The organism is Streptomyces sp. NPDC057474, from assembly GCF_042802555.1.
In the GTDB taxonomy this organism is placed as follows: Bacteria; Actinomycetota; Actinomycetes; order Streptomycetales; family Streptomycetaceae; genus Streptomyces.
In genome coordinates this window covers 1-57,671 of sequence record NZ_JBHVDX010000018.1, presented here as the reverse complement: position 1 = coordinate 57,671, position 57,671 = coordinate 1, and the positions used below count along the sequence as shown (strand labels likewise).

Genomic DNA, 57,671 nt, shown 5'->3' with positions numbered 1-57,671 from the left:
GCGCGCCACGCTCAGATGCGGGAAGAGCGCACCCTCCTGCGGCACGATGCCGATGCGGCGCCGCTCCGGCGGCAGATGGACACCGGGGCCGGTCAGGGTGCGCCCGCCGACGGTGACCGTGCCCGCGTCGGCATGCAGGAAGCCCGCGACGATGCGCAGCAGGGTGGTCTTGCCGCAGCCGGAGGGCCCGAGCACGGCGGCCAGCGAGCCGCCCGGCACCGAGAGGTCCAGCCCTTGGAGGACTGGCGCTCGGGTGCCGTAGGACTTGGTGAGTCGCTCGATGTGGAGGTCGTTCATGTGCGGTGCCTGCCCAGGAGGTAGGAGGGGACGGCGGCGAGCAGGATGAGGGCGGCGGCGTAGGGCGCGGCGGCCGCGAAGGACCCGGCTCCGGTTTCGGTCCACAGCCGGGTGGCGAGGGTGTCCATGCCGGTGGGGCGCAGCAGCAGCGTGGCGGGCAGTTCCTTCATACAGACCACGAAGGTGAGGGCGGCCCCGGCCGCCACCCCTGGCGCGGCCAGCGGCAGGGTCACCTCGCGCAGGACCTGTAGGGGCGACCGGCCGAGGGAGCGGGCGACGTCCTCCAGTACGGGTGGCGCCTGCAGGACGGCGGCACGGGTGGCGGCCACCGCCACCGGCAGGAAGAGGACGGCGTACGCGCAGACCAGCAGCGGGAGTTGCTGGTAGAGGGGGTAGGCGTAGCGGACGGCGAAGAAGACCAGGGAGAGCGCGACCGTGATGCCGGGCAGCGCGTGCCCCGCGTAGGCGGCCTGCTCCAGCAGCCGGGCGCCGCGGCCCCGGTGGCGTGCGGCGATCACTCCGACGGGCAGCGCGAGCAGGGTGGTGAGGGCGGCTCCGGCGGCGGCGACGCCGAGGGTGGCCGAGGCGGCCTGGGCCAGGCCGCCGAGGTCCCAGGTCGCGGAGGTGCCGACGGCCAGCCAGTAGCCGAGGGCGCCGAGCGGGAAGACGACGGAGGCGGCTGCCACGGCCGTGCACCAGGCGAGGGCGGGGATCCGCCAGTGCCCCAGCGGCACCGGGGCGGCCGGGCGTGCGGTGCCGCCTCCGGTCCGCGCGTGGCCGGCGCGGCCCCGGGTACGGGCCTCGGCGGCGACCAGCGCGACCGTCATCACCACCAGCACGACGCTGAGCGCGGCGGCCGGGGTGCGGTCGAAGGAGGCGCGGTAGGAGGTGTGGATGGCCCGGGTGAAGGTGTCGTACCGCATGAGCGACACGGCGCCGAAGTCGGAGAGCACGTACAGCGCGACGAGCAGCGCTCCGCCTGCGGCGGCCGGGCGGAGTTGGGGGAGGGTGACCCGGAGGAAGGTGCGCAGGGGCCCGTGGCCGAGGGAGCGGGCGGCCTCCTCCTGGGCCGGGTCGATGCCGCGCAGCGCCGCGGCGACGGGCAGGTGGACGTACGGAAAGCTCACCAGGGTCAGCGCGAGCGCGGCCCCGGCGAACCCCGAGGTTCCGGGCACGGCGGCCAGCCAGGCGAAGGCGGCGACATAGCTGGGCACGGCGAGAGGCAGGGTGGCCAACACCGACCAGGTACGGGCCGCTGGGAGGGTGGTGCGCGCGGTCAGCCAGGCCAGGGAGACGCCCAGGACCAGGCAGGCCGCCACGACGACCGCCGTCAGACCGAGGCTGCGGCCCAGGAGTTGGAGGGTGCGTTCGTCGGCGACAACGTCCCACGCGTAGCCCGGCCCGCGTTCGAGGGCGCGGACGGCGAGGTAGCCGAGTGGCAGCAGGGCGAACAGGGCGGCGACGCAGGCGGGGACGAGCAGGACCAACGGGAGCCTGCGCCCCGGGCCGGCGCCGGCCCTACTGATCGAACGGATACGTCGGCGCCCGGGCGTAGCGGGTGCTCCGGCCGGGCGGGCCGCGGACTGAGCTGTGGTCACGTTGCGCTCACGGATTCCGTCGGACTCACAGTCCTCAGACCAGCCCCACGTCCTGGAGCATGGCCAGCGTCTCCTGGAGCGACTCCAGTTTGCCGAGGTCGATCTCGGGGGAGTCGAGGGAGTCGAACGGCGGCAGGCCCTCGACGGTGCTGGTGACGCCCGCGGCCAGCGGGTACTCCTTCGTCGTGTCGGCGAAGTAGGTCTGTGCCTCCTTGGACAGGAGGTAGTCGACGGCCTTCTGGGCGGTCTCGGTCCGGCCGCTGTCCTTGAGGATTCCGACGCCCGCCACGTTGATCAGCGCGCCGGGGTCCTTGCCGGGCAGGAAGTGCAGCTTGGCGTTGACCTTGTCCTCGCCCTTCTCGGCGACCCGCTCGTACCAGTAGTAGTGGTTGACCAGGCCGAGTTCGACCTCGCCGGCCTCGATGCCGTCGAGGGTGGCGAGGTTGTGGGCGTACGTCCTGCCGTTGGCCTTCAGGCCCTCGAGCCACTCGCGCGTGGCGTCGTCGCCCTCCAGGACACGCATGCCGGTGACGAACGCCTGGAAGGAGGCGTTGGTGGGGGCGAAGCCGACCTTGCCCTTCCACTCCGGCTTCACCACGTCGTGGACACTGTCCGGGACCTCCTCCTCGGCGACCTTGTCCGGGTTGTACGCGATGACGCGCACGCGCCCCGACAGTCCCACCCAGTCGCCGGCGCCGCCGCGGTAGGACGGGTCCACCTCGTCGAGGCTGGACTGCGGCAGTTTCGCCAGCATGCCCTCCCTGGACAGGGCACCGAGCGCGCCCGCGTCCTGCGAGAAGAACAGCCCCGCCTTGGTGCGGTCGCCTTCCTCCAGTATCTGCGCGGCCAGTTCGGCGCTGTCGCCGTAGCGCACCTCGACCTCGCTGCCGACGGCCTTCTCCAGCTTGTCGAGGATCGGCTTGACCAGCTTCTCGTTGCGCCCGGAGTAGATGACGAGGGCGGAGTCACCACCCTCCGCCGAGCCGCCCTTGTCGTCGGAGCCGCACGCGGCGAGGGCGGGGAGAAGCAGGCCGGCCGCGAGGAGCGCGGTGATCCGGCCGGCCAGGGGGCGTCGCATGTGTGTGCCTTCCTGCGTGGCTCGCCGATACGCCGCAGGTCGCGCCGTCGGTCAGCGAGCTTGCTGAGCGAAGCTTTCAAGCCAACTGTGAACATGCTATGAATAAGGTAAAGCTTGCCTAACCGTCAAGGGAGCTGTGCTAATTGCGGACGCTGCCGCAGAAAGGTCGCGCGCCCGTGATAGACCCTTTCGGACCTCTCTCGGCCCCGCTCACCCTTCCGCCACGCACCACCCCAGCTCCCCTCCTGCGACCGCCCGTACGGCGGCGTGGTGTGCCGTTCGCACGCAAACTCGCGTCGTACGGCGACCGGACCGCACTGATCACGCCATCGGGCGGGGTCAGCTATCGGGCGCTCGCCGAACGGGTCGCCGCCACTGCCGAGCGTCTGGGCCCCGCACGCCGCATGGTCCTGTTGGCCGGGGCGAACCGCGTCGACGCCCTGGTCGTCCACCTCGCGGCCCTCTCCGCCGGCCACCCCGTCCTGCTCGTCCCCGGTGACAGCGCCGGCACGATCGACGCCCTGACCGCCGCGTACGACCCGGATGTGGTCGCGCGGCCGGACGACCACGGCACGTGGGCGCTCGACGAACGGCGGCCCGAGAGCGTCCACACCTTCCACCCGGATCTGGCGCTGCTGCTCAGCACCTCCGGATCGACCGGCTCCCCCAAACTGGTCCGGCTCTCCGCCGAGAACCTCCAGGCCAACGCCGAGTCCATCGCCACGTACCTGGGCATCCGCGACACCGACCGCGCGGCCACGACCCTGCCCATGCACTACTGCTACGGCCTGTCCGTCATCCACAGCCAACTGCTGCGGGGCGCCGGGCTGCTCCTCACCGAGCGATCCGTGGCCGACACCGAATTCTGGGAGGAGTTCCGCGCCGCCCGCGGCACCTCACTCGCCGGGGTGCCGTACACCTTCGACCTGCTCGACCGGGTCGGCTTCGAGCGGATGCGACTGCCCCACCTGCGCTACGTCACCCAGGCCGGGGGACGCCTGGCGCCCGAACGGGTCGCCCACTACGCCGAGTCGGGCCGCCGCGCGGGCTGGGAGCTCTTCGTGATGTACGGGCAGACCGAGGCGACGGCCCGCATGGCGTACCTGCCCCCGGCCCTCGCGGCCGAGCGCCCGCAGGCCATCGGAGTACCCATCCCCGGCGGCTCCTTCCGGCTCGGACCGGTGGACGGCATCGACGAGCCGGACACCGGCGAACTGGTCTACTCGGGCCCCAACGTCATGCTCGGGTACGCCGAGAGCCCGGCGGACCTCGCCTTGGGGCGGACCGTCGAGGAGCTGCACACCGGAGACATCGCCCGGCGCGCCCCCGACGGGCTGTACGAGATCGTGGGGCGCCGCAGTCGGTTCACCAAGATCCTGGGGCTGCGGATCGACGTGCAGCGCGTCGAGGCCATCCTGGAGGAGCACGGGATACGCGCCTTCTGCGCCGGGGACGCCGACGTGCTGGCCCTGGTCGCGATCCCTGCCAAGGGTGTCGACGCGGCATGCGTCCGGCGCCTGGTGGCGGACAGTTGCGGCCTGCCGCCCCGCGCGATACGCGCGCGGATCATGCCCGAGCTCCCGCGGCTGGCCTCGGGCAAGCCCGACTACGAGGCCGTACGACGGCTGGCGCGTGAGCCGGAGGCGCCGCCGTGCCGCCAGGGCTCCGCCATTGCCGACCTCCGTGCTCTCTACGCAGAGATCCTCGACCGTGCCGACGTCACCGAGGACAGCAGTTTCGTGAGTCTGGGCGGCGACTCGCTCTCCTACGTCGAGATGTCGCTGCGGCTGGAACAGGCGCTGGGCGTGCTGCCCGCCGACTGGCACACCACACCGATCCGGGACCTGCGCGGCCCCCATGCCGCCCGGCGCACGGCTGGGAGCACGGGTCCGAGACGTGGGCTGCGGCGCACCCTGGACACCGGCATCGCCCTGCGTGCGATCGGCATCGTCCTGATCGTGGGCTCGCACATCCCCGTGTTCAACGTCCAGGGGGGCGCCCATGTGCTGCTGGCTGTCGCCGGCTTCAACTTCGCCCGCTTCCACCTCACCGCACACGGGCGCCGGGACCGCCTGCGGAGGCTGGGGCGCAGCATCGTGCGCGTCGCCGTGCCGAGCATCGTGTGGATCACCTTCGCGCTGCTGCTGACCCGCGAATACGACCTGGCCAACATCGTGCTGGCCAACAGCCTTTTCGCACAGGACAACTCCGATCCGGAGTGGCGCTACTGGTTCGTCGAGGCGCTGGTCTACTTCCTGACCGGGCTGGCGGCGCTGCTGGCGATCCCGTTGCTCGACCGTGTGGAGCGGCGCAGCTCGTTCGGCTTCGCCCTGGCGCTGGTGGGTCTGGGGATGGTCGGGCGCTACGATCCCTGGGGCCTGGCGCACGTCCGCTACCACCTGAGCCCCTCGGTGGTGTTCTTCCTGTTCGCACTGGGCTGGGCGGCGGCGCAGTCCCGTACGGCGGCGCAGCGGCTGCTGCTGACCGCCGTTGTGCTGGTCACCGTGCAGGGGCTGTTCCCCGACGGGCAAACCCTGCGGACCTCCGTCGTCGTGGGCGGCCTGATCCTGCTGCTGTGGATCCCGGCCCTGCCCAGCCTCGACCCACTCAACCGACTCGCGGCCATCCTGGCGGGCAGCTCGCTGTACATCTACCTGACGCACTTCCAGGTCTACCCCTACCTGAGGGACCACCCCCCGCTACTGGCCCTGTTGGTCTCCGTGGCGTTCGGCGTGGCGTACGGGGCAGTGGCCACACGTCTGACGCGCAGACTGTTCTGACGGGCACGCAGTTGTGCGCGGTGTGCCGTGCGGCTGCCCCTGACCGTGACGAGGAGCACACAGCCTCGACGTCCGTCGGACGCTCATTTCCGGGGCAATGCAGGTCAGCGTTGTCGTGGGCTGGAGCCCAGGCATTCCTCGGCGAATGCGAGGGCTTTGAGGTGGTAGGCGCGTGCGGCCCAGCCGAGGCTGATGTTGTGGCCGGCGTGGGGCAGGCGGTCGATGACGACCCGTGGAGCTGAGGACAGGCGTGCGGTCAGATCGGCGAGATCGTCGTCGTCGTGGCACCACCAGGCTTCGTGCTGGGCGAAAGTAAGCCGGACGGGGACGTGGATGCGGGGCAGGATCGCCGCTGACAGCCGCGCCCAGCCGACCACTGCGCCGGCCTCGAGCGCGGGCATGGGCGCCACCACTGTCCGGGCCAGTCGGAATGTGTCCGGCGGATACAGATGCAGCGGACCCCAGTTCAGCCTCCGCCGACTCATACCGCCTTCACCGTCGACCAGGCCGGGGCTGACTGCCGGCCTGCCTCCGCACCCCGAGACATCCGCCCCCAACAGGTCGGTCGTGTCCCAGCCGGCGGCGGCCGCCAGGGCGACCTTGGCTCCGAAGGAGTGCGCCAGCACAATCGTCCCGGTCCCCGGCGTGTGGCGTGCGGTGAACGCCGCGACAGCGGCGCGCACGGTGGCGGCTTGGGCCGTCAGTCTCTGCCCCCGGGGCAGGCGGACCGCCGAGGCCCCGTAGCCCGGACGGTCCAGGGCCAGCACCGTGTAGCCCAGGCGTGCCCCCAAAGACAGCAGGGAGACGTCCGGGTGTGCCTGGCCATCGAAGTATCCCGCGTTCATGCCACCGCCGTGCAGGGCGACGATGAGCGCACGTGGAGAGCCATGCGAGGGCTCACTCAGCAGGCCGGACAGTGTGATGCCGTTCGCCTCGACGGTGACCGGACGTACGCCCGGGGAGTGCCGCCCGTGACGTCGGTCCGGCGCAGCCGAGGGCTCCGGAGCGGGAGCCTGGGCGGTGGAGGTATCAGTCATGGGGCAGTCCTCGACTTTGCCAGGAGCGCCGAAGCGCTGACGTGCTGTGCCGGTGCGGCAGGCGCGACGGAGGCGCTGGGGGAGTGGCCGCGCGACGCGGAGGCCGCCGCCTGATCGGTGTTCTCGCTGAGGTGGGCTGGGAGCGGCCCCGGATGAGGACATGCCGAACGCCCAGCGCTGCCGCGCGTATTCGCTGGTGGCGGCCGCGCCGTGGTCCTCCCGTGTGGTTGGTGGATGCCGCCCGAATCTCGCAGATCTGATACCCCCTCGGGCGTTGCCGCAGGGCAGCCGGGCAACTCGCTCCTGGCCCAAAGTCCCAGAGAAGCCCAGAGGTGCCGCCGCACCACCATCGGACTCGCATCAGTGCCGGTCAGGCAGGGTGCGGCGGCATTCGCCGCTCAGATGTCCCGGAACTCCTATACGAAGTATCTGACCTGCGCAAACGAAGCGTCCCAAGATCATCTTGCACGGACGCTGCACAAGCCGAACAACGCAGGAGTTACGCGGCCCTCGTGTAGGCGCTTCGGACCGCGATGCGGATCTTGGAACCGGCTCCGACGATCCGGTGTACGTACTTACGTAGAGTAAACGCAGGATCGGCGTGCCCGAGCCGATCCGCGAGTGTGTACACGTCCACCCCACCGTTGATCATCATCGAGGCGTACAGGTGTCGGAGGGCGTGCATCATCATGTCGCGGGACTTCTCCCAGCGCCGGCCCTTCGCGTTGGGGTCAAGGGGCTTGATGAGGCCGGCCGCCGCCAGGGCAGGCTTCCAGCGGTAGGAGTTGAACCAATTCGACTGAATGGCGGTCTTCTCTCGGGTGTAGAAGATCAGCCGCACCGTGACCGGGGCGCCGTCTTTGCTGCCCCACGGTCGGGTCACCTCGACAGGCGGGTACTTCTCCATGTGCTCGCGCAGGGGGATGGCCACGTCGTCGGTCAGTTCGACCCACCGGTCCTTCGGGTTCTCGGCGTCTCCGCCCTTGGGGAGGGCGTATGCCAGGAGCGAGCCGTCGTGGACCACCTGCCGTTGCACGTGCACCATCGGGCCGTCAGGGTGTGCCCAGTCGATGTCTTCTGGTGACAGGCCGAATATTTCTCCTTGACGAAGGCCCAGGCCGCGACCGCAGTCGACGAGTGCCTTGTAGCGGTCGGGAAGTTCGGCGCGGATCTTCTCGGTGTCCGCCCACGTCAGGGTCAGCTCTGCCCGGCCGCCGTCTCCTCGCTTCGGCTTGGCGTCCTGCACCGATTTGGCGAGGCATGGGTTCTTAGGTATCAGGCTGTCGTCCACGGCCAAGTCAAAGACAGCTCGAAGATTGTCGAAGACCAGGCGCAGCGTGGAACTTTCAAGCAGCCGACGACGGTCGTGCAGCCAGTCCAGCAAAGACGACGCGTTCACGTCCTTTACGCGCATCTTCCCAACTGCGGTAGGGATGATGTGCAGTTGAATCCGCTCCCTGTGGCGTCGGTACGTGCGCGGATTCTTGTGCTCGTGTCCCTTGAGCCACATGAGGGCGAGTTCACCGACCCTGACCTCTCCGGCGCGAGGGTTGATGTATGACCCGTCGTCCACTCCCGACCGCATCTTGGTCTCGTGCCTGCGGGCTTCGGCCTCGGTGCGGAACAGTTCCGTCTGCTGTATGCCTTCCTGGTTACGCCAACGGGCCTGCCATCGCCTCCCGACCCCGTGATCCATCGTCGGAACCTTGCCGTGTTCCTTGCAGACCGCCTCTCCCGCTTTCGGGCGTGACTTGTGCCAACGGTCGTACGGCATGGACTTAACTCCTAATGTCAGGCGGCCTTGACGCTCTTGGTGGGGTTCTCTTGGGTGAAGGTCGTCATCGACGGTGAAATCGTGGGACGGTTCGTCGTGGCTTGAGTGAATGGAATGTTGATCCAGGGATCTGGAAATGTCAAACATATTGTCCGTGGCATTGCGACATGGGCATCCAGAGTGGTGGGGAAGGAACTCGCCCTAGCCGAATCCTCGCTGAGGTGTCGGCGAGGGTTCGACGAGTCCTCGCCGAGGGTTCGCTGGCGTCTTTCGAGAGTTCTGCAGAGCCTCAGTAATTTCGCCGCAATGCCTTTTATTTGGTGCGGCTGGAATCTCATGTCACTGTTCGGTGCACCACCACAGCGGGCAACCGCTCGCGTGGTTTTCCCCTGCCCGTTTCTGAGCCTTTCTGGAGTACTCATGCGTCAAACGACTGCCCGTGCGGCAGAAGCCGCCAGTGACGCGAGGGACCGCCGCCCGCTGATGAGCGCTGAGGAACTGGCCGACTTCCTCGGCGTGCCGCTGAACACGGTCTACGTATGGAATCACCGACGCCAGGGTCCGCGAGCCCACAAGGTCAGCCGCTATTTGCGCTACCGCTGGCCGGAGGTGGAGACATGGCTGGAAGCTCAGGCGGTGGATCGCGCAGTCTGAATTGGCGGTGGACGCCTGCGCCTTTGTGCCGGGATGGCGACAGTACCCGGCGTACAGCCCGACTCGTCTGCCGCCACCTGCGGTTTTGCCTTGGAAAGGGCCTCTGATCTGCGACGGAGGCCCTTTCTGATCTTTCAGGGGCTTGCCGGGTTAGGCGGCAAAAAGTCCCTCGGAAGTCCCTCGGACAGCGCTGAAAGTCCCTGAAAAGTCCCTGGAGCGGAGGAGCGGGCAGGACCTCTGGGCTGGGCATTTGCGACAGCCGTCGGAGCGTGACGCTGGGGCCGTAGGGATCTCGGGGGCATTCTTGAGGCGGTGAGATTACGCTGTCTCAGCGTTGGCCGTCGTGTCGGTCCGCGCGGCCCAATCGGCGCGGACTGCGGTGAGCCGGGGGTGTATCGCGCGAAGTTCGTCCAACTGTCTGGCCACCGTTTCGATGAACTCGCCCAGTTGGTTCGGATCCATCGGGCGGTGTACGTGTCGGCGGCCACTTCGACCAGAACGTGCGGGACTCGGCGGGACACCATCTGGTCAAGGGCGGACGGAATCGGGGATGCAGCGTCGGCCGGCATGGTCTTCCAGGCAGTTCATGGGGCGCAGAAACCGCCATGATCTTGGAAGCCCGTGTCTGTCCTCGTTCCCACCCCAACCGCCCAACGAACAGTCACGAACCGGACGGCGCCCGCTGCGACGAGACTCTTCTCGCCATCTCGCGTCTACCCGCTGCGGTCTAGCTGCGCGACTTCTGGTTCGCGTGGGAACACACTGGGGCAGAGTGGTTACCGCGTGCGGGCATGATGCGCGGCCAAAAAATCTTCCAGGAGGGGGTTGCGATCGCCGCCTTCCGAGCGACGTACGAGTGATGGACGAGCCTGGGACGGACACCGAAGCCGAAAGACTGCTTCTGCGATGGCGGCAGGGGCGGCTCGACGCGCGTGAGCTCTATGCGGCGGTCCGCGGAGCCATGTACCAGGCCGCCCGGCGTGGGATTCGCTCGATCACCTCTTCCATTCCAGATCACCACGACGTTGAGGATGCCGTCTGCGAGGCGTTCGAGCAGTTGCGTGATAAAGATCCCGCTGATGTGTCGTCGGTCATCGGGCTCGCGAAGGTGATCGCTCTCCGACGAGGGCAGGACATCGGTAGGGGAGTCGTGCGCGAGCGCGAAGGGATCAAGAGGTTCCTTGCTGACCGGGTAGCTACGGCGGCGGTGGAGTTCCGTGACGACGATGTGCGAGCCGCAGAGGAAGACGAACGAGTAGTCGCCCTCGCCGAGGGATGCTTCGGGTTTCTGACCGATGAGCAACGCGATCTCGTCGTAGCGACGATCATGGGAGAGGAGCTCTTGTCCGACTGGGCGTTCCGCAAGGGCAAAACGCACCAAGCAGCGAGTCGGCAGCGAAAGCGTGCCATCGAAGCGATCAGACGTTGCGTCGAATCTGAGCGCAGCGAAGCAGAGGAACCACGGGACGGGAGGTGGCACAGTGACTGACAATGAGGAACTGGATAACCTGAACGACGCGCTTATCGAGGAGTACCTACTGTTCCTGCGCGGCCTCGGCCCTCAGCCGGATCTGTCGGATCTGCCGCCGAGCCGTCGAGAGGCGATCACGGGGCAGTTCGAGATTGTGAAGGCGTTGGCCGATCGAGACCCGGAACTCCCACCTCTCGAGCAGGACCCCGTCGCTCGGCGATTGGGTCTGGTGGCGGATACGTTGTCCGCTCCGTTGCCTATGGCCGCCCAGTCGGCTCTGCGGGCCTCGGGCGGAGAAGTGGACGAACCACTCAAGGCCTCGCTTGAGGAGGTGGCCTTTCGGTTTCGAGGCCGTATCTCCATGGAGTTCCATCCCGCATGGTCGCCGGAGGTACCGGAGGGTATGCGGGCGTTTGCGCAGTGCGCTGTGTTGGCGGAAGCGGTAGCTGTCCTCGTGGGTGACACCGACACGTGGTCGAGCGCACCGGAGGGACTCGGGCGGTTTTTTAACCTGTACGCCGATATCTCGGCGATTTGTGTCACTTCCAGTGACGCCGAGCGGGCTGTCGTTCTCTCGCCTGCCGACGTGACGCGTTCCATCAGTCCGGTGCTGGGCTGGCTCGACCCTCACAGCTCGATGTTGCCAGAGCCTCTGGGACTCACCTTGGAACGGTTCTTCGAGCAGCGCCTGCCGCGCTGGGACCGGGTCGCAGATTTCGACGTGCTTCCGGATACAGCAGCTCTCGACGCCGTGGCGAGGGAGGTGAGTGGGGCACAGATCGCGCAGGCTCTTCGTGCGAAGCCTCGGCTCGAGTACAAGAAGGAAGGCCAGCTTGCACTCGGCAACGTCGATGCGGCGGAACTCGCCGCCCTCGTAGTGAGCGTGCAAACGGGCGGCCTGATGCCAGATGACTTCGTAGATCATCTGACGGAGATGGCGGAGGCTGCCGCATCGTGATCCGACGCATTCGCCTGAGCCATTGGCGGGCCTACGAAACGCTAGACCTGGAGCTCAGCCGCCCGGTCACGTTCTTCGTCGCTCCGAACGGCGTCGGCAAGACGTCGTTGGTTGAGGCCGTCCGATGGGGCCTGCTCGGTGCGCCCCCGGCTCGCCGGCTCGGCCAGGCGGTCCGCGTCGGCCACGAATTGGCGACAGTGTGCCTGGACTTGGTGCTGGCGGACACCGAGGTGCAGCTGACCAGGTCGATCAAGCGCAGCGGCACCGCTCGTTTCGATGCGAGGGCCAACGGCACGGCGATCGGCGAAGAGGCCTACACGCAACTCCTGCGCCGTGCTTGGGCGGCCGATCCAGGACTACTCGACGCTCTGATCTTCGGCGTCGGGGCGAAAGGGGAGGCCACCGGCTTTCCGATCAAGGATCACCTCGCCGACATCTTCGGCATCACACCGATGCTGCAGGCCGCCAAAGCGATCAATACGCGGAGGTCTGAGCTTGCGGCGAAGATCAAGACTCTGCGCGATGACTTGAGCGGAACCGACGAGGCCATCGCATCAGTGACGGAGACCGTCTCACGGTTGGAGGCGGAACTGTCCGGGATCGCGGATCAGCGACAGGCCGCGCACGCTTTGGCGCACCGGCTGGAACCGGAAGCAACTCTCGCGCAGGCCTGGAGCGACTACCGGAAGAACGCCCATGCCTTCGACGAGCAGGTAAGGCGACTCGCCGCAGGCATGGCTGGTTCCGTCGATCTCGGCGATCAGGATCCGAGGGCTGCGATCGCCAGAAACGAGCGTGCCGCCTCGATCGAGCTCGAGTCCAGCCGGGCGGCCACGTCAGCGGCGGAGGTTCGAGCAGCGTGTGCAGCATCGGCTGCTGAGATCCTTGCATCTGCCACGGATCAGTGCCCGACCTGCCTTCGCCCGCTGACGCCGGCCGAACGGGAGGCGGCGGTCTCCGCACACGGCGGTGTGGACCACGCCGCGCACGCCGAGATCGAACGGCGCGCTCGCGACACCGCGCGGGCTCGCGAGCGGCTGATCGCGATTACCGGGTTCCGCGACTCACTCAATGCGCTACACACCCCGACGGAACCGGTCGGCGACGATCCTGGCGCAGAGGCGGTCACCGAGCTAGCCGAAGCACGTCAACGCCTCTCAGATCTCGCTGAACGCCACGGTGATGCGGCAGCTCGGCTCGGAGCAGCTAGGAGCGAGCTGGCGAGACTACGGGAAGCTGCACGCGATCAGTCGACCCTCATCGCGGCCGCGCGTGAAGACATGGTCATGGAGGTCACCGAGAAGACCATCCACCAGCTGGCCGACCGCTACTTGACCGACTACATCGAACCGATCGCGCACGAGGTTGGCCGACGCTGGAAGCTCGTTTTCGGCGCCGACGGGCTGCATTTCGACGCCGATGGAAACCTCACAATCCCCCACGGGGACGCCACGCTGATGGTGGGAGACCTGAGCGGCGGAGAACGGTCCACCGCTCTGCTCGTGACGCGACTGCTGCTGGCGAGTTCGGTTGCACGTGCCTCGACCGTGTGTTTCGACGAACCGCTCGAGCACCTTGATCCGCGCCGCCGCGCCGCAGTCGCCCAGACCTTGGTGTCAGCCGTCCAGGAGGGCACCGTAGGGCAAATCCTCATCACCACCTACGAAGAACGGCTGGCACGCCGTCTGGCCAGCGCCGCACCGGACGTCGTGGAGTTGACCTACGCCACCACAGATTCGGCCTGAAAAATACTTGCGTGAAGGGGGTTGCGGACGGCCTGCCGCTAACGACTAGGAGGTGAAAGCCCGCATCCGGCGGGTCGATCCTTGGAGGCCCCGGGATGGCAGCCGCAGACAGCCAGACCGAGACAGACCACACCAAGCACCCCACATTCGTCTTCGAGGTCGACGGCGTGGAATACACCCACAACAAGCCGACGATCACCGGCGTGCAGATCATGGCGATGGCCGGCATCAACCCGGCCGACGGCCTGGTTCAGATCCTGCCGGACGGTACCCGCATCACGATCACGCCCGACGAGACAGTCCACCTCGTGCCCGGCGCCCAGTTCAAGCGCCGTCCCCGCTTCAAGCGAGGCTGATCGCGTGTCCGTGCCCGACCGGCTCGCCGAACGCCTGGTGCAGGAGGAAGAGCTGCTGCGCCAGGCGTTCCCGAACGCCACCATCGACGCTGAAGCCCTCGTCGTCGCACTGCGAGACCATCCGCTGCCCGCCGGTTGGTCCCACACCGACACCGATGTCCTGTTCGCCGTCCCCGTGAACTATCCCGCTGGTCAGCCGGACAACATTTGCGCCCGCCCGGACCTGACCCTTGCTGGGGGCGCAACGCCCGGCAACAGCCAGGGCATACAACAGCACGCCGGACGCTTCTGGCTGCAGTTCTCCTACCACATCGACCCGAACGACTGGCACCCCCACGTGGACCCCGCATTGGGCAGCAACCTCGCGGACTACTTGGCTGGCGCTCTCACCCGCTTCGAGGAGGCGAGCTGAACCGATGAGCACTCTGAAGTTCACGCGGTCCGAGCACTGGGAGCGCATCGAGCAGCATCTGACCGAAGCACGCGGCGAGCGATTCGCCTTTGCCTTCACCAAGCTGCTGCACAACGGCGAGAGCGGCCCCGTCCTTGAGGTTGTCGATATCACGCTCATCGGCGACGAGGAGATCGAGCCGAACCACGACGGCTGGCGCCTGGCCGACATGGCGCTCGATCGCATCCACAACCAGGCGGTCGCCACCGGACGGGGCCTCGTCGAATTCCACAACCACCGGCTGGAGCCACCAGGATTCTCGCCCCTCGATGAGCGCGGGCTCGCCGAGATGTCGCCATACGCGGTCGACCTGCTGAACGGGACGCCCTACGCGGCCGCCGTGTGGGCGCGAGGAATGGTCCGCGCCGACTGGTGGCGCCCCGGCACCGACGGCGAGCTCGAACGTAAGCCGTTCGACACGGTCACCGTGCTCGGTGACAACATCAAGGTGCTTAACGCGCCAGCTACCACCGATGCCCGATTCTCCCGCCAGACCCCTCTCCTAGGGCCCCGGGCTCAAGCGGCCGTCGCCACCTTGCGCGTGGCGGTCGTCGGCGCCGGAGGCACCGGATCACACGTCGCGCTCGGGCTCGCCTACTTCGGTTTCCGTAATGTCATCGTCCTTGACGACGACGCCGTCGAGACAACTAACCTGAACCGGCTCGTCACCGCCGACCAAGCCGATATTGGCAGCCCGAAGACGGTCGTCACGCGCCGCCGCATGCGCTCGATCGACCCGAGAGTCGAGGTCCAGATTTTCCCCGGGCTCACACCCGTAGGGGAACATCCCGAACTGCACGACGTCGACCTGCTCATCTGCTGTGTCGACCACGATGGCCCGCGGCACCGCCTCAACCAGATCGCCATCGACACACGTACCCCGCTTCTCGACATCGCCACCGGTGTCGATGACCATCAGCAGCCTGTCGCGCTCGGCGGCCGTGTCTTCTTCATGCTGCCCGGCGCCGCGTGCCTGACCTGCCTGAACGAACTCGACTCGGCGGAGATCTCACGCTGGGCCAAACCGGACCACCAGCAAGCTGTCGACCGCCTGCACGGGTACGGAACCGGTGTCGCCAACCCCTCGGTTGTCTACCTGAACGGGCTGACCGTCCATGCAGCGCTCGCCGAACTCGGCGCATGGATCTCCGGTGCCCGCGAGCCAGCACGATGGCTCGATATCGACCTGTTCGGGGCCGTGAAGTCTCCAGGCACACAGATCGGACCTCGCCGGATTCCAGAACGTGTTCCCGGCTGCATTGACTGTGGGTACGACAAGTGAGCAGATCTTGCGCCGGGGCGTGCAGGGTTTCATGACAGTGGGCCGCCGTCCGGTTCGGGACGGTTCGTTGGGTGCGGGGTCGGAAGTGGGGCGTGATGCCGCTGCATGCGGACAGAAACCGCTGCGCCCCGCCCACGGAGCGGAAGCCTTTCCTCGCGCGTTCGCGCGTTCGCGCTGTCTCGTCGGCTGGTGGCTGTTCTCCGCCCGGTTGTTCAGGTACTTCGACTGCCGGTGCTCGACGGAGGCCATGGCCTCGCGGCGGGCCGCGCCGTAGGAACGCAACTTGTCAGTGACGGTCACCCGCGGCACCGCATCGGTTTTCTTCATCAGCCTGCGCAAGAAACACCTGGCCGCGACCTTGTCCCGCCGACTGCACCAGGATGTCCAGCACCTCGCCATCCTGGTCGATGGCCCGCCACAGGTACCGCTGCTCGCCGTTGATCTTGCTGAAGACCTCCTCCAGATGCCACTTGTCACCAGGCCGGGGCTACCGGCGGCGCAGTGCGCCTGCGTACTGCTGCCCGAACTTGGCGCACCAGCGGCGCCCCGTCTCGTAGGAGACGGGCACTCCGCGCTCGAGCATGAGCTCCTCGACCTCGTGGAACGACAGCGGGAAGCCGAAGTACAGCCACACACAGCAGGAGACAGCCTCGACCGGGTACCGGTGCCCCTTGTACGACGGCGACATGGCCCCCACGGACAGCCCCTTCCAGCACGATCAACCAGAAATCATTCCACCCGGTCAACAAACGTGACAGCGTCGATCAGCGGGTTCGGCGGGAACGGGAGCGGGCCAGCCAGCCGAGGGTGACGGCGATCAGGCCCAGGAGCATGGCGAAGTAGGCGCCGCCGAGCCCGTTGCCGGTGCCGAGACCGCCGTCGGCGGTGGCCGCGACCGTCCCGCCGACGGCCACGGCGACCAGACCCGCCACGAGAGCCGTGACGGCGCCGTTCCGCCGGGCCCAGGTGCCGGTGTGTCCCTGCCCGGTGGGGCGGGCCAGGGCCAGGCCGCCGCCCACCGCGCCGAGGAGGCTGACCAGCGCCGACAGGGAAGCCCCGACCCGGCCGACACTCACGGTGTAGACGCTCGCGGCGACCGGCTGGACCGAGGGGTCCGCGGCGGCCGGTTCGGCGAACGCGAAACCGCCGATCAGGACGGCAACGGCAACGGCGAGCACGGATCGAACGGACATGGGGTGTCCTGCCTTTCTGATATAGGTCTGAACTGGTCATTCGTGAGATCGCGGGCCGGCATGGGCACAGGCATGGCTGCGAATTGCGACTCGATCGCTGCCGCAGGGCGACGCGGGCGATGGCGGTCCGGAATCGCACCGGGCATCTGGGCCCGGGCGGCCGTTGCCCAGACGGCTCTCGTGACCGCCTGAGTTCACCGTCGAGATCGCCATCCACAGCGGTTCACCGGGCGGTGGCTACGACCTGGCAGCGGGGCTCAGCGGCAAGCGCGGGAACAGTGTCTGGACCAGGGCCAGGGTGCTGAGGGCGAACATCACCACGCCCAGGGGGACATGGAACGAGGGCACGTGGGCGATGCCGAGTGCGACCTGCACCGAGGCGAGTAGGAGGAAGCCGGCGGCGTACAGGATGGGGCGCGGGGATCCGCCGCCCGGGCGCCAGGCCAGGATCGCGGCGAGCACGTACAGCATGGCGGCCGCGTACATCACCTTCGATCCGACGTCGTGCATCAGATAGCCGTGGGACGAGGTCAGCAACATGCCCGCGGTGACCGCCTGGAAGAAGAGGGTCAGGGTCTGCAGGGCTGTCGCGGTCCTCAGGAGGGTGAGGCCGCGCGGCGCAGCGGCCGTCGTCTGTCTGGTCATGGTGTGGTCCCCCTCTTGTGGTGTGCGGCAATGGATGGGTGCCTGTCCGAGCCGTTGGCGTCAGCGCAGGGTGAGCGGCGTCTCGGAGGTGACGTGGCTCAGCTTCTCGGGGTTGCGGACGAAATAGAGGCCGGTGATGCGGGCGCCCTCGACACGGACGGCCATGACGCCGTCGAGCTCGCCGTCGCGGTGCACGGCGAGTGCGGGACTTCCGTTGACCACGGTGGGCTCCCAGGTGATGGTGGCCTCGACCTTGGCGGAGCTGCCGAGATAGAAGCGGACGATCTTCTCGGCACCGATGATGGGCCTGAGCGCAGCGCGCTTGACGCCGCCGCCGTCGCTGAGCAGGACGACATCGGGGGCGAGTACGTCGAGGAGGTCCTGTGGGTTTCCGGTCTCGATGGCGCGCTGGAAGGACTCCAGTGCCGTTCGGGTTTCCCTCGGAGAGGCCGTCCGACGGGGCCGGCGGGCGTCGACGTGCCCGCGGGCGCGGTGCGCGATCTGGCGTACGGCCGCCGGGGTCTTGCCGACGGCCTCGGCGATCTCGTCGTAGTCCACCTCGAAGACTTCGCGCAGCACGAACACCGCCCGCTCGGTCGGGGAAAGACTTTCCAGTACGAGCATCATCGCCATCGACATGCTCTCGGCGAGTTCCATGTCCTCGGCCACGTCCGGCGAGGTGATCAGCGGTTCGGGCAGCCACTGGCCGACGTACGCCTCGCGGCGGCGCTTCATGGTGCGCAGCCGGTTGAGCGCCTGCCGGGTTGTGATCCGCACCAGGTACGCCCGCTGGTCGCTCACCTGTCCCAGGTCGGCCCTGACCCAACGCAGCCAGGTCTCCTGGAGGACGTCTTCGGCATCGGCCGCCGATCCGAGCATCTCGTAGGCGACGGTGAAGAGCAGGTTACGGTGGGCGACGAACGCTTCGGTCGCCAGGTCGGTGGTGTGGTCGGTCATCTCTCGGTCTCTCCCTCGAATGCCTGGTCAGGCTGGCCGCCCAGCGATGGCCTACGCCCCGCCGTGCTTGGCCTGCGGCAGTTGCCGGCGGTGGTCGTCCTTGGGCTTGGTGCGCACGACGACACAGGTGTTCTCAGCCGTGGGCGGCTGCTCCGTTCTCCCGTGGCCGGACCGTCTTCCCGACGGACGGATCCGGCGCGGCGGCCAGGCGGAGCTTGCGCTTGGGCAGGCCGAAGGTCGGGTGCGAGGTGCCCCACAGGGACATCTTCACGATGCCCGCCTTGATCCGCGCGGCCTTCCGGCCGCCCACATACTTCGGCTTCGCCCGCGCTTCGTCGTCGACCATCTGCAGGATCCCGTCCCGCCGCCCGAGGCTGATGTGGTTGCCCAGGTACTCCAGCTTGGTGTTCGCGATCTTGCGGCCGCACAGGCGTCCCACGATCGCCTCCGTGGCCTGCCGGCCGGTGTAGCCGGCTGAAGCGCAGGACATGGGCAGCGGCCGGCCGTTGTCGCCGATGGCATAGGCGCTGTCGCCGACGGCGTAGACGTTCGGGTGCGAGACCGACCGCATGGTGCGGTCGACGACGATCCGACCGTTGTCGGTGACCTCAAGACCGCCGGCAGCGGCGATGGGGACGGCCGCGAACCCGGCCGTCCACACGGTCGCGTCGGACGCCAGGACCGTGCCGTCGGCGCACAGCACCCGCGTCGCTTCGACGGCCTCGACGCCAGTGTGCTCCCGGACAGTGATGCCCAGCCGGTCACAGGCCCGGCGCAGATGGCCGCGGGCTCCGGCGGCGAGCTGGGTGCCCAGCTCGCCGCGGGCGACCAGCGTCACCGACAGGCCCGGCCGGGATTCGGCGATCTCGGTGGCGGTCTCGATGCCGGTCAGCCCGTCGCCGACGACCAGCACGCTCCCGCCGTCGTCCCGCCGGCTCAGGCTGTCCAGGCGCTCGCGCAGGCGCAGCGCCGAGGCCCGGCCGGTGACGTCGAAGGCGTGCTCGGCCACGCCGGGGACGCTGTGGTCGGCGACGTGGCTACCGAGCGCGTAGAGAAGCGTGTCGTAGCCGAGCTCGCCGCCGCCGTCGGCGTCGGCCACGGCGACGACCTGGCGCTCGGGGTCGACGGCGGTGACACGGGCCAGGCGCAGCCGTATCTCCGTGCCCCCGAAGACGTCGGCGAGGTGTGGAGCCTCGATCTCCTGGCCGGCCGCGAGCTGGTGCAGCCGCAGCCGCTGGACGAAGTCCGGCTCGGCGTTGACCACGGTGATCTCGGTGTCCGCCGGGGACAGTCGGCGGGCCAGGGTCCCGGCCACGTAGGCCCCGGCATACCCGGCTCCGAGGACGACGAGGCGGTGCTTCATGAGTTGCTCCTGTCGGCTCGCTTGCTCCCGGCGAGTTGAGTGGAACGGCGCCGCGCGTGCTGACGGGAACTGACACCTGCGTATCCGCTGCCGATCACGACCGCCTCGATCTTCTCGGTCATGCTGTCTCCTCTGTCTCAAGGGGTTCGGCCTCAAGACACCGCGCGACTGATCGTTGTGACAGCCTGTGAGGCAGATCACTCCATAGATGTGGGCTCGGCACGCGAAGTCCTCACGCAGCTCCACAGGGGCCCGCGTCGAGGTCGGCAGGCGCCAGCCGAAGCTCACCACGGACCAGACCGCACTCGCCCAAACGGTCGTGGTGCCCGGTCCAGCCGCAACGAGGCCCACGTTCACTGACCCCCGGCTCTGCGCGGCCATCGTGGACCGCCTCACCTTCGGCGGCAACATCATCGAGACCGGCAGTGACTCCTACCGCCTCGCCCACACCAAAGCCCGCCAGCAGGCCACCGCAGCCTCCTGAGGTTCCTGATGCGGCAATGACATGGTGGCGGTCGTGGGCGTTAGCGAATGGCTCGTTGTTGGCGTGTGCGACCAGCGTTGGGTGCCAATCCGGGAGAGGCGCTCGGCTGCGGCGGGCTGCGGCGGGCTGCGGCGGGCTCCTGCGGATGGGCGGCCTGGTGTCCCGCGTCTCAATCTCGTCTACGGGCGGACGCTGCGGACGTTACGGTCGTGAACGTGTTGAGCCCAGCGGCGAGTAGGGACTTGGTCGTCGTCGGCTCCGGCATTGTCGGCGCATCGGTGGCCTATCACGCCGCCCGGGCGGGCGCCACCGTGACGTTGGTCGACGCCGGGCGGCCAGGCGTCGGCGTGACGGCGGACTCGTTCGCCTGGGTCGGCGCGTCTGGCGTGCGTAAGGGTCCGGCCGCCGGGCTGCGGGCCACCGCGACGGCGGAGTACCACCGGCTGGGGGCAGAGTTGCCGGGACTCCCGGTGACCTGGTCCGGCTCGCTGAGCTGGAACAGGCAGGACAGTGCGCCGGACGCCGGGCCCGGGCAGACGATCGTGGACGCGGCCACCGTGGCGACACTCGACCCCAACGTTCGGCAGCCTCCCAAGTGGGCTGTCTGGGCGCCGGGTGACGGCGCTGTCGACTCGGTGGGCGTGACCGAGCGGCTGGTCCAGGGCGCTCGCACCCATGGGACCCGGGTACATCTGGACACGCCGGTTACCGCGGTCCGCCGGGACACGGCGGGCCGGATCGCCGGGGTTGAGACGACATCGGGACCTCTCTCCGGTGCGACGGTGGTGCTGGCGGCCGGAGTTGCCACGGCCGCGCTGGGCGCGTCGCTCGGCGTGCGTGTCCCGGTCGAATCGTCGCCGTGCCCGCTGTTCCGACTCAGCGCCCCGGCCGGTCTGGTCCGCACCGTGGTCAACACCGAGGACTTCGATCTTCGGCAGGTCGCCGCGGACCGGCTGATCGCCGCCGCGGACTCGCCCGAACGGACCCTTGCCGCCGTCCGGGCCACTTTTCATGGCGCCGGGAGCGTCGAGCTGATCAGCACCCGACTCGGAGTGCGCCCGATGCCGGCCGACGGTGAGCCGATCGTCGGCCCGGTCGCCGAGGTCCCCGGCCTCTACTTGGCAGTGATGCACTCGGCGGTCACGCTCGCCGCGGCCGTGGGCCGCCTGGTCGCACGGGAGTTGGTCGACGGAACCGTTGAGCCGGCTCTGTCAGGTTGCCGCCCAGCTCGCTTCTAACGATCCCGATGGAGTGGACGGTTCCTGCCTGAACCGCCGCAAGCAGTCGCTGTTCTGGCCTGACAGCCCATCACCGTGAGGCCGCACTCGGCTCGCACCCAGGTGGGGCCAATCGAGTCATTCGCAACCGGCCCCATAGATCGCCACCCGGGGCCAAGGACTCGTGGCGGATTCCAGTCATCGTCGCAACACGGTGATCATTCCAGTGTTGCGACGAGCTTAGCGAAGAGGTTCGCGGGGGTGTTCCATCTGCCGCCAATTGCATCTGATGCGAACTGGCGACGGTATGCGCATTGCCGCCGCCCAGGGCATCAACCGCCCGACCGAACGCGGGAATTGAGCTGCTGCGTTGACGCTCACAGTAGCCGCTGATGAGGCATGGCCACCAGCAGCCCAGGGGGCTGACCTGCGGGTCTTCTGGAGACTCGCATAGGATGCGGTTTTCTCGCATCCAATGCGAGTGACGGAGAGTGGTGGATCAGTGGGGTTCAGCGGGGTGATACCGGGGGCGGCGAAGCTGCACCTGGTGGACGGGGTCGCGTTGCTGCGGCCGGAGGAACAGGTCTTCACAGCGATGCTGACGGGGTTCGCGAACCAGCAGTTGGCGCGGAATCTGGCCCGCACGACGGTGGAGGGCCGGGAGAACACGGTCAAGGCGTTCGCCGCGTATGTGAACACCTACCCGTGGCACTGGACGCCGGCGATGGTCGACGAGTGGCTCGGTGACCTGCGCTCGCTGCGCGACCTGAAGCGCTCCACGATCCGCTCGTACTCCGAGGCGGTGCGGGCGTTCTGCCACTTCGCCACCGACCCGCTCTATGAGTGGGCGGCGACCTGTGAGGAGCGGTTCGGCACCCACCCGGTCCAGGTGGTGCACGAGTGGAACACCGCGGTGCACGTCCAGGACAACGAGTCGGACCCGAAGAAGCGCGCGTTCACCAAGGCCGAGCTGCACGCCTTCTTCGCGCACTGCGACGACGAGGTCGCCCGGATCCGGGCCTTCGGCCGCAAGGGCTGGCTGCCCGCGTTCCGCGACGCCACCTTGTTCAAGACCGCCTACGCCTTTGGGACACGGCGCAACGAGACCCGGATGCTGGACGCCGCCGACTTCGGCCGCAACCCGCACGGCGCCGAGCACGGCGAGTACGGCCGCCTGATGGTCCGCTTCGGCAAGGCCAAGAAGGGCTCGCCGCCCAAGCGCCGCAGCGTGCTGACCGTGTTCGACTGGACCCCCGACATCCTCGACGAGTGGTTCACCGAAGTCCGCCCCCTGTTCGGCACCGCCAACAATCCTGCCCTCTGGCCCTCCGAGCGCGGGGCCCGGATCGGCTGCCAGCGCATCAACTCCCGCTTCATCACCTACCGCAAGGCCCTGGGCCTGGACGACGGGCTGGACTTCCACTCGCTGCGAAGGTCGTACGTCACCCACCTGATCGAGGACGGCTGGGACCCGCGCTTCGTTCAGGAACAGGTCGGCCACGAGCACGCCAGCACCACCTCGATTTACACCTGCGTGTCCTCGGACTTCCGCACCCGCACCCTGCGGCGGCATCTGGACGCCACCGTCGCCGCCGCGCTCCAGACCCAGGCCGGGAGGCAAGCATGAAACGCAAGGTCGGCTACAGATGGCGGCTGCGCGAAGTGATGGCCACACATCACGTCTTCACCGCCACCGAGCTGGTGCCGCTGCTGCGCGAGCGGGGCATCGACCTGTCCGCCTCCCAGGTCCACCGCCTGGTCTCCGGCACCCCCGAACGACTGTCACTGCAGGTCATGGCCGCGCTCTGCGACATCCTGGCCTGCACACCAGCCGACCTGGTGGCCACCACCGCCGAGAACGCCGGCGTCCGCAAGACCGCCACCGGCGACCTTCCCGTCCCGCCGCCTGCGGCCGTCGCGAAACTGCGGCCCCGTGCGGCCCGCATCCTGCCCGACGCATGAGCCGCCCCTACGCGACCGACGAGCAGTACGAGCGCTGGTTCATGACCGAGTGCTGCCGCTGCGGCCGCCGCAGGCACAAGGCAGGCAGTTGGCCGGACGGCTTCGTCTGCCGGACCTGCTCGGACCGCGCAGTACGAACGCGGGGAGTCTGCCCAGGCTGCAGCCAGGACCGGGCGCTTCCAGGGCGCCGCCCCAGCGACGGCGCCGCGATCTGCACCACCTGCGCCGGCTTCTCCCAGTCCTTCGCCTGCGCCCGCTGCGGCCTCGAGGACAAACTGCACGGTGGCCGACTCTGCACCCGCTGCACATTCGCCGACCGCCTCGCCGAGCTTCTGGACGACGGCAGTGGCCAGATCCGCCCCGAACTTGTCCCGCTGGCCGACTCCCTGCTCGCCATGGACAAGCCGCTGTCCGGCCTGACCTGGCTCTACACCGGCAAGGGACGGACCGACTCACCCGAGCACCTGCTGCGGCACCTCGGCCGCGGGGAGATAGCACTGACCCACGAGGCATTCCACCCTCTCCAACCCTGGAGGGCGGCCTCCCACCTGCGGGAACTTCTGATGGCCTGCGGCGTGCTCCCCGCCATCGACAAGCAGATCTGCTCGTTCGAGCGGTGGCTGCTCGGCCACCTCGCTGACATCACCGATCCGGAACATGCCCAACTCGTCCGCCGATTCGCGACCTGGGAAGTCCTGCCGAAGCTCCGCACCCGGGCGGAGAAGAAGCCGCTCACACCGGCAAGCCGCCGCTATGCCGGCGACCAGGTCAAGCACGCCACGGCCTTCCCGGGTTGGCTCTCCGAGCGCGGCCTCGCCCTGCCCACCTGCCGTCAGACCGACATCGACGCCTGGCATGTCGAGCACAACGAACACGGCCGCAACACCATCCGGGCCTTCCTGCTCTGGTGCATAGCCAGCAAGCTCACCCGGCGCTTCCGCCTGCCCGCCGCGGTGATCCGCCAAGCCTCCCCGCTCCCGCAGCACGAACGCGTGGACCTGCTCGGCCGCGTCCTGACCGACCACGACCTGCCGCTGCGGCCCCGGGTCGCGGCCGCCATCGTTCTGCTCTACGCACAACCGCTCAGCCGCGTCGTCCGCCTCACCATCGACGACGTGATCCACGACGACGACCAGGTCCTCCTACGACTCGGCGAACCACCAACCCCGGTCCCCGCCCCGGTTGCCGATCTCCTGCTCAGCTGGATCCCCAACCGGGACAACATGAACACCGCGACGAACCGCGACTCGCGCTGGTTGTTCCCCGGACGCCGAGCCGGGCAGCCGATGCACCCCGATGCCCTATCGGCACTGCTCAACGACCTCGGCATCCCCACCATCGCCAGCCGGGTCTCTGCGATCCGCGAGCACGTCCTGGAGATGCCCGCCCCTGTCATCGCCGACGCCCTCGGCTACCACCAAGTCACCACCGCCAAGCTGGCCGCACAAGCCGGAGGCACCTGGAGCCGGTACGCCGCCGGAGACCACCTACGGTCGCCATCGGGCTGGACGCCAAGGGCAACTGACGACAGTTGATCAGGCGAGCTCACCAGTAAGCGCCGGTTCAGCCGACCTCGGCGAGCACGTGGCCCGGTACCTCGGTGCCCGCGTCGGCGGTCCGTTCACCGTCCCGGCCCCAGGCACCGGCGGCGCCGCAGCCCACGCCGTCCTCGTTGTTGCCGAGGACGTTGCCGAGCACCACGTGGAGACCGAACTCCCGGGCCCGCACCGGATAGACCTTCTCGAACGAGTCGTTGTCGGCGGAGAGCGCCGAGCTCGCCAGATAGACCGTGCAGCCGTCGGCGTCGGCCCGCTCGGCGAGCTCCGGGAAGCGGTTGTCGTAGCAGGTGGCCAGCGCGAACCGGGTGCCGTCCAGCTCGAAGCGGCCGTCCCGGCCGCCCGCCGCGAAGACCTCCTGCTCGATGCCGTACAGGTGCTGCTTGTCGTACCGGGCGAGGAGTCCGCCGTCCGGACCGATGACGAGCGAGGTGACCGTGGGCCGGCCCTCCGCCGTGTGCACGGGACCGTTGACGACCGCCGCCGCCGAGACGGCGCGGCACGCCTCCCGTACGGGTTCGAGGCGGGCATCGTCCTCGGTGAGGACGAGGCCGGGGGTGTCCCGGATCAGCGTCGGCTCGTAGCCGGTCACGGCGAGCTCGGCGAAGACGACTATGCGGGCGCCGTCGGCCCCGGCAGCCCGGATCAGCCCGGCGATGGTACCGGCGTTGGCGTCGATGTCCCCGGCGACCGGGGCGAACTGGGTGGCTGCGACGATCATGGCCTCCATTATCGCCACCGACCGGGTCGCGGGAAACGGGACCCCACCAGTAGAACCTGGACCAGCGCGGGAGCCCTGTGCCTTCCGTGCAGCGAGGGCTCCTCGCCCAGTGCCAGCTTCTCGACGACACCCAAGGCGTCCAGGTCGTCCTGGTCCAGCGCAAGACCCGTCGCGAGTACGAGGACCCGTTGGAGATCACGGAAAGTCACTACCGCGCTCAGCAGCACCGACAACTCGCGACAGTTGAATACGCGAGCCCACCAGTAAGTTGAGGGTCTTGCGGGGGCGGCTGTTGAGTTCGGCGGCGACGAAGGCCAGGTCCTCGGCACCGAAGACGGACAGGTCGGTGCTCTTGGGGAAGTACTGGCGCAGGAGGCCGTTCGTGTTCTCGTTCGAGCCACGTTGCCAGGGGCTGGCGGGCTCGCAGAAGTAGACGGGGATGCCGGTGGCGCGGGTGAACTCGTCATGTCGGCTCATCTCGCTGCCCTGATCCCAGGTCACCGAGCGGGCCAGCTCGGCGGGGAGGTCGCCGAGGGCGTGGACGAGCGCGTCGCGGACCTGCTCGGCGCCACGGCCACCGGGCAGGTGGAGGAGTTTGACGTAGCGGGTGGAGCGGTCGACCAGGGTGCCGATCGCGGACCGGTTGTTCTTGCCGACGATCAGGTCGCCCTCCCAACTGCCTGCTATTTGGCGGTCGTTGAGCTCGTCCGGGCGGTGGCTGATCAGGGTGCCGGGGTCGATGAAGCGGGTGGCGCGCTCGTCGGGCCGGCGGCGTCGGCGGCGAGCGGGCCGGCCGCTGCGCAGGACGCCGGGGGTGCGCTCCAGGCCGCCGCGGTGCGGCAGATAGACGGCCTGGTAGACGGTCTCGTGCGCGAGGTGCCGCTCGGGCTCGTCCGGGAAAGCGGTGCGCAGGGCCTGGCAGATCTGCTCCGGGCTCCACCGCCGGTCCAGACGCTGCTGGATGAACTCCTTCAGCTCCGGGTCACGCCGTATCTTGCCCTCCTTCGAGCGGACCCGGCGCACGGCCGCCCGACGCTGCGCCTGAAAGGGGTGGTACTTGCCGGTGCGCGGGTCACTGTTGCGCCGCACCTCCCGGCTGATCGTGGCCGGGCTCCGGCCGAGCTCCCGGGCGATCGCGCGCAGCGAGTTCCCGGACCGGAGCAAATCGGCGATGACGAGCCGCTCGTCCTCGGCAAGGAACCGGTCTGAGGTCCCGTCGCGATGCCGCTCCTCGGTGATCGGCGCGTAGACACGCTCACGCCCGGTCTGGTCGACTTCCTTGCGTCCGTACCGCCAGCGAGTCCCGGTCCTGCGGTTGATCCCCACCTCGCGGCACGCCGCCGAGTTGCTCATCCCTTGCGCCATGAGGCGAAGGTAATGATCACGCTTGTCCGCCAACGGAGCAGGTCCGCGCTTCTTCGATGTTCGCCGCGGCTTGGCCATCGCAACACCCCGCAGGGTCAGGTGTTGCAACCACCTCTAGAACCCAAGCGTTCCGCCGGGGCCAGAAGACTCATTCGAAGCCAGGCCGCTTGCGGCCCACCGATTCAGTTGTCTGTGCAAGGTCTCCAGGGTGACGTCGCCGAAGCGGGCGGAGATTTCACGGGGTTGCCGGAAGCGTGGGGTCTTCCTGGAGGAGTGCCCGCGGACCCCGTCGGCAGCGCCTGCCGCGTGAGTCGCATCCGGAAGTCATGGCCGGGTCGTGAGGTGGTCGTTGAGCTGTTTGAGGCGCTGCCAGGCGGTTGTGTCGGTTCCGTCGCCGAGGAAGTAGTGGAAGGCGGGGCGAGTCGCGGGACCGAGACGTGTGGGGCGTGTCGTGGGGGCGGCTTCGGCGATCGTACGGCTGACGGCGTGTACGGCGTCGGGGCCCAGGGTGAAGGAGAGCGGCGCTGGGGGCGGCTCGCGGTGTGGCGGGGTGGTCAAGTCGGCGCGGGCGTGGCACAAGTGGATGAGCATCGAGGTGAGGTGGTGCCGAGTGGTCAGGGCCTCGGCCAGATCTGGCAACACGTCGAGTGGCGCGGGCTGGTCGGCGGTGTATCCGACGGCAAGAGTGATGTGCTCCTCGACCCCGGTGGGGGTGTGGGTGATGCGGAGGGTGGCGATGGCAGGGTGGTCGGGGGTACCGACGGCGACCAGCCAGGTGGGAGCCGACTTCTGGGCCCGAGTGCGGGCAAGTTCCGTCAACTGGCGTGGTGACCAGGGCAGGTTGACGGGCTCGGCGGTGGACCAGCCGGCGGGTGGGCCGCCGGTGAGGGTCTGCCAGCAGGTTTCCAGTGTGCCGCCGAGGAGGAGGTGTTCGGAGGCTGGGCGGGTGGTGCGGATGGTCAGGATCAGCTGTTGCTCGCCCACGTTCTGTGAGGCAGCGGGAGGCGTGAAGGCTTCCGCGAGCCGCAGGTTGCCGTTGATGGTCGGTGCCGGGGTGAAGTGGCTGGCGTGCCAGTGCAGTACGGCGCCGGTGAGCCCGTCGTAGTAGCCGCCCTGCGGATCGCGGATGATCCAGCGGGCGGGAAGGCTGGTGAGCAGGGCGCGTGCGGGCAGTGTCAGGCGGGTGCTGGGCGGGGTGACGATCTGCACTTCACGATCTGATGCCACGGCATCTTGCAGGAGGTCGCTGAGCCAGGTGGTTGCCGCGACGACAGGGCGGTCCTGGAAGACCACGGCCGCCTTGTCGGTGAGCACATCGACGGGTAGTGGTTGATCATCACCTGCTGTGGGGGCGGCATCCCTGTTCTCGGAGGGGACGCTCACCACCCGGGTGTGGGCAGCCCCGGGCGGCCAGCTGGTGCCGCCCAGTACCGCAGTCATCCGTCCTGCCACCGAGCCTGCCAGCCGCCCTGCTTCCTCCACCGCCGTGATGGCCCGAACCTCGGTCCACCACACCGGCGCCTCGGCCGGCACACTCTCGCCGAGCAACCGGCTGACCTCGCCCGGGACCTGAAGGAAGAGCGGCACCTCGACAGTCACCAAGGGCTGTCCGTCAGGCGCGCGCAGCCGGATGGCCGCACCCTCGAAGACACTGTCCACCCGCAGGTCGGGCCCGCCCGCGTACAGCCCTGCGAGCAGGGTTCGGGCGTCCGGCATCTTCGGAGTGAGGGCGACGAAGTCCTGTGTCATGGAGTTCCTACACGCGCGGACAGCGGCAGTGAGAGATCAGAGGGAGCCGACGTCGACCGGGTGCCCGAGGCGCGGCGCTGCGTGGAGCCTCGGGAACGGCGTTCGGCGTCGAGGAGGAGTTCACGTCTCGAACTCGTTGAGCCAGCTGCCCTCAAGGAGATGCTTGGGCAGGTACTCCGATTCGACGTCGATTGGGAAGCCGACATCGCGAGCCAGGCATGCGACGGCCAGTGGGCCGAGGGCTACGAGCCCGGAGCTGCTGCTGTTCCGTTCCTCGTCCTGGGTCCAGTAGTCCTTGTGCCAGCGCAGGGCGTCGGCCAGCGCCTCGTTGAACTCGTCCGGCTGCCGGGCGACATACCTGTAGAACAGGTTGATCGGCGGGTACAACACCTTCTGTACAAGGTCGGGGTCGGCGACACGGAGGGCTTCCGGAGCGGTGCCGTCCAGGGCGGCGGTCAGCAAATCGCCGATGTCTCCGCCTCGCAGCCAGGCGGATTGCAGGGCCTGGACCCATGCGTAGACGTAGTCGTCGAAGACCGCACCGGAGTCGCGCAACAGCGACACGGGGACGCGGACAAGCTGGTCCATGCGGTCCTGCTCGCGGCAGACGACAGCGAGCCAGAAGGCGGTCAGCCAGTTCCCCGCATTGGTGTAGTGCTGCGGCCCCGTGGCCGGGATGGTCCGCACCTTGTCCGCGATGCGGCAGGACACCGTCTCCTGCGTGGTGGTGGCCGAGGCGAACAGGGCCGATCCCACCTGCATGGCGGTCACCCATGCTTCCCAGGTGGGGAGATTCGCTGCCCTGGGATCAGCGGCGCAGTGCGTCTGCGCCGCGAGCATCGACGTGCCGAGCGCCAGGTTGAACCGGTCCGAAGACCCTTCCAGGGCGTCGATCCTGCGGCGGGCACTCATGTCGAGCTTATCTGCTCGAATTTCCGCTCCGTCGAGAGGGAAATCGTGCCGCGGCACGGTTACCGCCATCCCTAGGTCTCCTTGCCGATGTCGAAGTACTTCATCTCGTAGCCGTTGTACTTGTCGCCTGCCGGATTCGCTCTGATCTCGACGTAGTCGAGGGTACGGGCATCCAGGGCGTCCATCAACTCGCCCGCCAGGTCAATCTCTCCGCGATCCTCCATCTTGAGGATTGTCGCTTCGAAATACTCACGGGTTCCTTGCTCAACCTTGCGTCCGGTGCCCAGGTCGCGCGTGCCGAGATCAGTTGTGAGCGAAGCCTTTGCTTCGACCACGACGATCCTTCCCCCTGGTGTGCGCCATATCTGGTCGAACCTGAAACGTCCGCGGCTTCCGTCGTCCAGGCGTGTCGAACCTGCGAATTCGTCGGGGATCGCGTGGAATTCTGCCGCGTTCTCTCCCAAGTCCTCGGCGGCATCCCGGGCGGCGGTATGAGTTTTCTTGTATTCCTGAACCGATGTTTCCAGTGCGGATTTGTTCTCGGGGGATTTGTCCGCGTCGTATGTCGCCTGGGCGGCCTGTTTCTTCTTCTCGGCCGCCATGTCGAGGTCGATCGCCCGCCGCCGCTGTGCCGCGCTATCACTGAGCAGGGAACGATGCGCCGGGTCCACGGTCGCCGGGTTGCCGATGACGTCCCCGGGACGGTGCGTGGCGCGTTTGAGGGGGAGTTCGTCCGCTGTCCAGGGACGGTTGGGGTCTCCCGTGGACCGGAGCTGCGGAAGGTCGTTCCCGAACTCGTCCTTACCCTCGACCGAGAGGCGCCGGCCGTTCTTCCGGTAGTGCTCCTTGCGCCACTGCGGATCGTTGTTGGCCTTGTCGACCTGCTCACGCAGGATCTCCTCATCGGACATCCCGTCCCGATGGGATCCGCCGCCTCCGCTGTCACCACTCCCGTCGGCGGCATGCCGACCACTGCCGCCCCCGCCGCGGCCGGTGTGACCGCCTGAGCCGTTGTCCGGGGCGGATGCCCCAGGAGACCCGTGCTCGGAGGCTGCTCCTCCGTGAGTGCTCGGCCTTCCGCCGTCATGGGTGCCGCCGCCGCTGTCACCGCCGTCGGCTGCTGAACCGTTTCGTCCTTGCGCTGGAAGCTGCTCGCCGACGCCCGTGGAGGCCTCAGGCGCCCGAGGACCAGCTCCGACCAGGGCCTTCTCTCGTGGAGGTGCCTCCACGGGCGAAGTGCGTTCGGCGGCCGACCGCTCGTGTGGCGCGGGGGTCGTATCGGGGACGCCGCGGTTGCCGGGAATGAACTCGCCGTCCTCGATGCGTACTTCGGAGCCATCGGCGAGACGCAGGGTGCTGTGCGTGGCGTCCGCTGCGGCGGCCGCGTCCGTGGCCGCGTGGAGGCCGGTGGTCACCTCGCGGATGGTGGGCAGAGCACGTGCGGCTGTGGAGACGGTCCTGGCGGCGGCGCCGATCGGGTCGAGGATTTCACCGGCCGTGGCGAGGGTGCCGGCGACGCGGGCGCCGGCCCCGCCCTTGCCCACGGCGGAGAGGCCCTTGGCGGTGGCTCCCAAGGGGCCCGCGCCGAGGGTGAGGCCGTTGAAGACGAGGGTGCCCGCAGCCTTGCCCGGGTTGTCGTCCCAGTCGTCCCAGCCGACAAGGCCCTTGGCGAACTCCTTCGCGTACGGCCGGCTCTCGTCCATGAACTGTTCCTGCCACGGCCCGAAGGTCGGTTCCCGGTCGCCGTGCGGGTCCAGCAGATACGATTCCGCGCCCACGATCACCCGGGCCAGGCCCTCGCGGGTCGCGTCGCCCTCCTCGCCCGGACTGAAGAGGTTGACCACGCCCTCGACCGTGCCGACGACGTTGTCCTTCAGGCTGAGGCCGAACTCCTTCAGGTGGTAGTCGATGCCAAAGGGGAGCGCCTCATGGTGGGCCGGGGTGCCCCACGGCAGCCGATCCGCTTCGGCGAGCTGGTCGGTGCTGAAGCCGTAGGGGTTGTCCTGCTTGGGACTGCCGTCGTTGATGTGCCACTGGGTGCCGTCGACGAGGGCGGTGATCTTGTCGGCGCAGGTCACCTCGGCCTGCTGGAAGGCGGCGACCGCCGCGTTCACCGCGTCCCAGATGGCCTGGTGCTCGTCGACCTTGTCCTGGTCCTTCTGCCAGTTCTGAAACAGGCCGTCGTCGCCCTCGACCGACGCCACGAACACCCGCGCCTGGCCGCGCAGCGCCTCCAACTGACGGACAATCTCCGTGACTTCGACCATGTAGTCGGTCAGCGCGTTCGCCACCGTGTCCAAGTCGTCCGCGAACGACGACGACCTCGACTCCACCGCCTGCGTCGTGGCGAACAACTGGCCCGCCTCCGGGGCCTTGTACGACGACGACAGGTTCTGGAACCGGGTGTGCACGTCACCACCGTGCTCCCGGATCGCCATCGCCGCCCGCCGCATGGCGGCAACCTGCTGCTGCAAATCGATCAGGTCACCGGTGAAGCTGGGTATCTTCTCCGGGCTGATCACGGCTGCTCACCGCCGCCGGTCGGCGTCCGCGCCTCGTACGCCCGCTTACGGGCCGCCTCCAGGAACTCCGTCACATCCGGGGCCAAGGTCGCCTGCCGCTGGGCGTTCCACGCCTGCTCCAGCTCCCCGGCGCCGTACGCGTTCGTCGCCTCGATCGCCCCGTTCGCCGAATTGCTCGCACGTAGTGGCAGGAACGCAACATCCCGCTCCGTACCGATGACGAACTCGCCCAGCGCGACAGCCACCAGACCCGACGCCTGACCCGCAGCCTTTGTCGCGCCCTCGCCGTCGAACGACAGCGTGCCCACCGACTCCATGGCACCCTGCACGGCCCCGCCGTACAGCGTGATGCCCTTGTTCATACCCTCGGCGGCCTCCCGCACCGTCGAGATCACCGCCCCTACACCGGCAGGCGAGATGTCCCACCCCGTCATACCAACCCCCGCGAATCCCCCGGCCGACGCACCGCCACAGTCACATCTCAGTCGTGACTCAGCATCACATACGCCACTGACAACAACGGTTCATCAGTATCAGGCAGTTGTTGCAGGAGCAACGCAGTTCAGGCCAAGGCGTGTTGCTCGGACTGCTCGGCACCACCTATGGGAGAGGCGAGGGAGAACCAGGTGCAGACGGCGTATCAGCGGAAGCGACCAAATTTGTCAGCGGTCAAGTAATTCGGCTGACCGTCGACAACCCGAGCTGCCGGTTGACGCCGTCGCTGATGTGGCCAACGACGCCACCAAGCTCGACGGAGATCCAGCCTTTCGAGGAACGCCGGGCTCAGGTGGAGGAGGCCCTCTTCGGCTCCCCGCCCCTGGCGTCCGCGCTCCTGGTCGAGGACGAAGCCGGTGACCAGGAAGCCTCTTCTGGAGGCCCTCCCGAGCGGCGGGTCGTGATCATCATGTGCGGCTGCACGGTCCTCGCTCCGGGCGTGGAACCGGTGCTCAGCCACGAGCACAAGCAGATTGAACGACAGCAGTACGAGGAGGGACTCGATGGGCTGCCAGCCCTCCCTCGGCACGCGATCACCGCTCGCGCGCATCCCTCCAGTAGTCACGGAGCATCTCGGTCGGCCACGAAGGCTGTGTGACAGGGCCGCGCGGGAGCATCTCCTTGAATACGGCCACGAAGTCGATGACCGGTGTGCCGTCGACGGCGTCGAGGTCCGCCACGTGGAGGTCGCGCCCGTCCACTCCGAGCAGGCGGGGGAACGACGTCGCGATGCGGGCGGGGCGACGGTGGTTGCGGTGTACGAACGTTCCGGTCGCCGGCCACTCCGGGTTGTTGCGAGGGCTGCGGGCGTGCAGCGCGACGTCGCTGGGTGAGCCCTCGGAGAAGTACCAGGTGACCTGGAGATGCGAGAACTCCTCGATTCCCTGCAACGTGTCGAGGGGGTAGTCCAGGCGCAGCCGGATGATGGATTCCACGCCGCCCTGGAAGTCGTCGCCGACCTTCAGATGGCCCCCGACAACCGTGGCGACGATTGGCACCTCGATGGACTGTGCGGTCACAACTGCCCCTTCTTTCCCTCCAGATGGGATGCCCGGTACCTGTCCGCGCCGTGCGCCCCCATCGTCATGGCGCGGTCAGGCTACCCGCCTGAGCACGGCCTTGGCTCGTTCGTCGATCTCCGCTGCCGCGCTGATCCCGCGGTTGCGGTACGGGGAGAGAACCCGGCGCATGTTGATCACCGCCTCGCGGGCTCGACCGGAATGGACGCCGTTCATGGCGTCCAGGGCTTGGGCCCAAGTGCTGCACGCCGCCTCGACGTTGCCCTGACTCGCCTGCGCGGCGCCCAGGTATCCCAAGGTCACCACGTGAGTGCGACCGAAGGCACCGGTCTCCCTCGTGTGGACGCTGCGCCAGAACTCGTCCTGGGCTCCCTGGAGGTCGCCGAGAGCCCAGAGCGTGCGAGCTGTTTCGTGCGCCAGGCTGGCCTCGGAGAAGAACCAGACACGGGCGGGTTCGTCATCACCGGGCTTTGCCGCTGCGAGGTCGTCCTCAGCCCGGAGGAGGGCTACACGCGCTTCGTGGCGCTGTCCGGCCGTGGCCAGGCTCCGCGCCCGCACGACGCCTAGCAAGGCTCGTTCGCGGGGAGTCGCCAGGGTGTACCGCTTGTGTTCGACCGAGGCCGTCGCGATGTCCACGGCTTCCTTGGGGTGGCCGAGATCTGTCGCCTGGTGGGCCATGGCACGCAGGACGTGGCCGGTCAGTGGTGCGTCCTCGGCCTCGGCCGCCAGCTTCACCGCCAGGGTGAAGTACCGCCGGGCGGCCTCGTGGTGCGACGCGTCGAAGCTCATCCAGCCGGCGACGTACACCAGCTCGGCAGCGGCGGCGAAGAGACGGCAGCGCGTCTCGTCACTGGCGAAGACACCGCCGACGTACGTCGCGACGTCGTCGTAGATGTACTGGTAGAGGGCTGTCCGGCCGTCCACTCCGCCTTGGCGTTGGTCGCGCTTCGAGAAGAACTCGGTCATCTCCTTCACCGCGTTGATCTCGGCAGTCCCGACTCTCCGGTTCGTCGAAACGGGGCGCGATCGGGCACGCTCGGGGGCCTCGTCCCACCACGTCTGCCCAGGCAGGGCGAGTCCGGTCACCGAGTAGGCAGTACCGGCCAGCACACGGCGTCGCTCCAGGTCCACGTTGCTTCTCCCCAGATCCACCAACGCACTCACCGTATCGACGTGCCATTCGGATGCCATGACCGCACCCGAGTTCGGCGCTGTGAGCCCGACCTCGGCTGGAGTGACGGGGCGTTGGAGCCGACGGGACAACGTCTCGCTCAAGATAAGGGGCGCCCGCCCGGAGGGTTCCGTTCCCGCGATCCACATCGCGATGTGCGAGCGGCTGGTGCCGAGCAGCTCGTCGGCGCCGACCTCGGCCGCAACCCGTACGAGGGCAGCGGCGACCTTCGGCTGCGACCAGCCGGTTTCCGCAATCACAGCGGCAAGCTTCTCGTTCCGCTCGCGCCTCATCGTGCGCCCCTGTCCACAAGATGATCTTTGACGGGTTTGACGGCATCGCCGACCGGTGGGGGATACCAACCCACCGTGATTCACGGTTCGCTCAAGGTCAACCAAACCACCAACGGGCTTTCTCCCGGGAGGAATTCGGTGAACGCAATCCAGACGTACGGCTCTGGAGACCGGATGCCGCCGGGCGGGCAGAGCCATGTCTCCGAGCCTGCCCAGGCCAGAGAAGGGGGTCCGAGAACGGCGGTCGACGCGCACCTCCGCAGCTTCGACGCCTCCACCGAGACCTGCCGCCGAGTCCTTGACGGACTCCGGCGGACACTGTGAGGAGGCCGAGATGATGCCTATCTGGAGCCTGGAGTCCCTCATCGAGTCCCCCGAGAACCGGGTGAGCCTCACCATGGTCTCGGACGACAGGGCACCCGGGGCGGCACGGACCTTCACGCGGGAAACGCTGTCGGCCTGGGGACTTGAAGAGCTGACGGACCGCACGGTCCTGATCGTCAGCGAACTCACCACGAACGCCGAGCGCCACGGCGGTACGCCAGGCGGCACCGAGCGCCCTTCGGACGCGGACAGCCAGGTGGTGGTCGAGCACATCACGCTGACCCTCACTGCCCAGAGCGGAACCGTGGGCATCGAGGTGGAGGACAACTCCCCCTTGCCGCCGATCCCTCGTGCCAGTGGGTCGGACTCGCTGGACGGACGCGGTCTGCTGCTCGTCACGGCCGAGGCCGACGCATGGACGGCTTGCCTCAATCAAGACGGCAGCGGCAAGCGGGTTCTCGCGGTCGTGAGACGCCGAGAGGCCGTCCCCTGCGGCCCGACCCCCACCGCACACCCCTTTCAGCCCTACTCGCCCATGGAGGCGTTCGCCATGCCTGCTCAACACGCGCCCGTCGCCGCGCCCTTACCTCCGAGGAAGAAGATGGAAGACGTCGTGACGCAGCACGTCCTGCTCCTCGACCTGGACGGTGTCCTGGTCGATACGCGCCCTGTCATGCAGGAGGCGTGGCGTGCGGTCCAGCAGAGTCACGGCATCGACCTGCCGTTCGAGATGTACGAGCAGCATCTGGGCCGTCCGTTCAGCGACATCATGGAGCGGCTCGAGCTGGCCGACGCCGATCGGATCCACCAGACGTACACGGCGGCCTCGCAGGCTGCCTCCCCTCTGGCCCGACCGTTCGAAGGCATGGAAGAGGTGCTCCACGCTTTCGCTGCCGCCGACTGGCGCCTCGGCGTCGTGACGTCCAAGCCCTTGGACCGAGCCGCTCCACTCCTCGCCCAACTCGGCTGTCCCTTCGCCACCGTCCGTGCACCCGGCGGTCCGGGGAGGGGCAAGCCGGCCCCGGACCCGCTGCTGCTCGCCCTCGTTGACCTCGCGGCCGATCCGGCGTCCGCAACCTACGTGGGCGACATGGAAGTAGACCGTGAGGCCGCTCGCCGGGCCGGTGTCTCCTACGTGCACGCCGCCTGGGGTTACGGCGCCCCCGGCACTCCGGAGCCCCGGATCGCGCAGTCGCCGGTGGACCTCCTTCGACTGCTCGACGTGAGCAAGAAGAGCGTGCCCCTCATCGAGGGGAGCCTGCTGTGACCGACTCTGGCCAAGGCGTCGAGGCGCTGATGACCGCGCTGGAAGCAGAGTACGGCGATGCGCTCGTGACGGCCGGCGGCGTGAGCTGGCTGTCGGTCCACCACGTACCGATTCGCCGCCTGGTCACCCGCCTGGTGAGGCAGCTCCTGGAACTGGACGAGGTGCCGACCACCACGGTGTTCGGCGCAGCCGAGGATCTGGTGGTGGCCGGCGGCAGTACGTCTCTCGGCTACGTCGCGTACGAAGTGTCCGAGGCAGGTCTTTCCTTTCTCCTCGGGCACGGCGAGCCCGGCCAACTCACCCCGGACAGTGGCGAGCTCGCGGTGCCGGTCCAGCCTCGTTTGACGGTCACCACCGCACCCGTGTGCGCCGTCTCCTGGTCATCCCGCCATGCGGAGACTTTGCTTCCGGTTCTCTCCGACCTCGCCTGCCAAGGGGTGAGGAGCACCGTCGTGGACATGGCCTCCGAAGTGAATCAACGTTTCCCGGATACGTCGGAACCGGGAATCACCGTGCTCCGCCTGCCAGATGAAGCACTTGACCGACACGGCGATGTGCCTGCCCAGAGTGCTTTCCGGCCCGAAAGCGAGCGCACGGTACGAGCGGGACAGTACGAGATCGGCATCGGCCGACTGGCGTGGCTCGCCGCCCGAGTGCTTGTGCGCAGCGCCGGCTGCACCCAACCGTCCTGGTCGGCAACCCTGTACGTCGAGCAGTGGCTCGACGCCGTTCTCCTCGCATCCCGCAGCCGGGTCCTGCTGTGCAGCAACGACACCAGCCCGCTCGGCGTCCTTGCCATTCGCGCCGCCGAACGTGCTGCCGCGGACACCGTCTATGTCCAGCACGGCGCGTGGATCGAGGGGCAGACCTCCTCGCACGCCCAGCGCTGCCGCCATGTCGCGGTCATGGGGGCGCGCGATGTGCGCGTGGCCCAGGCGGGGACTCGGCGCGCTGACGCTCGTACGTACGTCGTCGGCCAGCCGCGGTTCGACGGGCTCACCCAGGTTGACCGCCTCGGTCAGCGGGCCTATCTGCAGAGGATTTTGAAGGAGCAGACGGGTTCAGCGCCGACAAGGATCGTCGTGTGGGCGTGCCAGCCGTTCAGCGAGCAGCGGCTTCTTGGCCAGACGGAGGTTCTGGTTGAGGGGCTGCGTAACGCGAAGGGCGGCTGGGGTCTTGTGGTGGCGCCACACCCCGCCCAGAACGCCGAGACGCTGTCGCCTCTGCTCGACGTGCTGAACGGTGTCCCGGTCGCCTTGATCGGCTCGGAGGTCGGAGCTCGCGGATGCCTGGCCGGCGGGGATGCCCTGATCAGCGCGTCATCGACGTGCGGGATCGAGGCTCTGCTCCTCGAAGTGCCCGTACTGGAACTGGCGCTTCCTGCCACGCGCACGTTGGGACTCGCCGACCACGGGGCCGCCTGGCGTTGCGAGTCCAGCCGGGACATCGCCAGGTTTCTGACGCGTATCGACGAGTCTCCGCAGACCGTACGCGTACCGACGGCGGCCAGGGAGTCGATCTGCCACTGGGACGGCCGCAGCGCCGACGCCGTCGCGGACATCGTCACCCAGGCGCTGTCCGACAGCACGACTCCCCACCACTCAGCGCAAGGGACCGACAGGCGATGACAAACACGTTCACCGGCGACAGCGTCGCCGAACTCTTCATCGGCGCGGTGATGTTGGCCAAGAGCGGGGACAAGATCAGCCCGCGCGGAATGGCCACCCGCGAGGTCTTCGACGTCAACATGACACTGACCCAGCCCAGGGCCCGTCTGCTGTACGCCCCGCCCGCCCGGATCCTGAATCCCGCCTTCGCGGTGGCCGAGACCGTCTGGCATCTCTCCGGGACCGACGCCCCGTGGATCTACGGATACAACGAGCAGCTGCGGCAGTACGCCGACGACGGGATCCTCCAGGGTGCCTACGGGCCGCGGATGCGGAACTGGGCAGGGAAGGTGGACCAGCTCCACCGCGTGGTCGAGATCCTCAAGGCCGACCCCGACTCCCGCCGCGCCCTGATCCAGCTGTACGACCCGGCCCGCGACACCGCCGGGCACAAGGACGTCCCCTGCACGCTCGGCTTCCGCTTCCACCTGCGCGCCGGCCGCCTGCACATGTCCACCACCATGCGCGGCCAGGACGTGTGGATCGGCCTACCGTACGACCTGTTCTTCTTCACCACGCTGCACGAGCTGGTCGCCGGCTGGCTTGACGCGGAGTTGGGCGAGTACCACCACCACGTCAGCTCGCTACACATCTACGAGCGCGACCTCGACAGGGCCGACGGGCTGACCGACGTCGCCGCGAGCCCGCTCATGCCCGAACTCACGACGCCGTGGGAGGGCTTCGACGAACTCCTCCGCCGAGTCGAAGCACGTGATGAGACCGGGCATCAGAGCTGGGACTCCATGGCCGAGACGATGCGCAGCTACCGGCTGTGGAAGGACGGGGTGCGCGAAGAGGCGCGGCGCGTCGCCGATGCCGTCGACGGACCACTCGGTGAGGCCCTGACCGCCTGGTACGGCGAACTGACCTGCCGCACCGGAACCTCGGCCGTACAGGCTGCCGCGGGAACGAGGTGACGACCGCGATGGCCCACGCGCCCGCCGTCATTCTCGGTCTCTGCTCCTACACGCACGACTCCGCCGCCGCGCTCCTGGTGGACGGTGAACTGGTCGGTTTCGTCGAGGAGGAACGCCTCTCCCAGAAGAAGCACACCCACGAGTACCCCCACCACGCCGTCGAGTGGCTGCTGGGCGAGGCCGGCCTCACGCCCGGCGACGTCGACGCCGTCGCGTACAACTTCCAGCCCGTCCGCTACCTCGCCGAGACCCCCGCCGCCCTGCGCCTCGCGCTCTCGGGCACAACCCGTGACCGGGCTCTGCCGCGGGCCGCCGGATTCGCGAAGGTCGCGCTGCGCACCCGGCGCCGCGTCCAGTCCCTCGGTCGGCAGTTCCCCGGCGCGCAGGTCTCGCCCGTACTGCATCACCGCGCCCATCAGCTGACCGCCTTCGCGGCCTCGGGGTGGGACGAGTCCGCCGTGCTGGTCGTCGACAGCCTCGGTGAGCGGCAGACCACGACGATCGCCCATGGCCACCATGCCGGCCGTCCCACCACCCGCACCTTGGAGGCGATCTACGACCCAGCCTCGCTGGGCTACGTGTACGGGGCGGTCACCGAGCACCTCGGCTGGCGCCGGGGCGACGAAGAAGGCACCGTGATGGCGCTCGCCGCCCTCGGCGATCCCGCCCGCTTCCGGCACCTCTTCGCCCGCGCGGTCCGCACCACCGCCACCGGCTTCACCCTGGACCCGGCCTACTTCCCGCCCCGCGTCCTCACTTCCGGCTACCCGCGAACCTCCCGCCGCTTCGTCGTGGAGACCTGTCCGCCCCGGCGCCCGGACGAGCCGCTCCAGGAGGTCCACCAGGACCTGGCCGCAGCGCTGCAGGAGCGCACCGAACAGGTGATGCTCCACCTGGCGCGGCGCGCCCGCCTGCTCACCGGCTCGCGGCGGTTGTGCCTGGGCGGCGGCGTGGCCACGAACTGCGTCAGCATCGGGCGGATCATCGAGGCAGGCATCTTCGACGAGGTCTTCGTGCCGCCCGCTCCGGGCGACGCAGGCACCGCCCTCGGTGCCGCGGTCGCTATGCACAACGACAGCGGGAACGGCCGGCCGCTCTGCGGGGTCGCCCGCGCTTGCTACCTCGGACCGTCCTATCCAGAGCCGAACCTGGACCTCACCCCGTGGCCGGGACTCCAGCAGAAGACCCTGGACATCGAGGTCGCGGAGTTCCTCGCCGACCAGCTCGCCCACGGCATGATCGTCGGACTGTTCCAGGGACGGGTGGAGGCCGGCCCCCGCGCACTGGGGAACCGGTCGATCCTGGCCTCTCCTCTGGAGCCCGGCGTCGTCGAGCGTCTGAACGCGAGCGTGAAGTTCCGCGAGCCGTTCCGCCCGTTCGCCCCCATGGCCCTCGCCGACCGAGCACGGGAGTTCTTCACCCTCGGCCAGGACGCGCCGTACATGTCCATGGCCTCCGGAGTGACCGACAAGGCCCGCGAACACATCCCTGCCGTCGTCCACGACAACGGCACCTCCCGCCTCCAGACCGTCAGTCCGACCCAGAACCCCTTCATGTACGACGTGTTGCGGGCATTCGCGCGCCGTACCGGCGTCCCCGTGCTGATCAACACCTCGCTCAACGTCAAGGGCAAGCCCATCTGCGGCACCCCGGACATGGCCCTTGACTGCCTCGCGAACTCCGGGCTCGACGCCCTGCTGCTGGAAGGCCGGTGGATCACCAAATGAAGATCGGATACAGCTTCTGGGGCTTCCTTGGCAACGGCATCACGGACACACCCGACGGAGGGCGCAGCCACCGCCGCCCTCTGGTCGACGCTCTCCTCGCGCGCGGCCACGAGGTCGTCTTCCTCCAGGCCGACCGGGATCGCCTCGAAGCAGGAGACGACCTTGGCGGTACGTACACCTTCGACGGCGGCATCCCCGACATCGACGTGCTGTTCCTTGAATGGCGCTGGCTCATCGACAGACGCAACAACACGCCCTGCGGCGCGGAGGGGCACACCTGCGACCTCCACCGGCAGGCCGAACTTGTCAATCACTACACCCTGCTCCGCGGTACCCCCACCGTGATCTGGGACAAGGACCGCCAACTGAGCGAACACAACGTCCTTCGCCGTGTCCCCGGCGTCGCGGTGTGCGAGGCAGCCCTCACCCCCACGCCCGGTGCCCACCGTCTGCTCTTCCCGGTCGACGACCGACTGCTGGACCAGGCGGACCCGAACGCACTCGCCAAGAGGCCGCGGGAGACAGCGCTCGCCTATGTCGGCAACCGGTACGACCGCGACGCACAGTTCGACCGCTATTTCTCCCCGGCCGCCGCATGCTTCGATCACCAGGTCGGCGGAAAGTGGACGGACACCAGCCGCTGGCCGCACATCACCTTCCGCGGCCGGGTCCCCTTCGAAGCGGTGGACCGCCTCTACAGCGGAGCCCTGACCACAGTCCTGCTGCTCCCCGAGCGATACGCCGCGGTGGGGCAGATGACGCAGCGGATCTTCGAAGCCGTTCTCGCCGGGTGCCTTCCACTGGCCCCCGCCGGTATTCAGCACGTTGCGCGGTTCGTTCCCGAGGAACTGGTGGTGAAGTCCGGCGGACAGGTGATCCGTCGGATCACCGACCTCCAGAAGATCGCCGGCAGCCACCGGCACGCCGAACTGATCGCTGCCTGTTTCGGCCGGCTGGAACTCTTCCGGCTCAGCCGTCAGGCGGACGCGCTGGAGACCGTTCTCGCCACGGTCACGGGAGCTGCCGAAGAGCAGCGAGGAGCCGAAGAGCAGCGAGGGGCCGCGTGATGAAGCACCTGCCGCAGGCCGCCGAGCCCGGACCATCCGTACGTGTCCCGGCGGTCGGTCCGTCGGGACACCTGAGCACCCCTAGGGTGGAGCACCATGAAGAAGGTCGCCATCGTCGGCTGCGGAGGCAGCGGCAAGTCGCATGTGGCCCGTGCGCTGGGGGACGTCCTGGACGCCCCGGTGACGCATCTGGACGCCGCGTTCTACGACGACGAGTGGAACGAACTGCCCATGGAGAAGTTCGCCGCCGTGCAACGCGACCTGGTCGCGAAGGAGAAGTGGGTGATCGACGGCAACTACAACTCCACGCTCCAGATCCGGCTTCAAGCCTGCGACACCGTCGTCCTGATGGACGTCTCCACCCTCGCGGCACTGTGGGGGGTCTTCTCCCGGCAGCTCCGGCACGGCGCCGGGCACAAGGGCAACGGGGTGCACAACCGCATCCACTGGGGCGTGATCAAGTACGTGGCGACGTACCGGCGCAAGATGCGTCCCCGTGTCATGGCCAAGATCGACCAGTTCGCGACCGGGCATGCCGACGTGGTGCTGCTGACCAGCCGCCGACAAACGCGGCGCTGGTTGCGGAAGGCTGCCGCCCAGCAGAGCTGAGCCGCCCGCGCCTCCGGTGGGGGTGCGGCGCATGAACCTCAACCCGTTTCTCGATCCCGGGCGGCAGGAAGACCTGTACGGGCACGCCTCCCGGCTGGCCAGACGGTCCAACGCATTGATACGGGCCAGGACCGTCGGCCGGCCGGTACCCGACACCATCGTCCAGCTGGCCCGGTCCCAACGTGCGCAGGGCTCGGAGCGTCTCCGCCTCGTGATGGACATCGGTTGCGGTCGCGGCACCAGCAGCCGGGTCCTGGCCGAGCAACTTCATCCGGAACGCCTCGTCGGCATCGACGCGGCGCCCGCGCTGGTGGCCGATGCCCGCAAGCGGGTGGGCCGCGTGCCCGGTGTCCGGATTGGCTTCCTGAAAGGGGACTTCCACCGCATACCGATGCCGGACGGTTCCTGCGACCTGGCCGTCGCCGCCTTCTGCCTCTACCACTCGACACACCCCGAGCAGGCTATTGCGGAGATCGCCCGTGTCCTGGCCCCCGACGGCGTGGCCATCCTCGTCACCAAGGCGCTCGACAGCTACCGCGAGATGGACTCCCTGGTGGCCGCCGCCGGCCTCGACACGCGCGCCGAGCAGCACGAGAGCCTCTACGTCTCCGCGCACGGTGGCAACCTCGCCGACCTGGCGAAGCCCTCCCTGAACGTGATCACGACCGAGCACGAGGAGCACCGCTTCACCTTCGACGGACACGAGCACGTGGCCGAGTACGTCGCCACGAACCCGAAGTACGACCTCGCCCCCGGTCTGTACGGCAGGTCGGGCGCGCTGGCCGCCGTGCTCCACGAACTCCTCCCGGACGCACCGATCACCACCAGCTCGGTCATCACGTACGTCGTGGCCCGACCGAGAGGAGGCCGCACGTGAGAACCACCCACTTCACGAAGACCTACGCGACCTCTGAAACGACTGCCGCAGCCGCCCGTCACCACACCTGGCTGGCCGCCCACGCACAGCCGCTCCGTCAGCCGGCCCTGACGGTCATCGGCCCGAAGAGCCTGACCTTCGAGTGGATCGAGGGCCGCCACGCAGAACCCGGCGACCTACCGCGGCTGGCGGGGCTGCTGGGTGACGCTCACGGCACCGCCTGGACCAGCGACCTGCGATCCGTCTCCCTGAACGGACCGCACACCTTCCGCGACGGCACTCAGTTCGGCGGCTACCTCGCAGCGCGCGAAGTGGCACTGCGCAGGCGGCTGGAGCAAGGCCACCTGCCGGACAGGATCGCTCTGCACGCGATGCTGACGCTTCTGGAGAAGACCGCCGAGGGGCCCGCCGCCTTCTACAAGGACAGCAACCCGCGGAACTTCCTGTTCACCAAGACCGACACGCTCTTCATCCTCGACGCCGACGACCTCACACTCGCCCCGTTCGGGTACGACCTGGCCAAGCTGATCGCGACGCTGGTCATGACGTACGGACCACTCGGCCCACCCGCCATCGACGGGGCCCTGAGCACGTACAACGAGGCCGCCGGCCGCCACGACTCCCGGCTCGGTACGACGGATCGCGAGCGCCTCGACGACTTCCTCGCCCTGCACAGCGTTCTGACCGCCCCGTATGCAGGGCGCAACGGTTACCGCTTCGGCCGGCCGGTTCCGCGCCCCCGACTCCAAGGTCTCGCATGATCACCACGGAACTCATCTTCGTCCGCCACGGCGAAGCCCACTGCAACGCCAACGGCGTCGTCGGCGGCCCGGTCACCTGCACCGGGCTCACCGACCTCGGGTACCACCAGGTCGAACAGGCAGCCGCCCGGCTGGCTGACGAGCATCGCGACAGACCCTTCACCGCCCTCTACACCGGTCCTCGTCTCCGGCTTCGGCAGACCGGCGAGATCCTCAGTCAGGCCCTCGGCCTGCCGATGCGCACCGTGCCCGGTCTCGGCGGCCCCATCCACGGCGTGGCCGACGGAAGATCCTGGACCGAGGTGAAGACCGCCGCCGACGGCGGGCCGCACGCCCACCCCGACCGGCCCTGGGCGGACGGGTCCGACACCTGGAACGGCTACCTCCAGCGGGCCGGGGACTTCCTCCACGGTCTCATCGACCGGCACGAGGGCGATCGCGTCCTGTTCGCCGCGCACGGCGAGACCGTGATCGTCGCGCACACCCTGCTTCTCGCGATCCCGCTGGGTTCGCCGGCGGGCTTCACTGTGTCCCACGGCTCCATCACCCGCTGGCAGCACCACCTCAACCGACTCGACCAGCGGCGCTGGATGCTGGACCGGCACAACGACACCGCCCACCTGGGTGCCTCAGCGATGCGGGCGGCATCGTGATCACGGCGTACGACGACCCGCGCATGGAACTTGCGCGGCAGACGGTCGGAGCCGTCCACATCGTCGCGGACCCGGCCCTACCGCCTCACCTGCTGCACCTTGTCGATGCCCGCGGGAACGCCTACTTCGCCAAGCAGCACGCCAGCCGGAACCGGTATGTCTACGAGGCGCACGCTTACCTGACGTGGGGACACCACCTTCGAGGCCACGCCCCTGAGCTGGTCGGCCGACAGGACTCCACACGCACTCTGCTGCTCACAGCGATACGCGGGCAGAGCGGCGACCTCCTGCCGCCGGGCTCGGCCGAGGAAGAACAGGCTCACCACAACGCCGGCCTTGTACTGGGTGCCCTCCACCGGGCCACGGCAGGTCCCAAGACCGGCGGCATCGGCGTCGAACTGGCCGGTCGGCTCCGAGGCTGGGTCGACAGGGCCGACCGCGCTGACCTCCTGTCGACAGACGAGAGAAGGAGCCTGCTGCAGGTCGCGGACCTCCTGTCCCACGTCCAGGTGGAGAGCGCCGTGTGCCACCTCGACTACCAGCCCAGGAACTGGCTCATCGGGGACGGCTTCTGGATCTGCGACTTCGAGCACATGCGACGCGACGCCCGCATCCGGGACTTCGCCCGGCTCAAGTTCCGTCGCTGGCAGGCCGCCCCTCATCTCCGCGGCGCCTTCTTCGCCGCGTCGGGAGGGAGCTGAGCGACGCCGAGCAACACCTCCTGGAGTCCTTCGGCGCCATCGAAGCCGCCACCGCCCTGGTCCGGGGACACGAGCAGGACGACCTCGCCCTCAGCGCCCACGGCCGCACCGTGCTGGCACGACTGAGCTGACGACCCCACCGACCTCTGGAGAGTTACGTGTCAGAAAGCACCTCCGCCTCGACCACACCGACGCCCCGGCGCGCGGTGGTGACCGGGGCCGCCGGATTCATCGGCTCTCACCTCGCCCACGGCCTGCTCCAGGCAGGAACCACCGTGATCGGCGTCGACCGTCGCGACCCCGCCACAGACCGGACGGCAGCGGCCAACCTCGCCGCGTCGCACGGCCTCCCGGGATACATGCACATCACCGCGGACCTGCTGACCTGCGCGATCGATCCGCTTCTCTTCGACGCGGACGTGATCTTCCACTTGGCAGGCATTCCCGGCGTACGAGCTTCGTGGGGCCCGCACTTCGGCGACTACGTGGCCTCCAACATCCTCGCCACCCAGCGAGTGATGGACGCCGCCACCCGTATGCGCGTCCCTCGCGTGGTCGTGGCCTCCTCCTCCAGCGTCTACGGACCCACCAGCGGCGGTCCCAGTGTCGAGAGCGACCATCCTCGGCCGGCCTCCCCGTACGCGGTCACCAAGCTCGCCGAGGAGCAGCTCTGCCTGGCACACGCGGCCCGCGCCGACTGCCCGACGGACGTCGTCGCTCTGCGGTACTTCACCGTCTACGGGCCGCGCCAACGCCCCGACATGTTCACGCACCGCGCTCTCCTGGCCGCCATCACCGGACAGCCACTCCGTCTGTACGGCGACGGCCATCAGCGCCGGGACTTCACCTACATCGACGACGCGGTCGCAGCCACCATCGCGGCTGCCGCCGCTCCGAACGACACGGGCATCGTCAACGTCGGCGGCGGCTCCAACGCCTCCCTGCTCGAAGTGATCAACATCGCCAAGAGCCTCGTCGGCCGCGACATCCAGATCCACGCGGAGCACGCACGCAACGGCGACGTCCTGACCACCCGGGCCAACCCCGGCCGCGCCCACGACCTACTGGGCTGGCAGCCCACGGTCGACCTTCACAACGGCATGCGCGCCCAGATGCAGGCCCTGACCCACCCCACGTACCGCGCCGCGGCCTGACCATCTCGCGACCTGACAGGAGTTGCCGTGGAGAGCCCCGAAAAAATCCGGCGGGACGCCTTCTTCCGCCGGATCACCGCGCAATTCCCCGCCGACGGACAGCTCAGCTCGCTGATCATCACCCACCTGCTCCCCGAGCGCCCGGCGTTCCTCCACGCGATGGCCCGGACCACCACGGTCGCGGCCGTGCTGCCCAAGCCCAGATCCATCTCCCAGCAGACCCTTACGGAGGTGCACCGCGAGTACACCGTGCACCCCCTGAGCCGTGGCCTGTTCACGGACCCCACCAGCGCCCTGGAGTACCTGGAGGTCACCGCTCCCGGTCGTGACGTCGTACTGCTCGACATCGGGGGCTACTTCGCACCCAGCCTCGGCACTCTCGTCGAGAAGTTCTCCGGCCAGATCGTCGGCGTCGTCGAGGACACCGAGAACGGACACCAGCGGTACGCATCACTCGGCCAACTGCCCTGCCCCGTCTTCTCGGTGGCCCGCTCCCCTCTGAAGGACTGCGAAGACCACCTGGTGGGGCGGTCCATCGTCTTCTCCACCGAGTCCCTGGTCCGCACTCGCGGCGACATCCTGGTCAGCCGGGGCGCCTGCGTGATCGGCTTCGGCAAGGTCGGCCGCGCCATCGCCCAGACCCTGCGCGCCAACGACGTACGCGTCACCGTCTACGACAGCGACCCCGTCAAGCGGGTGCAGGCACACTCCCAGGGGTTCCGTACGGCCACTTCCCGCACCGAGGCACTCCGCGACGCCGACCTCGTACTGTGCGCGACCGGCAACCTGGCGCTGCGGCAGGGCCATTTCGAGGCGTTGCGCAACGGCGCCTATGTGGCCTCGGTGACGTCCTCCGAGGACGAACTCGAGCTGGACTCGCTCGACGGGCGCTACCGGCGGACACCCGCTGGGGAGCATCTGACGCGGTACGACGTGACGGGCCATCACTTCTTCGTTCTCGCCGATGGCGGAGCCGTCAACTTCGTCCACGGCGCGTCCGTCGGTACGTACATCCACCTCGTGCAGGCCGAGATCCTCGCGGCCACCGCAGCGCTCAGCCGCGGCGACCACGAGGCGGGACTGCACGAAATGCCCTCGTCCGACCGTCGGGCCATCGCGAAGGTCTGGCTCGATCACTTCGCTAAGTGATCACGTACCCCGTCCCACACGCCCTTGATCCGCCATTGACCGACAGGAGAACGCCGTGGCCGCCACCGCAGCGCGTCGCCACATAGCGGTGATCCCTTGCCGCTGGGGCGCCTCACGATTTCCCGGAAAGCCCCTGGCCCTGCTCGGCGACATGCCGCTGCTGTGGCACGTCCACCAGCGCTGTCAGGAGGCGAAGCGGATCGACGACGCCGTGGTCGCCACCGACGACGAGCGCATCGAAGCCGCCTGCCGCCGACTCGGCATCCCTTGCGTGATGACCGGCGACCACCCCACCGGGACGGATCGCGTCGCCGAGTGCGCCCAACTCGTCCAGGCCGACGCGTACATCAACGTCCAGGGCGACGAACCGTTCATCGCTCCCGCCGCGATCGACGCGGTGTCGGAGGCCCTGTTCCACCTCAGCGCCGAGACCCTGGCGGTCAACGCGTACGCGAAGCTGGACGACGCGGCATCGGTCATCGACCACAACGTCGTCAAAGTCGTGGTCGGCGAGAACGGCAACGCCCTCATGTTCTCCCGGCAGCCGATCCCGTATCCGCGGGGCCATCGTCCGAACTACCTGCGACAGCTCGGCCTTTACGGCTTCACGCGCAGTGGACTCGACCTGTTCCGGCGTCTCGAACAGGGACCGGTTGAGCGCGCCGAAGGCGTCGAGATGCTCCGGCTTGTCGAGCACGGGCACGGCGTACGGATGCTTCCCGTCGAGGACGAGGGCATCGCGGTGGACACGCCGGAGGACCTCGAAAGGGCGTGCGCGATGCTGCGATCCCAGTCCCAAGAGTCCTTGAACAGCCAACGTCGCCGCTCGAGAGATTCTGGTTCCGGTCGGTGACAAGCCGGCCGACCGTCGTAGTCGACAGTTCAACCTGCCTGACACAGGCTCGGCGCTCAAGCAGGCCGGCTCCTCGGGACATGAGGCTGGAGGACGCCACCGACGCGCTGAACGCGATTACGGGCGGTGCGACGGACGCGCGGGCCTGCCCCGGGAGCGGATCGAGGTTCACCAGGCTGCCCTGACGTCATCCCGTGCCGTCCACATGGGGGCGGGCCAGGCGGCGCAGCGGGGACGTCCTGTCCCACACGTGCCAGCGCCCACCGCACACGGGGTCACTCTCGTACGTCACCTCAGCCGGGAAGCCGTCGACTCCGACCCGCTCAGCCGGCGGATCGCAGAGGCGTCTGCCGCAGCGGGGACAGCGAGCCGGGGTGCGCATGGGATACATGCCCATCGCTTCACTCCTGCCTAGGCCGACGCTCGCCCGGACGCTGCCCATCCACTTACCGCCACGGCACCGCTTTCGCATGCCAGGGCCCGCCAGGCGTCGGGGGTCCAGGCGAACACCGCGTCCTGGCCGAAGCGGCGTCCCAGGTCACGCGCTGCGGTATCGCTCAGGCCGACGACGGCGACGCTCTCCTCACGATGCGTACCGCACGCATCGCCGCCCTCTGCGGGCCACGAGGTGAGACCACAGCGACGGATCTCGTCGAGCAGCACGCGCTGGGCACAGGCGTTGACGCCGTCCGACGTGGTACGGCCACGGGGGTTCCAGGCGGTGATCACATGGACGGTGACGCTGCGGGCAGGTACGGGGAAGAAACCCTCGGCCGTGCCCCGAGGACGCGGTTCGACTCGAACGGCCCGGTCTCCGAACCGGATGTCGACGACTGCCGTCCGGTAGAGCTCCCAGTTGCGGGGCGTGCCGGGTGCGTCGATGGCGTGCACAAGGGCCTCCTGTGGAACGAAGACCCCCTTACACCTCGTGCAGGGAGATCGGTGCTCGCCCCAAAGGGTCATGGGGCTCGGCCGGGTCGGCCAGACGGCAAGATTCCATGATCCCGACGCTAAAGCAAGGGGTTGTGAAGATATTGCGTGAGATCGGTGCGGGTGTTAGCTTCTCGCCCGGTCGTGTGACGGCCGACCCGCGTGAGGTGCGCGGGAAAGTGCAGATCACCGGGGTGCGGCAGCGCGCTACCGGGGTCCTTCGACTCCGGGGCTGCCCGACATGCCAGTACCCTCCGAGACAGAGCCAGGCCGCGCGGGCCTGCCGGTCATCGACCTCGCCACCGCGCGGGAACTGTTCCGCACTGCCGAGTCGAGCGGCCTCGGCCGGCCGGGGACCGACGAGATCTTCGACCAGTGGCTCAACGACTCCTGCGACATCGCCTTCTACCGCGGCGCGGACCGACCCCTGCAGGCACGTGCGGTCGATACACGCGACGAGGTGCCCGAGTGGCTGAGCAACAGCCGTGCCGGACAGGCGCGACTGGAGGCAGTCTGCCTCAACCCGTACCGGGCCGCCCCTGCTCCGAGCGAGGAACCGGCCCCTGCATTCGCGGATGCCGGGGCAGTCGAGGTTGAGGAGACGGATGCCTGCACGTGGGAAGGCATGCCTGGCCTCTGTTGGCACTGCGAGGCCGACCAGGAGCGCTACGCGAAGGTAGACGAACGTCGGGCCCATGCAGGCGTCGACGACGACGGTTACGTCCTGGAACTCGTGGCCGCCTACGCCGGCGGGATCGGTGAGGATCCGTCCTACGCCCTGAGCGGCGAATTCCCGCCGGACTTCCACGCGTGGTCGCTCCGGAGTCTCACCGTCCTCACTGAAGTCGCCCAACTGAAGCTGAACGCTGAGAGTTGGAACGCGGCCGGGTCATGGCACCTCGTGTGGCACTTCTGCGAAAACGACGCCACCAATCCCCTGGACGAAACCGAGGACATCGATTGCTCCTATGACGACCTGGACGGAGAATCGAGCGAGTTCCGCTGCCACGTCTCAGTCGAGAACAACGGCGACGCGCCCACCGTCCAGGTCGTGGGGACGCGTGCCGGAAGTCAGCACGTGATGTACCGCGCCCACGTCCTGGAACCCGACGGTGAGTCGCAGGACCCCGGAACGCTGGAAGGGCTGCGCAGCCTCCTGGAACGTGCGACGGAGCAGGTGCACCGCGAGGCCGGTTACAAGGTCGAAGGCGAGTGGACGGTCGACTGGTCGCGTTGCCACATTCTTCTGGCTGACTGACACAGCAGCCGCAGCCCCCTTCACCAGACGAGACCCAGCGTTTACGCTGGTCAGGCGGCTGTTCCCGCATCTCCTGTCCTAGTGGTGGGGTGTGAGCGCAGGGGGGCAGCTGCTTGGGGGGAGGGCCGCAGCGGATGGTGGGTCTTCGTCCGCACGGATCGGTGACTTGTGGGGGTGTGATGGGCAACTCCGGGAATAGTCCGGCTGGCAAGCCGCCGGTGAAGGCCGAGGACAAGCGGAGCAAAGCCGCGAAGCGGCTGTCCCGGCAGCAGGAGGAACTCCGGCGTCTGCGTGTACTGCAGGAGCTGGCGTTCGCCCGTGACGCAGAGCGGCGGCGCAACGGGCTGGGCGCCGCACCGGTCAGGACGGAGAAGCCATCGAGCCCCGCCGCGACCAGGCACGGAAAACCGACGGGGAAGCGGAAGAAGAGGGCCTCGCCCGCTGCTCCGGCCAATGCCAGGAAGCCGTCGAGCACGGCGGTGCCCGGACTCATGGAATCACCCGGGGCTAAGCGGAAGAAGAAGGCCCGGGCCGCCAGCTACAAGGAGTTCCCGGCCTCCCGACCCGTCCCCGTCGCGGACCGGGGCATCGATCGCCAGCGCAGTCTCCCCAACATCGCGCTCGCCTACATGCGGCTGACCCCTGAGGAAGCGCAGCGGGAGCGGCGGATCAAACTGGCCCGGGAGAAGAACTGGGAGAGGGAGGCGGTGCGGAAACTGGCGAAGAAGGAAGCGCAGTCCGCCGGGGAATCTGGGGCTGGCCGCCGAACGAAGGCGCAGGGCACCAAGCCCCGAGCCATCCGGTAGCAGGTGACCATGCCGTTGGCTTCAAGTCCGCGGAACTTGAACCGACGACACCCGATACGGGCCGCGCTCCTTGCTCCGTCGCATGGTCGCGGACCCCGAGACCGGCCCCGTCGGCACGGTGGGCCGACACGCCGTCGATACAGTGCGGCGCGCAGTCAGTGCCGGCCCACGGGCCGAGTCCGTACGGGACGTCGTCCAGGACTGGTGGCGTAACCAGGCGTCGCGTACTTGCGTCACCGTCCGCGACGACATGCGCGAGGACAGCTTCCATCCTCTGCCCGGCGCTCCCCAGCACCATTTCGGCTTCACCGAGAGCGGCCAGGATCCGGTCCGCCTCCGACTGAAGCTCCTCCACGGCCACCCGGGCCACCCGCTCCCGCTCCTTCAGCAAGCCTCTCACCGATGACACCGACCGCCTCCACACCGCCCTCGACGAACAGAACGGTCCAAGCCTCCCTCGGCAACACCGAAACCATGCCTGACCAGCGGAAAGTCAGCGATCACATTCGGAAGGACTGCTTCTTAGCGCATCAGGCTGAATACAACGGCGGCTGCCAGTCCGCCGAGCAGGGCGCCAACGACGGTTTGGGCGGGGGTGTGATCGCGGAGGGCAACGCGGGACCAGCCGATGGCTGCGACTCCGAGCATCAGCGGCGCCATGCTCATGCCGTACGCGAGCAACAAGATCACGACCACCCCGCCGGCAACGGCGGTGTGTACCGAGACCTTCCACCAGACAGTCACGATCATGGTCACGATGAGGCCGACGAGCATGGCGACGACCAGGGCGAAGACCTGGCGGGGAGCGCCAAGGGCGACAAGCAGTGAAATGCCGATGAGCACCGATGCCGTCGTGGCGAGGAGGGGGACGGCTCGCTGCTCACGGACTCGTATGTGCTTGTCGGTCCAGTGGCCGCGCTTCACGCCGAGCATGATGACGGCGAACGGGATGCCGCCGCAGAACAGGGCTGCCAGCACGCCCCATCCGAGCCCCGTGACGCTGCTCGCGCTGTGCCAGCCGATGATCAGCAGTATCGCGATGACGAGGTTGGCCGGCGCGAGGGTGTCGGTGATGAGGCGGGCCGTGCGGGACTCGGTCACTGCGTTATCTCCAGCGTTCGGGCGTGGTCGAGCTTGGCGGCGAAGGTGCGAGTGAGGTCGGAGTCGTAGGCCCTGGCGAGTTGTTTCAGCGCGTGGATCTCGCTGGGCAGATCCCTGCCGCCGCTGGCGGGAGGGCGGGCCTCGCCGGACGAGGGCTCGCTGGCCTGCCGGGCCTGTCTGGCGCCGATGATCCAGCAGGCTTCCGCGGCGATGTCGGCCTGCGCGCCGATGAGGCCGGAGGCCGCGACGTGGGCGCGGGCCTGGTCGTGCAGGTTGCTGGGGGCGTGGTCGCTGAGGGCCAGAACGGCGTCACGGATCTCGATGGTGCGGCGATACAGTCGGCCGTGAACGTGACGCAGGTGGAGAGTCTCGGATGTCCTGCGCTGCGGCGGGTCGAGCCGGACGTCGGGTACAGCCTCCGTGAGGTTGAGCCAGAGCGGATACAACTGCAGCAGGTCGCGGTATTCGCGGCTCCAGCGGTGCAGCCGTCCGGCGGCGGGCAGCGTGCTGCCGGTCACGATGAAGATCAATGCGGTGAAGAGCAGGAGACCGTTGATCGCCTCGCTCGTGCTGGCCGGCATGACGCTGTGTCCCAGAAAGCCCAGGATCACGAAGGCCACGCGGTGCGCGGCGTAGACGATGCCGACGGTGGTGCCCATGCCGGTGAGACGCAGACCGCGGCCGAGGAGGCCGGTGCCGGGCTGCCGGCCCCAGCGCCAGCACAGCCTGGAGGCGCTGAACAGTGCCGCGCCAAGGTACGCCGTCCACACTCCTCCGTAGGCGGCGATGCGCCAGTCGGTGGCGTACTCGGTGAGCAGGTCTACCGCCTCGTGCGGCTGCGGAGTGGCGAAGAACAGCATCGTGATGATGGCTGCCGCGCCGACGGGGACGAAAAGGTGGAGGCGGGAGGACTTGAGCCCGGACGCCTTCTCCTCGGCCATGTTGTGCACGAAGGTCAGCACCGCATGCGCGGCGACGATGCCGCCGATGTGCTTGCCCAGAGAACTCAGGTTGTTGACCCCGAGGGCGGCATCCACGGGTACGGCGACGAAGGACAACCTGAGCGTCATGGCAACGGCGAGGGCGAGAAAGGCGGTCCACAGGACTCGCTTGCCGGAATCGCGCCATGCGGCCGGGGTGCGCCACGCGGCGACCAGCCACAGCAGGACCGCAGGAAGTGTGTCGATCATTCCGGGCGCCCTTACGAGTCGCTGAGCGCGTCGCCCAGGCGCTGGAGGACACTGCTTTGTGTGACCTTGCTGGTGCGGGAGGCGGCGGCTTTGCCGGCGATCAGCCCTGCAAATCGCTCGGCGTCCCGTTCGTCCTCGGTGCCGTAGCTGGCCCTGGTGAGGAGACTGACCACGGTGGCGGGGTCGATGTCCGCGAACAAGCCGCCTGCCGACTGGACACCGTCGAGGATCGACGTGTGGCCCAGGAGCATGTGGCCGATCTCGTGCAGGATGATGTGGTCTTGGTGCAGCGGGCTGGTCTCTGCCTCGTGGAAGATGTGGTCGGCTTTCTCGGTAGCGATCCACACACCGCACGGGGCGTCGGTACCCGAGATGCCGGGGACGCTGTGCAGGTGGAGCGCACGACCGCGCTTCTCTGCGATCCGGTCACAGAAGACCTGGACGTCGAAAGGGTCCGGGATTTCGATTGAGGCGAGCAGGTCCTCGAAGTCCGGGCGCCCTTGACGTCCGTCACCCGGCTGCTCTCGTCGACTACGCAGGTACAACTCGGCTCCGCAGGTGGCGCTGTACGTGACCGCAGCAGAAGCGGCACCGGAACCCCGTATTCCGGCATGCGAACAGTACGTCAACCTTCAAGTGGATATGCCAATTGCATGCTCAAATTCCGCTCAACGGCGCGACGCTCAAGGAATGCACCTGATTCGGTATCACTTGATCAAGGCTGAATAGAGCGGCAATAAACCCCGGCGCCGCCATGGGGCACGCACGAAATATCGAGAGTGGCGTGCGTCACAGCTTCGACCCGGTCGGCGGCCGTACGCCTCCCGGTCGCGCTGTGTTTACCGACTGGACGTCTCGTCGTCGGCAAGCCCTTCCAGGGTGCGGGCCCGCTCGATGAACCCCTTGATCGTCTCAAGGGTCTCCGTCGAAAGGCCGGAGGCTCTGAGGGCGACATCTCGCACGTGGTTGTCCCGCATGGACGCGAGTAGTGACAGCTCGGCGGTGATCCGCTCGGCTACCTCCTCGTCGAAGAAGTAGCCGGGAGGCACGCCGAAGAAGCCGGCCAGCGCCCGGATGGTCTGCATCTTCGGGTTCGTGTTGGTCCCGGTGCGGAGCTGCTGGATGGCGCTTGCTGAGACGGCTCCGCCGGAGGTGTCCCGGATGCCCTGTGATACCTCCGCGTACGTGTACGAGCCGCGCCCCTTCGGGTGTACCTCCCTGAACAGGTAGTCGAGCAACTCCGCGAAGGTGCGCTCGCGCTTCTCGGTCATCTCCAGCCCTTCCTCATGACCGCGATCCTATCCACTCCAGTGGCGATCACGTGCCTGCGCGTCTCAGGTGCCGACATCGCAGTTGACGGATTGGCGCAATTGCAGTGTACGTTAGCTTCGAATTTCGTCCAGTGCAGTGTTCCGTACCTGGTGGGCCGCCGCCAAGCAGCGCGCCGTCACCGTGGCCCGTTTCCTCGCCGCCGCCGGCCTCGCTGTCGCCCGCGGTTCGACCATCGTGCATACCAACGAACAGCTCGATGCCGCCATCGACGAGCTGGCCGCTCTGCGCACCGCCATCTCCCGTGTCGGCAACAACATCAACCAGATCGCCTTCGTCTACAACGCCGGAGGACAGCCCCTCCCCGGCGAACTCGACCGCGCCCTGACGACCGTGAACCGCGTCCTGACCCGCGTGGACGACGCGGCCGACATCCTGGTGAAGAAGCGCCTCTGATGGTCCCCAAGATCCGACGCGGCTCGCGCACCCACGGCCTGCTCGTCTACCTGTACGGCCCCGGCAAGCGCGACGAGCACACGGACCCCCACCTCGTCGGCAGTTGGGACGGCTTCGCCCCCGACCCCGGCCGTGACACCAGCCCCGACACTGACCCCAAGGTCACCCTCGCCCGGCTCACTGCTGCCCTGGACCTGCGGGTCAAGCAGGCTGGCGACCAGGCGCCGGCCCAGCACGTCTGGCACTGCTCGGTCCGTACCGACCCCGGCGACCGGACCCTGACCGACGACGAGTGGAACACCGTCGCCCGCCGTCTGGTCCACGCGGTCAACCTCGCCCCCGAAGGCGATCCTGACGGCTGCCGCTGGGTCGCGGTGCGCCACGCTGACGACCACATCCACATCCTCGCCACCATGGTCCGAGGCGACCTGCGCCGCCCGAGGATGAACTACGACTTCAAGAAGGCTCAGGCCGAATGCCGTCGCATCGAACAGGAGATGGGCCTGCGTCGGCTCAAGCCCGGCGACGGCACCGGAGCCAAGACGCCCACCAGCGCCGAGCGCTTCAAAGCCGAGCGGACCGGCCGACCCGAGACACCGCGCGAGACGCTGCGCGAAGCCGTCCGCCAGGCCGTCGCCGGAGCCGCCAGCGAAGCCGAGTTCTTCACCCGCCTTCGCGAGGCGGGCCTGCGCGTCAAGCTGCGGCACGCGCCTTCCGGCGACATTCTCGGCTACACGGTCGCGCTGCCCGGAGACCGCAACCGCGACCGCGAGCCGGTCTGGTTTGCGGGCTCGACCCTGGCCCCCGACCTTTCCTATCCGAAGATCCAGCGCCGCCTCGCCGGCGGAACCCCCGACGAGGCCCCGCTGCCGGAAGCAGACAGCGGCCGGTCGAACTGGTCGCCTCCCGCACGGTGGCGACGCACCGCGACCGGGATCGCCGAGCGAGCCGCAGTCCTCCTGGACAGCGACGACGACGAAGCCGCAGGCCAACTCGTCGGAGTCGGCGAACTCCTGGACGCGGTCGCCCTGACCTCCCCGGCCGCCACCCGCGCCGAACTCGGCGCCGCCGCCCGCTCCTTCGAACGCGCCACCCGCAGCCACGTCCGAGCCGAACGCGCCGACACCCGGGCGATCCGCTCGGCGGCCCGGGGCATCATCCAGGCCGGAGGCGCGCTCGGCCGAGGAGAAGACGGCGGCACCACCGCCATGCTCGTCTCCACCCTCGTCCTGGTGGCGCTGGCCGCAGCACGCTGGCACTCCGCACGCGGTCACGCCCAGCAGGCCGAAGCCTCCCGGCAGGCCGCCGAGCACCTTCGCGCCGCCTACCGCCAAGCCGCCGCCACACCCATGCAGTCCCTGCGCGACCAGGGACGAGCCTTGCCGGAAGCCCAGCGCCGTGCCTACGAGACCACCATCCGCACCGTCCTGCCCGAGAACCGCACCCGACCCGGCACGAGCACGAAGAACGACGCCTTGGCCGCCACCCTGGCTCAGACCGAGCAGGCAGGTTACGACCCGAAGGCCCTCCTGAAGGAGGCCATCGCCATGCGCGAACTCGACACGGCCGAGGACGTTAACGACGTCCTGGTCTGGCGACTGCGCCGCCTCGCCCAGCTCCCCGCCCACTCGGGCGAAGCTAACCGACGCCCGCAGGCCGGCACCGGTCGCGCCACGCCTCCCGCCAACCCGGCCAGCGTCCGGACCGCGCCCCCGGCCTCGCCGAGGCCCGCCGCACCGGACCCGCACAGCCGCCCGCCGCGCCGCTGACCAGCAGTCGGCAGGCCCGCCACCGGCCTGCCGCCGGCGCGAAACCCCTGGACACCCGATT

53 protein-coding genes and 2 pseudogenes (1 of these 55 running past the window's edge) are annotated in these 57,671 nt (G+C 68.6%); 30 read left to right on the top strand and 25 right to left on the bottom strand.

The features are described 5' to 3' along the window. The 3 genes in view from ACFU53_RS07865 to ACFU53_RS07855 are tightly spaced (at most 34 nt apart) and all read right to left on the bottom strand, a layout consistent with a single transcriptional unit that may run on beyond the window. A protein-coding gene (locus tag ACFU53_RS07865; RefSeq protein ID WP_383987308.1) for an ABC transporter ATP-binding protein crosses the window boundary here: on the bottom strand, positions 1-297 show its 5' portion. Its footprint begins 750 nt before the window's first position; 297 of the gene's 1,047 nt are visible here — the first part of the coding sequence; it begins with the start codon at positions 295-297; the stop codon falls past the left edge of the window. Beyond that, a complete protein-coding gene (locus ACFU53_RS07860) occupies positions 294-1,895 on the bottom strand; it encodes an ABC transporter permease (protein WP_383987305.1) in 1,602 nt (533 codons plus the stop codon). Before ACFU53_RS07860 ends, ACFU53_RS07865 begins: the two co-directional genes overlap by 4 nt. Before the next feature lie 34 nt (positions 1,896-1,929). Continuing rightward, a complete protein-coding gene (locus ACFU53_RS07855) occupies positions 1,930-2,973 on the bottom strand; it encodes an iron ABC transporter substrate-binding protein (RefSeq protein WP_383987303.1) in 1,044 nt (347 codons plus the stop codon). A gap of 272 nt (positions 2,974-3,245) precedes the next feature. Here ACFU53_RS07855 and ACFU53_RS07850 point away from each other — a divergent pair, with 272 nt between their 5' ends. Further along, complete coding sequence (locus tag ACFU53_RS07850) at positions 3,246-5,753, top strand: AMP-binding protein (RefSeq protein WP_383987300.1); 2,508 nt, start codon at positions 3,246-3,248, stop codon at positions 5,751-5,753. A gap of 104 nt (positions 5,754-5,857) precedes the next feature. Here the strand turns inward: ACFU53_RS07850 and ACFU53_RS07845 are convergent, their stop codons facing one another. Next, the gene (locus tag ACFU53_RS07845) at positions 5,858-6,790 is read right to left on the bottom strand and encodes an alpha/beta fold hydrolase (protein ID WP_383987297.1); all 933 of its coding nucleotides are present in this window, start codon (positions 6,788-6,790) and stop codon (positions 5,858-5,860) included. Positions 6,791-7,289: 499 nt separating this feature from the next. Next, a complete protein-coding gene (locus ACFU53_RS07840) occupies positions 7,290-8,564 on the bottom strand; it encodes a tyrosine-type recombinase/integrase (protein ID WP_383987294.1) in 1,275 nt (424 codons plus the stop codon). A 420-nt stretch (positions 8,565-8,984) separates the two neighbouring features. Between ACFU53_RS07840 and ACFU53_RS07835 the strand changes: the two genes are divergently transcribed. The 7 genes from ACFU53_RS07835 to ACFU53_RS07805 all read left to right on the top strand — a co-directional run bounded on the left by ACFU53_RS07835 (position 8,985) and on the right by ACFU53_RS07805 (position 15,481). Further along, a complete protein-coding gene (locus ACFU53_RS07835) occupies positions 8,985-9,218 on the top strand; it encodes a helix-turn-helix transcriptional regulator (protein ID WP_383987291.1) in 234 nt (77 codons plus the stop codon). Between the two features lie 859 nt (positions 9,219-10,077). After that, positions 10,078-10,707, top strand: coding sequence for a hypothetical protein (locus ACFU53_RS07830; RefSeq protein WP_383987288.1), 630 nt, complete (start codon positions 10,078-10,080; stop codon positions 10,705-10,707). Continuing rightward, a complete protein-coding gene (locus ACFU53_RS07825; RefSeq protein WP_383987285.1) occupies positions 10,700-11,647 on the top strand; it encodes a hypothetical protein in 948 nt (315 codons plus the stop codon). Before ACFU53_RS07830 ends, ACFU53_RS07825 begins: the two co-directional genes overlap by 8 nt. Continuing rightward, the gene (locus ACFU53_RS07820; protein WP_383987282.1) at positions 11,644-13,392 is read left to right on the top strand and encodes an AAA family ATPase; all 1,749 of its coding nucleotides are present in this window, start codon (positions 11,644-11,646) and stop codon (positions 13,390-13,392) included. The genes ACFU53_RS07825 and ACFU53_RS07820 overlap by 4 nt, the downstream gene beginning before the upstream one ends. Positions 13,393-13,487: 95 nt before the next feature. Continuing rightward, positions 13,488-13,748 (top strand): multiubiquitin domain-containing protein, encoded by a 261-nt coding sequence (locus ACFU53_RS07815; RefSeq protein WP_383987279.1) that lies wholly within the window; start codon positions 13,488-13,490, stop codon positions 13,746-13,748. 4 nt (positions 13,749-13,752) lie between these two features. Beyond that, entirely contained in the window at positions 13,753-14,160 is a 408-nt protein-coding gene (locus ACFU53_RS07810) for an E2/UBC family protein (protein ID WP_383987276.1), read from the top strand. Positions 14,161-14,164: 4 nt separating this feature from the next. Beyond that, a complete protein-coding gene (locus ACFU53_RS07805; RefSeq protein ID WP_383987273.1) occupies positions 14,165-15,481 on the top strand; it encodes a HesA/MoeB/ThiF family protein in 1,317 nt (438 codons plus the stop codon). Positions 15,482-15,554: 73 nt separating this feature from the next. Here ACFU53_RS07805 and ACFU53_RS07800 read toward each other — a convergent pair. The 6 genes and pseudogenes from ACFU53_RS07800 to ACFU53_RS07775 all read right to left on the bottom strand — a co-directional run. Continuing rightward, a pseudogene (locus ACFU53_RS07800) lies at positions 15,555-16,169 on the bottom strand (IS6 family transposase); the annotation flags it as partial. Between the two features lie 76 nt (positions 16,170-16,245). Further along, complete coding sequence (locus ACFU53_RS07795; protein WP_383987270.1) at positions 16,246-16,674, bottom strand: DUF6223 family protein; 429 nt, start codon at positions 16,672-16,674, stop codon at positions 16,246-16,248. Positions 16,675-16,911: 237 nt separating this feature from the next. Beyond that, positions 16,912-17,319 (bottom strand): hypothetical protein, encoded by a 408-nt coding sequence (locus ACFU53_RS07790; protein ID WP_383987267.1) that lies wholly within the window; start codon positions 17,317-17,319, stop codon positions 16,912-16,914. Between the two features lie 60 nt (positions 17,320-17,379). Next, positions 17,380-18,276: an RNA polymerase sigma-70 factor gene (locus tag ACFU53_RS07785; protein WP_383987265.1), complete on the bottom strand. Its 897-nt coding sequence runs from the start codon at positions 18,274-18,276 to the stop codon at positions 17,380-17,382. Between the two features lie 133 nt (positions 18,277-18,409). Continuing rightward, a complete protein-coding gene (locus ACFU53_RS07780; RefSeq protein WP_383987262.1) occupies positions 18,410-19,639 on the bottom strand; it encodes an NAD(P)/FAD-dependent oxidoreductase in 1,230 nt (409 codons plus the stop codon). Then, a complete protein-coding gene (locus ACFU53_RS07775; protein ID WP_383987259.1) occupies positions 19,636-19,761 on the bottom strand; it encodes a hypothetical protein in 126 nt (41 codons plus the stop codon). Before ACFU53_RS07775 ends, ACFU53_RS07780 begins: the two co-directional genes overlap by 4 nt. Positions 19,762-19,988: 227 nt before the next feature. On the opposite strand from ACFU53_RS07775, the pseudogene ACFU53_RS07770 reads away from it, so the two are divergent. From ACFU53_RS07770 to ACFU53_RS07750, 5 genes and pseudogenes are all read left to right on the top strand, one after another. Further along, positions 19,989-20,123: pseudogene (locus tag ACFU53_RS07770) on the top strand (AAA family ATPase); the annotation flags it as partial. A 215-nt stretch (positions 20,124-20,338) separates the two neighbouring features. Further along, entirely contained in the window at positions 20,339-21,361 is a 1,023-nt protein-coding gene (locus ACFU53_RS07765) for an NAD(P)/FAD-dependent oxidoreductase (RefSeq protein WP_383987257.1), read from the top strand. 481 nt (positions 21,362-21,842) lie between these two features. Next, positions 21,843-22,967 (top strand): tyrosine-type recombinase/integrase, encoded by a 1,125-nt coding sequence (locus ACFU53_RS07760; RefSeq protein WP_383987254.1) that lies wholly within the window; start codon positions 21,843-21,845, stop codon positions 22,965-22,967. Beyond that, a complete protein-coding gene (locus ACFU53_RS07755) occupies positions 22,964-23,302 on the top strand; it encodes a helix-turn-helix domain-containing protein (protein WP_383987251.1) in 339 nt (112 codons plus the stop codon). The genes ACFU53_RS07760 and ACFU53_RS07755 overlap by 4 nt, the downstream gene beginning before the upstream one ends. Beyond that, positions 23,299-24,837, top strand: a complete 1,539-nt coding sequence (locus ACFU53_RS07750; protein WP_383987249.1) for a hypothetical protein — start codon at positions 23,299-23,301, stop codon at positions 24,835-24,837. The genes ACFU53_RS07755 and ACFU53_RS07750 overlap by 4 nt, the downstream gene beginning before the upstream one ends. Before the next feature lie 28 nt (positions 24,838-24,865). On the opposite strand, the gene ACFU53_RS07745 is transcribed toward ACFU53_RS07750, so the two are convergent. The 8 genes from ACFU53_RS07745 to ACFU53_RS07710 form a co-directional block, all read right to left on the bottom strand. Continuing rightward, positions 24,866-25,579, bottom strand: coding sequence for a carbon-nitrogen hydrolase family protein (locus ACFU53_RS07745; RefSeq protein WP_383987246.1), 714 nt, complete (start codon positions 25,577-25,579; stop codon positions 24,866-24,868). 195 nt (positions 25,580-25,774) lie between these two features. Next, positions 25,775-26,932 carry an IS30 family transposase gene (locus ACFU53_RS07740; RefSeq protein ID WP_383987366.1) on the bottom strand — a complete coding sequence of 386 codons (1,158 nt, stop codon included), beginning with the start codon at positions 26,930-26,932 and terminating at the stop codon, positions 25,775-25,777. Positions 26,933-27,268: 336 nt separating this feature from the next. After that, on the bottom strand, positions 27,269-28,693 hold the full coding sequence (locus tag ACFU53_RS07735; RefSeq protein WP_383987243.1) for a DUF6177 family protein: 1,425 nt from the start codon (positions 28,691-28,693) through the stop codon (positions 27,269-27,271). Between the two features lie 120 nt (positions 28,694-28,813). After that, positions 28,814-29,605 (bottom strand): immunity 49 family protein, encoded by a 792-nt coding sequence (locus tag ACFU53_RS07730; protein ID WP_383987240.1) that lies wholly within the window; start codon positions 29,603-29,605, stop codon positions 28,814-28,816. A 71-nt stretch (positions 29,606-29,676) separates the two neighbouring features. Continuing rightward, positions 29,677-32,127, bottom strand: coding sequence for a hypothetical protein (locus ACFU53_RS07725; protein ID WP_383987237.1), 2,451 nt, complete (start codon positions 32,125-32,127; stop codon positions 29,677-29,679). Continuing rightward, positions 32,124-32,561 (bottom strand): DUF6507 family protein, encoded by a 438-nt coding sequence (locus tag ACFU53_RS07720; protein WP_383987235.1) that lies wholly within the window; start codon positions 32,559-32,561, stop codon positions 32,124-32,126. Before ACFU53_RS07720 ends, ACFU53_RS07725 begins: the two co-directional genes overlap by 4 nt. A 594-nt stretch (positions 32,562-33,155) precedes the next feature. Continuing rightward, complete coding sequence (locus tag ACFU53_RS07715; RefSeq protein WP_383987232.1) at positions 33,156-33,641, bottom strand: TrmO family methyltransferase; 486 nt, start codon at positions 33,639-33,641, stop codon at positions 33,156-33,158. A 75-nt stretch (positions 33,642-33,716) separates the two neighbouring features. Further along, a complete protein-coding gene (locus ACFU53_RS07710; protein WP_383987229.1) occupies positions 33,717-35,072 on the bottom strand; it encodes a Tat pathway signal protein in 1,356 nt (451 codons plus the stop codon). Positions 35,073-35,439: 367 nt separating this feature from the next. Between ACFU53_RS07710 and ACFU53_RS07705 the strand changes: the two genes are divergently transcribed. From ACFU53_RS07705 to ACFU53_RS07645, 13 genes are all read left to right on the top strand, one after another. Beyond that, positions 35,440-36,696: an HAD-IA family hydrolase gene (locus tag ACFU53_RS07705; protein ID WP_383987226.1), complete on the top strand. Its 1,257-nt coding sequence runs from the start codon at positions 35,440-35,442 to the stop codon at positions 36,694-36,696. Then, the gene (locus ACFU53_RS07700) at positions 36,693-38,324 is read left to right on the top strand and encodes a hypothetical protein (protein WP_383987223.1); all 1,632 of its coding nucleotides are present in this window, start codon (positions 36,693-36,695) and stop codon (positions 38,322-38,324) included. The genes ACFU53_RS07705 and ACFU53_RS07700 overlap by 4 nt, the downstream gene beginning before the upstream one ends. After that, positions 38,321-39,280, top strand: coding sequence for a thymidylate synthase (locus ACFU53_RS07695; RefSeq protein WP_383987220.1), 960 nt, complete (start codon positions 38,321-38,323; stop codon positions 39,278-39,280). Before ACFU53_RS07700 ends, ACFU53_RS07695 begins: the two co-directional genes overlap by 4 nt. 8 nt (positions 39,281-39,288) lie before the next feature. Next, positions 39,289-41,007, top strand: a complete 1,719-nt coding sequence (locus ACFU53_RS07690; RefSeq protein WP_383987218.1) for a carbamoyltransferase — start codon at positions 39,289-39,291, stop codon at positions 41,005-41,007. Then, entirely contained in the window at positions 41,004-42,074 is a 1,071-nt protein-coding gene (locus ACFU53_RS07685) for a hypothetical protein (RefSeq protein ID WP_383987216.1), read from the top strand. Before ACFU53_RS07690 ends, ACFU53_RS07685 begins: the two co-directional genes overlap by 4 nt. 96 nt (positions 42,075-42,170) lie before the next feature. Beyond that, a complete protein-coding gene (locus tag ACFU53_RS07680) occupies positions 42,171-42,683 on the top strand; it encodes a topology modulation protein (RefSeq protein ID WP_319266543.1) in 513 nt (170 codons plus the stop codon). Between the two features lie 31 nt (positions 42,684-42,714). Continuing rightward, positions 42,715-43,560, top strand: a complete 846-nt coding sequence (locus tag ACFU53_RS07675; protein ID WP_383987212.1) for a class I SAM-dependent methyltransferase — start codon at positions 42,715-42,717, stop codon at positions 43,558-43,560. Continuing rightward, entirely contained in the window at positions 43,557-44,321 is a 765-nt protein-coding gene (locus ACFU53_RS07670) for a phosphotransferase (protein ID WP_383987209.1), read from the top strand. Before ACFU53_RS07675 ends, ACFU53_RS07670 begins: the two co-directional genes overlap by 4 nt. Further along, positions 44,318-44,974, top strand: coding sequence for a histidine phosphatase family protein (locus ACFU53_RS07665; protein WP_383987207.1), 657 nt, complete (start codon positions 44,318-44,320; stop codon positions 44,972-44,974). Before ACFU53_RS07670 ends, ACFU53_RS07665 begins: the two co-directional genes overlap by 4 nt. A 23-nt stretch (positions 44,975-44,997) precedes the next feature. Next, positions 44,998-45,675, top strand: a complete 678-nt coding sequence (locus tag ACFU53_RS07660; protein ID WP_383987204.1) for a phosphotransferase — start codon at positions 44,998-45,000, stop codon at positions 45,673-45,675. Positions 45,676-45,833: 158 nt separating this feature from the next. Next, complete coding sequence (locus ACFU53_RS07655) at positions 45,834-46,829, top strand: NAD-dependent epimerase/dehydratase family protein (RefSeq protein ID WP_383987202.1); 996 nt, start codon at positions 45,834-45,836, stop codon at positions 46,827-46,829. Positions 46,830-46,856: 27 nt separating this feature from the next. After that, positions 46,857-47,978 (top strand): adenosylhomocysteinase, encoded by a 1,122-nt coding sequence (locus ACFU53_RS07650; RefSeq protein ID WP_383987199.1) that lies wholly within the window; start codon positions 46,857-46,859, stop codon positions 47,976-47,978. Positions 47,979-48,033: 55 nt separating this feature from the next. Next, positions 48,034-48,831: a 3-deoxy-manno-octulosonate cytidylyltransferase gene (locus ACFU53_RS07645; RefSeq protein WP_383987196.1), complete on the top strand. Its 798-nt coding sequence runs from the start codon at positions 48,034-48,036 to the stop codon at positions 48,829-48,831. Between the two features lie 187 nt (positions 48,832-49,018). On the opposite strand, the gene ACFU53_RS07640 is transcribed toward ACFU53_RS07645, so the two are convergent. After that, entirely contained in the window at positions 49,019-49,228 is a 210-nt protein-coding gene (locus ACFU53_RS07640; RefSeq protein WP_383987193.1) for a hypothetical protein, read from the bottom strand. Positions 49,229-49,242: 14 nt separating this feature from the next. Further along, positions 49,243-49,722 (bottom strand): DUF3293 domain-containing protein, encoded by a 480-nt coding sequence (locus ACFU53_RS07635; RefSeq protein ID WP_383987191.1) that lies wholly within the window; start codon positions 49,720-49,722, stop codon positions 49,243-49,245. Between the two features lie 280 nt (positions 49,723-50,002). Between ACFU53_RS07635 and ACFU53_RS07630 the strand changes: the two genes are divergently transcribed. After that, on the top strand, positions 50,003-51,019 hold the full coding sequence (locus ACFU53_RS07630; RefSeq protein ID WP_383987188.1) for a hypothetical protein: 1,017 nt from the start codon (positions 50,003-50,005) through the stop codon (positions 51,017-51,019). 179 nt (positions 51,020-51,198) lie between these two features. Next, positions 51,199-51,825, top strand: coding sequence for a hypothetical protein (locus tag ACFU53_RS07625; RefSeq protein WP_383987185.1), 627 nt, complete (start codon positions 51,199-51,201; stop codon positions 51,823-51,825). Between the two features lie 522 nt (positions 51,826-52,347). Here the strand turns inward: ACFU53_RS07625 and ACFU53_RS07620 are convergent. The 4 genes from ACFU53_RS07620 to ACFU53_RS07605 form a co-directional block, all read right to left on the bottom strand. After that, positions 52,348-52,926: a phosphatase PAP2 family protein gene (locus ACFU53_RS07620; RefSeq protein ID WP_319135795.1), complete on the bottom strand. Its 579-nt coding sequence runs from the start codon at positions 52,924-52,926 to the stop codon at positions 52,348-52,350. Further along, positions 52,923-54,116, bottom strand: a complete 1,194-nt coding sequence (locus tag ACFU53_RS07615) for an MAB_1171c family putative transporter (RefSeq protein ID WP_383987181.1) — start codon at positions 54,114-54,116, stop codon at positions 52,923-52,925. Before ACFU53_RS07615 ends, ACFU53_RS07620 begins: the two co-directional genes overlap by 4 nt. 11 nt (positions 54,117-54,127) lie before the next feature. Then, positions 54,128-54,661 carry a hypothetical protein gene (locus ACFU53_RS07610; protein WP_383987178.1) on the bottom strand — a complete coding sequence of 178 codons (534 nt, stop codon included), beginning with the start codon at positions 54,659-54,661 and terminating at the stop codon, positions 54,128-54,130. A 294-nt stretch (positions 54,662-54,955) separates the two neighbouring features. Continuing rightward, on the bottom strand, positions 54,956-55,387 hold the full coding sequence (locus ACFU53_RS07605) for a Secondary metabolite protein (RefSeq protein WP_383987175.1): 432 nt from the start codon (positions 55,385-55,387) through the stop codon (positions 54,956-54,958). 136 nt (positions 55,388-55,523) lie between these two features. Between ACFU53_RS07605 and mobC the strand changes: the two genes are divergently transcribed. Next, a complete protein-coding gene (mobC, locus tag ACFU53_RS07600; protein ID WP_383987173.1) occupies positions 55,524-55,841 on the top strand; it encodes a plasmid mobilization relaxosome protein MobC in 318 nt (105 codons plus the stop codon). Continuing rightward, positions 55,841-57,610, top strand: coding sequence for a relaxase/mobilization nuclease domain-containing protein (locus tag ACFU53_RS07595; protein WP_383987170.1), 1,770 nt, complete (start codon positions 55,841-55,843; stop codon positions 57,608-57,610). Before mobC ends, ACFU53_RS07595 begins: the two co-directional genes overlap by 1 nt. Positions 57,611-57,671: the final 61 nt, after the last annotated feature.

Excerpts from the sequence above, each read along its gene's own strand:
- ACFU53_RS07735 (WP_383987243.1), bottom strand. The coding sequence starts at position 28,693 with ATGACACAGGACTTCGTCGCCCTCACTCCGAAGATGCCGGACGCCCGA.
- ACFU53_RS07675 (WP_383987212.1), top strand. The coding sequence starts at position 42,715 with ATGAACCTCAACCCGTTTCTCGATCCCGGGCGGCAGGAAGACCTGTAC.
- ACFU53_RS07840 (WP_383987294.1), bottom strand. The coding sequence starts at position 8,564 with ATGCCGTACGACCGTTGGCACAAGTCACGCCCGAAAGCGGGAGAGGCG.
- ACFU53_RS07795 (WP_383987270.1), bottom strand. The coding sequence starts at position 16,674 with ATGTCCGTTCGATCCGTGCTCGCCGTTGCCGTTGCCGTCCTGATCGGC.
- ACFU53_RS07625 (WP_383987185.1), top strand. The coding sequence starts at position 51,199 with ATGGGCAACTCCGGGAATAGTCCGGCTGGCAAGCCGCCGGTGAAGGCC.
- ACFU53_RS07830 (WP_383987288.1), top strand. The coding sequence starts at position 10,078 with ATGGACGAGCCTGGGACGGACACCGAAGCCGAAAGACTGCTTCTGCGA.
- ACFU53_RS07695 (WP_383987220.1), top strand. The coding sequence starts at position 38,321 with ATGACAAACACGTTCACCGGCGACAGCGTCGCCGAACTCTTCATCGGC.
- ACFU53_RS07755 (WP_383987251.1), top strand. The coding sequence starts at position 22,964 with ATGAAACGCAAGGTCGGCTACAGATGGCGGCTGCGCGAAGTGATGGCC.
- ACFU53_RS07740 (WP_383987366.1), bottom strand. The coding sequence starts at position 26,932 with ATGAGCAACTCGGCGGCGTGCCGCGAGGTGGGGATCAACCGCAGGACC.
- ACFU53_RS07630 (WP_383987188.1), top strand. The coding sequence starts at position 50,003 with ATGCCAGTACCCTCCGAGACAGAGCCAGGCCGCGCGGGCCTGCCGGTC.
- ACFU53_RS07745 (WP_383987246.1), bottom strand. The coding sequence starts at position 25,579 with ATGATCGTCGCAGCCACCCAGTTCGCCCCGGTCGCCGGGGACATCGAC.
- ACFU53_RS07815 (WP_383987279.1), top strand. The coding sequence starts at position 13,488 with ATGGCAGCCGCAGACAGCCAGACCGAGACAGACCACACCAAGCACCCC.
- ACFU53_RS07640 (WP_383987193.1), bottom strand. The coding sequence starts at position 49,228 with ATGGGCATGTATCCCATGCGCACCCCGGCTCGCTGTCCCCGCTGCGGC.
- ACFU53_RS07805 (WP_383987273.1), top strand. The coding sequence starts at position 14,165 with ATGAGCACTCTGAAGTTCACGCGGTCCGAGCACTGGGAGCGCATCGAG.
- ACFU53_RS07685 (WP_383987216.1), top strand. The coding sequence starts at position 41,004 with ATGAAGATCGGATACAGCTTCTGGGGCTTCCTTGGCAACGGCATCACG.
- ACFU53_RS07750 (WP_383987249.1), top strand. The coding sequence starts at position 23,299 with ATGAGCCGCCCCTACGCGACCGACGAGCAGTACGAGCGCTGGTTCATG.
- ACFU53_RS07845 (WP_383987297.1), bottom strand. The coding sequence starts at position 6,790 with ATGACTGATACCTCCACCGCCCAGGCTCCCGCTCCGGAGCCCTCGGCT.
- ACFU53_RS07680 (WP_319266543.1), top strand. The coding sequence starts at position 42,171 with ATGAAGAAGGTCGCCATCGTCGGCTGCGGAGGCAGCGGCAAGTCGCAT.
- ACFU53_RS07705 (WP_383987226.1), top strand. The coding sequence starts at position 35,440 with ATGATGCCTATCTGGAGCCTGGAGTCCCTCATCGAGTCCCCCGAGAAC.
- ACFU53_RS07720 (WP_383987235.1), bottom strand. The coding sequence starts at position 32,561 with ATGACGGGGTGGGACATCTCGCCTGCCGGTGTAGGGGCGGTGATCTCG.
- ACFU53_RS07790 (WP_383987267.1), bottom strand. The coding sequence starts at position 17,319 with ATGACCAGACAGACGACGGCCGCTGCGCCGCGCGGCCTCACCCTCCTG.
- ACFU53_RS07665 (WP_383987207.1), top strand. The coding sequence starts at position 44,318 with ATGATCACCACGGAACTCATCTTCGTCCGCCACGGCGAAGCCCACTGC.
- ACFU53_RS07615 (WP_383987181.1), bottom strand. The coding sequence starts at position 54,116 with ATGATCGACACACTTCCTGCGGTCCTGCTGTGGCTGGTCGCCGCGTGG.
- ACFU53_RS07780 (WP_383987262.1), bottom strand. The coding sequence starts at position 19,639 with ATGAAGCACCGCCTCGTCGTCCTCGGAGCCGGGTATGCCGGGGCCTAC.
- ACFU53_RS07855 (WP_383987303.1), bottom strand. The coding sequence starts at position 2,973 with ATGCGACGCCCCCTGGCCGGCCGGATCACCGCGCTCCTCGCGGCCGGC.
- ACFU53_RS07730 (WP_383987240.1), bottom strand. The coding sequence starts at position 29,605 with ATGAGTGCCCGCCGCAGGATCGACGCCCTGGAAGGGTCTTCGGACCGG.
- ACFU53_RS07605 (WP_383987175.1), bottom strand. The coding sequence starts at position 55,387 with ATGACCGAGAAGCGCGAGCGCACCTTCGCGGAGTTGCTCGACTACCTG.
- ACFU53_RS07690 (WP_383987218.1), top strand. The coding sequence starts at position 39,289 with ATGGCCCACGCGCCCGCCGTCATTCTCGGTCTCTGCTCCTACACGCAC.
- ACFU53_RS07595 (WP_383987170.1), top strand. The coding sequence starts at position 55,841 with ATGGTCCCCAAGATCCGACGCGGCTCGCGCACCCACGGCCTGCTCGTC.
- ACFU53_RS07660 (WP_383987204.1), top strand. The coding sequence starts at position 44,998 with ATGGAACTTGCGCGGCAGACGGTCGGAGCCGTCCACATCGTCGCGGAC.
- ACFU53_RS07775 (WP_383987259.1), bottom strand. The coding sequence starts at position 19,761 with ATGACCGAGAAGATCGAGGCGGTCGTGATCGGCAGCGGATACGCAGGT.
- ACFU53_RS07835 (WP_383987291.1), top strand. The coding sequence starts at position 8,985 with ATGCGTCAAACGACTGCCCGTGCGGCAGAAGCCGCCAGTGACGCGAGG.
- ACFU53_RS07785 (WP_383987265.1), bottom strand. The coding sequence starts at position 18,276 with ATGACCGACCACACCACCGACCTGGCGACCGAAGCGTTCGTCGCCCAC.